This is a genomic window from Magnetofaba australis IT-1 (assembly GCF_002109495.1).
Taxonomy (GTDB): domain Bacteria; phylum Pseudomonadota; class Magnetococcia; order Magnetococcales; family Magnetococcaceae; genus Magnetofaba; species Magnetofaba australis.
This window is the reverse complement of sequence record NZ_LVJN01000014.1, coordinates 115,343-165,517: the sequence shown is the minus strand read 5'-3', so window position 1 is coordinate 165,517 and position 50,175 is coordinate 115,343. Positions and strand designations below refer to the sequence as shown.

General features: G+C 58.3%; 49 protein-coding genes and 1 pseudogene (1 of these 50 running past the window's edge). 38 read left to right on the top strand and 12 right to left on the bottom strand.

Annotation, left to right across the window (positions count from 1 at the left end; all coding sequences use genetic code 11):
- Nucleotides 1-349: 349 nt before the first annotated feature.
- The 6 genes from MAIT1_RS02305 to MAIT1_RS02280 form a co-directional block, all read right to left on the bottom strand.
- Nucleotides 350-2,638: a PAS domain S-box protein gene (locus MAIT1_RS02305; RefSeq protein WP_085440401.1), complete on the bottom strand. Its 2,289-nt coding sequence runs from the start codon at nt 2,636-2,638 to the stop codon at nt 350-352.
- A gap of 101 nt (nt 2,639-2,739) precedes the next feature.
- On the bottom strand, nt 2,740-3,186 hold the full coding sequence (locus tag MAIT1_RS02300; RefSeq protein ID WP_085440400.1) for a hypothetical protein: 447 nt from the start codon (nt 3,184-3,186) through the stop codon (nt 2,740-2,742).
- Entirely contained in the window at nt 3,183-4,526 is a 1,344-nt protein-coding gene (locus tag MAIT1_RS02295) for a recombinase family protein (RefSeq protein WP_085440399.1), read from the bottom strand. The genes MAIT1_RS02300 and MAIT1_RS02295 overlap by 4 nt, the downstream gene beginning before the upstream one ends.
- Nucleotides 4,523-4,969: a DUF2924 domain-containing protein gene (locus MAIT1_RS02290; protein ID WP_085440398.1), complete on the bottom strand. Its 447-nt coding sequence runs from the start codon at nt 4,967-4,969 to the stop codon at nt 4,523-4,525. The genes MAIT1_RS02295 and MAIT1_RS02290 overlap by 4 nt, the downstream gene beginning before the upstream one ends.
- A complete protein-coding gene (locus MAIT1_RS02285) occupies nt 4,966-5,175 on the bottom strand; it encodes a hypothetical protein (protein WP_085440397.1) in 210 nt (69 codons plus the stop codon). Before MAIT1_RS02285 ends, MAIT1_RS02290 begins: the two co-directional genes overlap by 4 nt.
- A 128-nt stretch (nt 5,176-5,303) precedes the next feature.
- Entirely contained in the window at nt 5,304-6,041 is a 738-nt protein-coding gene (locus tag MAIT1_RS02280; RefSeq protein WP_143814608.1) for an XRE family transcriptional regulator, read from the bottom strand.
- A 110-nt stretch (nt 6,042-6,151) separates the two neighbouring features.
- Here MAIT1_RS02280 and MAIT1_RS02275 point away from each other — a divergent pair, with 110 nt between their 5' ends.
- Entirely contained in the window at nt 6,152-6,847 is a 696-nt protein-coding gene (locus MAIT1_RS02275; protein ID WP_085440395.1) for a hypothetical protein, read from the top strand.
- Nucleotides 6,848-6,851: 4 nt separating this feature from the next.
- Here MAIT1_RS02275 and MAIT1_RS02270 read toward each other — a convergent pair whose 3' ends face one another.
- Nucleotides 6,852-8,924: a DNA topoisomerase III gene (locus tag MAIT1_RS02270; RefSeq protein WP_085440394.1), complete on the bottom strand. Its 2,073-nt coding sequence runs from the start codon at nt 8,922-8,924 to the stop codon at nt 6,852-6,854.
- 385 nt (nt 8,925-9,309) lie between these two features.
- Between MAIT1_RS02270 and MAIT1_RS02265 the strand changes: the two genes are divergently transcribed.
- The 17 genes and pseudogenes from MAIT1_RS02265 (at nt 9,310) to MAIT1_RS02190 (ending at nt 23,005) form a co-directional block, all read left to right on the top strand.
- On the top strand, nt 9,310-9,516 hold the full coding sequence (locus MAIT1_RS02265; RefSeq protein ID WP_085440393.1) for a helix-turn-helix domain-containing protein: 207 nt from the start codon (nt 9,310-9,312) through the stop codon (nt 9,514-9,516).
- Nucleotides 9,517-9,633: 117 nt separating this feature from the next.
- Nucleotides 9,634-10,482, top strand: a complete 849-nt coding sequence (locus tag MAIT1_RS22175) for a hypothetical protein (RefSeq protein WP_241893400.1) — start codon at nt 9,634-9,636, stop codon at nt 10,480-10,482.
- Between the two features lie 339 nt (nt 10,483-10,821).
- Nucleotides 10,822-11,415, top strand: coding sequence for a hypothetical protein (locus MAIT1_RS02255; RefSeq protein ID WP_085440392.1), 594 nt, complete (start codon nt 10,822-10,824; stop codon nt 11,413-11,415).
- Nucleotides 11,416-11,453: 38 nt separating this feature from the next.
- On the top strand, nt 11,454-12,353 hold the full coding sequence (locus MAIT1_RS02250; protein WP_085440391.1) for an ATP-binding protein: 900 nt from the start codon (nt 11,454-11,456) through the stop codon (nt 12,351-12,353).
- Nucleotides 12,354-12,358: 5 nt separating this feature from the next.
- Nucleotides 12,359-13,015, top strand: coding sequence for a hypothetical protein (locus MAIT1_RS02245; protein ID WP_085440390.1), 657 nt, complete (start codon nt 12,359-12,361; stop codon nt 13,013-13,015).
- Nucleotides 13,016-13,104: 89 nt separating this feature from the next.
- Nucleotides 13,105-13,965 (top strand): annotated as a pseudogene (locus tag MAIT1_RS22565) (Hint domain-containing homing endonuclease); the annotation flags it as partial.
- Between the two features lie 162 nt (nt 13,966-14,127).
- On the top strand, nt 14,128-15,747 hold the full coding sequence (locus MAIT1_RS22560) for a DEAD/DEAH box helicase (RefSeq protein ID WP_414673627.1): 1,620 nt from the start codon (nt 14,128-14,130) through the stop codon (nt 15,745-15,747).
- Between the two features lie 127 nt (nt 15,748-15,874).
- Nucleotides 15,875-16,180 carry a DUF6511 domain-containing protein gene (locus tag MAIT1_RS02235; protein WP_241893399.1) on the top strand — a complete coding sequence of 102 codons (306 nt, stop codon included), beginning with the start codon at nt 15,875-15,877 and terminating at the stop codon, nt 16,178-16,180.
- Between the two features lie 10 nt (nt 16,181-16,190).
- A complete protein-coding gene (locus MAIT1_RS02230) occupies nt 16,191-16,961 on the top strand; it encodes a hypothetical protein (RefSeq protein ID WP_085440387.1) in 771 nt (256 codons plus the stop codon).
- Nucleotides 16,958-19,120 (top strand): AAA family ATPase, encoded by a 2,163-nt coding sequence (locus MAIT1_RS02225; protein WP_085440386.1) that lies wholly within the window; start codon nt 16,958-16,960, stop codon nt 19,118-19,120. The genes MAIT1_RS02230 and MAIT1_RS02225 overlap by 4 nt, the downstream gene beginning before the upstream one ends.
- Nucleotides 19,121-19,540: 420 nt before the next feature.
- Nucleotides 19,541-20,044, top strand: a complete 504-nt coding sequence (locus MAIT1_RS02220; RefSeq protein ID WP_085440385.1) for a crossover junction endodeoxyribonuclease RuvC — start codon at nt 19,541-19,543, stop codon at nt 20,042-20,044.
- Complete coding sequence (locus MAIT1_RS02215) at nt 20,037-20,471, top strand: TSCPD domain-containing protein (RefSeq protein ID WP_085440384.1); 435 nt, start codon at nt 20,037-20,039, stop codon at nt 20,469-20,471. Before MAIT1_RS02220 ends, MAIT1_RS02215 begins: the two co-directional genes overlap by 8 nt.
- Nucleotide 20,472: 1 nt before the next feature.
- Entirely contained in the window at nt 20,473-20,868 is a 396-nt protein-coding gene (locus MAIT1_RS02210; protein WP_085440383.1) for a DUF6362 family protein, read from the top strand.
- A 249-nt stretch (nt 20,869-21,117) separates the two neighbouring features.
- Nucleotides 21,118-21,516 carry a D-Ala-D-Ala carboxypeptidase family metallohydrolase gene (locus MAIT1_RS02205; protein ID WP_085440382.1) on the top strand — a complete coding sequence of 133 codons (399 nt, stop codon included), beginning with the start codon at nt 21,118-21,120 and terminating at the stop codon, nt 21,514-21,516.
- A 97-nt stretch (nt 21,517-21,613) separates the two neighbouring features.
- Complete coding sequence (locus tag MAIT1_RS02200) at nt 21,614-22,009, top strand: 3TM-type holin (protein WP_085440381.1); 396 nt, start codon at nt 21,614-21,616, stop codon at nt 22,007-22,009.
- Entirely contained in the window at nt 22,006-22,251 is a 246-nt protein-coding gene (locus MAIT1_RS02195) for a hypothetical protein (RefSeq protein ID WP_085440380.1), read from the top strand. The genes MAIT1_RS02200 and MAIT1_RS02195 overlap by 4 nt, the downstream gene beginning before the upstream one ends.
- Nucleotides 22,252-22,450: 199 nt before the next feature.
- Nucleotides 22,451-23,005 carry a helix-turn-helix domain-containing protein gene (locus tag MAIT1_RS02190; protein WP_085440379.1) on the top strand — a complete coding sequence of 185 codons (555 nt, stop codon included), beginning with the start codon at nt 22,451-22,453 and terminating at the stop codon, nt 23,003-23,005.
- Here the strand turns inward: MAIT1_RS02190 and MAIT1_RS22625 are convergent.
- The gene (locus MAIT1_RS22625; RefSeq protein WP_085440378.1) at nt 22,986-23,333 is read right to left on the bottom strand and encodes a PilZ domain-containing protein; all 348 of its coding nucleotides are present in this window, start codon (nt 23,331-23,333) and stop codon (nt 22,986-22,988) included. The two genes, MAIT1_RS02190 and MAIT1_RS22625, sit on opposite strands and share 20 nt — an antisense overlap.
- 112 nt (nt 23,334-23,445) lie before the next feature.
- Here MAIT1_RS22625 and MAIT1_RS02180 point away from each other — a divergent pair, with 112 nt between their 5' ends.
- Both MAIT1_RS02180 and MAIT1_RS02175 read left to right on the top strand, forming a co-directional pair.
- Entirely contained in the window at nt 23,446-24,804 is a 1,359-nt protein-coding gene (locus tag MAIT1_RS02180; RefSeq protein WP_085440377.1) for a DNA modification methylase, read from the top strand.
- Nucleotides 24,805-24,897: 93 nt separating this feature from the next.
- Nucleotides 24,898-25,173 carry an HU family DNA-binding protein gene (locus MAIT1_RS02175; RefSeq protein ID WP_085440376.1) on the top strand — a complete coding sequence of 92 codons (276 nt, stop codon included), beginning with the start codon at nt 24,898-24,900 and terminating at the stop codon, nt 25,171-25,173.
- A 63-nt stretch (nt 25,174-25,236) separates the two neighbouring features.
- Here MAIT1_RS02175 and MAIT1_RS02170 read toward each other — a convergent pair whose 3' ends face one another.
- Nucleotides 25,237-25,926, bottom strand: a complete 690-nt coding sequence (locus MAIT1_RS02170; protein ID WP_085440375.1) for a DUF3489 domain-containing protein — start codon at nt 25,924-25,926, stop codon at nt 25,237-25,239.
- Between the two features lie 17 nt (nt 25,927-25,943).
- A complete protein-coding gene (locus MAIT1_RS02165) occupies nt 25,944-26,135 on the bottom strand; it encodes a hypothetical protein (RefSeq protein ID WP_085440374.1) in 192 nt (63 codons plus the stop codon).
- Between the two features lie 100 nt (nt 26,136-26,235).
- On the opposite strand from MAIT1_RS02165, the gene MAIT1_RS02160 reads away from it, so the two are divergent.
- The 11 genes from MAIT1_RS02160 to MAIT1_RS02110 are packed head-to-tail and all read left to right on the top strand — an operon-like array spanning nt 26,236 to nt 35,240.
- Complete coding sequence (locus MAIT1_RS02160; protein ID WP_143814607.1) at nt 26,236-28,194, top strand: phage terminase large subunit family protein; 1,959 nt, start codon at nt 26,236-26,238, stop codon at nt 28,192-28,194.
- Entirely contained in the window at nt 28,191-28,394 is a 204-nt protein-coding gene (locus tag MAIT1_RS02155; RefSeq protein WP_085440372.1) for a phage head-tail joining protein, read from the top strand. Before MAIT1_RS02160 ends, MAIT1_RS02155 begins: the two co-directional genes overlap by 4 nt.
- Nucleotides 28,395-28,403: 9 nt before the next feature.
- Nucleotides 28,404-29,891 (top strand): phage portal protein, encoded by a 1,488-nt coding sequence (locus MAIT1_RS02150; RefSeq protein ID WP_085440371.1) that lies wholly within the window; start codon nt 28,404-28,406, stop codon nt 29,889-29,891.
- Nucleotides 29,872-31,812: a prohead protease/major capsid protein fusion protein gene (locus MAIT1_RS02145; protein ID WP_085440370.1), complete on the top strand. Its 1,941-nt coding sequence runs from the start codon at nt 29,872-29,874 to the stop codon at nt 31,810-31,812. Before MAIT1_RS02150 ends, MAIT1_RS02145 begins: the two co-directional genes overlap by 20 nt.
- A 12-nt stretch (nt 31,813-31,824) precedes the next feature.
- Nucleotides 31,825-32,157, top strand: coding sequence for a DUF2190 family protein (locus MAIT1_RS02140; RefSeq protein WP_085440369.1), 333 nt, complete (start codon nt 31,825-31,827; stop codon nt 32,155-32,157).
- Nucleotides 32,157-32,465 carry a head-tail joining protein gene (locus MAIT1_RS02135; protein WP_085440368.1) on the top strand — a complete coding sequence of 103 codons (309 nt, stop codon included), beginning with the start codon at nt 32,157-32,159 and terminating at the stop codon, nt 32,463-32,465. Before MAIT1_RS02140 ends, MAIT1_RS02135 begins: the two co-directional genes overlap by 1 nt.
- Nucleotides 32,462-33,118: a DUF6441 family protein gene (locus MAIT1_RS02130; protein WP_198947776.1), complete on the top strand. Its 657-nt coding sequence runs from the start codon at nt 32,462-32,464 to the stop codon at nt 33,116-33,118. The genes MAIT1_RS02135 and MAIT1_RS02130 overlap by 4 nt, the downstream gene beginning before the upstream one ends.
- A complete protein-coding gene (locus MAIT1_RS02125) occupies nt 33,111-33,545 on the top strand; it encodes a hypothetical protein (RefSeq protein ID WP_085440367.1) in 435 nt (144 codons plus the stop codon). Before MAIT1_RS02130 ends, MAIT1_RS02125 begins: the two co-directional genes overlap by 8 nt.
- Before the next feature lie 32 nt (nt 33,546-33,577).
- A complete protein-coding gene (locus MAIT1_RS02120; RefSeq protein ID WP_085440366.1) occupies nt 33,578-34,525 on the top strand; it encodes a phage tail tube protein in 948 nt (315 codons plus the stop codon).
- Nucleotides 34,522-34,995 carry a hypothetical protein gene (locus MAIT1_RS02115; protein WP_085440365.1) on the top strand — a complete coding sequence of 158 codons (474 nt, stop codon included), beginning with the start codon at nt 34,522-34,524 and terminating at the stop codon, nt 34,993-34,995. The genes MAIT1_RS02120 and MAIT1_RS02115 overlap by 4 nt, the downstream gene beginning before the upstream one ends.
- Before the next feature lie 56 nt (nt 34,996-35,051).
- Nucleotides 35,052-35,240: a DUF7697 family protein gene (locus MAIT1_RS02110; RefSeq protein WP_085440364.1), complete on the top strand. Its 189-nt coding sequence runs from the start codon at nt 35,052-35,054 to the stop codon at nt 35,238-35,240.
- On the opposite strand, the gene MAIT1_RS02105 is transcribed toward MAIT1_RS02110, so the two are convergent.
- Nucleotides 35,221-35,502, bottom strand: coding sequence for a type II toxin-antitoxin system RelE/ParE family toxin (locus MAIT1_RS02105; protein ID WP_085440363.1), 282 nt, complete (start codon nt 35,500-35,502; stop codon nt 35,221-35,223). The genes MAIT1_RS02110 and MAIT1_RS02105 overlap by 20 nt on opposite strands.
- Nucleotides 35,502-35,717, bottom strand: a complete 216-nt coding sequence (locus MAIT1_RS02100; RefSeq protein ID WP_085440362.1) for a TA system antitoxin ParD family protein — start codon at nt 35,715-35,717, stop codon at nt 35,502-35,504. Before MAIT1_RS02100 ends, MAIT1_RS02105 begins: the two co-directional genes overlap by 1 nt.
- 65 nt (nt 35,718-35,782) lie before the next feature.
- Between MAIT1_RS02100 and MAIT1_RS02095 the strand changes: the two genes are divergently transcribed.
- From MAIT1_RS02095 to MAIT1_RS02070, 7 genes are all read left to right on the top strand, one after another.
- Entirely contained in the window at nt 35,783-40,066 is a 4,284-nt protein-coding gene (locus MAIT1_RS02095) for a hypothetical protein (protein WP_085440361.1), read from the top strand.
- Between the two features lie 2 nt (nt 40,067-40,068).
- The gene (locus MAIT1_RS02090) at nt 40,069-41,544 is read left to right on the top strand and encodes a hypothetical protein (RefSeq protein WP_085440360.1); all 1,476 of its coding nucleotides are present in this window, start codon (nt 40,069-40,071) and stop codon (nt 41,542-41,544) included.
- Nucleotides 41,541-42,377, top strand: coding sequence for a hypothetical protein (locus MAIT1_RS02085; protein ID WP_085440359.1), 837 nt, complete (start codon nt 41,541-41,543; stop codon nt 42,375-42,377). Before MAIT1_RS02090 ends, MAIT1_RS02085 begins: the two co-directional genes overlap by 4 nt.
- 3 nt (nt 42,378-42,380) lie before the next feature.
- Nucleotides 42,381-43,454, top strand: coding sequence for a hypothetical protein (locus MAIT1_RS22170; RefSeq protein ID WP_241893397.1), 1,074 nt, complete (start codon nt 42,381-42,383; stop codon nt 43,452-43,454).
- Nucleotides 43,451-44,086 carry a peptidase G2 autoproteolytic cleavage domain-containing protein gene (locus MAIT1_RS02080; protein WP_338038434.1) on the top strand — a complete coding sequence of 212 codons (636 nt, stop codon included), beginning with the start codon at nt 43,451-43,453 and terminating at the stop codon, nt 44,084-44,086. The genes MAIT1_RS22170 and MAIT1_RS02080 overlap by 4 nt, the downstream gene beginning before the upstream one ends.
- 668 nt (nt 44,087-44,754) lie before the next feature.
- Nucleotides 44,755-49,455, top strand: coding sequence for an FG-GAP repeat domain-containing protein (locus MAIT1_RS02075; protein ID WP_085440357.1), 4,701 nt, complete (start codon nt 44,755-44,757; stop codon nt 49,453-49,455).
- Between the two features lie 118 nt (nt 49,456-49,573).
- Nucleotides 49,574-50,175 carry the beginning of a hypothetical protein gene (locus MAIT1_RS02070; protein ID WP_085440356.1) on the top strand. 664 nt of this gene lie beyond the right edge of the window, so the window shows 602 of its 1,266 coding nt (coding positions 1-602); the start codon lies at nt 49,574-49,576; its stop codon lies beyond the right edge, outside the window.

The window sequence follows — 50,175 nt, the reverse complement described above, 5'->3', positions numbered from 1 at the left end:
GCCTACAGCGACAATGACAGGGGTCTCTGATGTGGGATTCATAAGCCGCTTCTGAGGAAAAGAGGTTTGATCTAATTTAGCGTGTGGAAATGAAGATTACGTGCATAGTTTATGAAGTGTCTGCATCGGAATGCTGCACAAATATATTTTATTATGGCATGGTTCAATGGATAGGGCAATGAATCACAAATTGCCGATCGCTTTGCGTGGCAACTATTCAGACCCCCAACACCTCTCGCTGCCCAGCCCACTCAACCGGCAAGGTCTTCATCAGGCTGCTAAGAGCAGGAGGCTTTTTGACTGAACCCCAACCATACGGCGGGGAATGATTTTGATTTTGTGACTCATTTTATGATGTGTGGATTTCAGCCCCACTCTCGTGACAGCGCGCTGTATTTCTCCCCGCTTCCTTGGCGGCGTAGAGCGCGGTGTCGGCGTTTTTCACTAACTCGGCCTTGTCTTGAGCGTGAACTGGGAAACAAGCAACGCCAACACTGGTGCCGATCTGGACAATGACATCGCCCAAATCAAACGGATCACAGAGGGCCTCAACATATTTATTGGCAACGATCATGGCATCTTCAGGCTGTGTGACGCCGTTTAAGATGACAGCAAACTCGTCACCCCCAAGGCGGGCGACGGTATCGACTTCGCGCACATGCTCGTTCAACCGTTTTGCTACAGCAATCAGCAATGCGTCGCCAGCAGGGTGGCCATATGTGTCGTTGACAGGCTTGAACTTGTCGAGATCGAGCATCAGAAGGCAGACGTTGTGACCGTGGCGTTTTGATTGCTTGAGAGCATCGTCAAGTTTCTGATCAAACGCTGGGCGATTCGACAAGCCAGTAAGAGCGTCTGTCATCGCCATGTGGCGAATTTGCTCTTCTGCTAGCTTTTGCTCAGTGATATCCGTTCGGATAGAGACGAAGCGTTGGGGCTGTTTTTGTTCATCGAGGAAGGGGACGATAGTCGCATTTACCCAATAGAGGTCACCATCTTTTTTGCGATTGCAGACCTCACCATGCCAAACATCGCCCTTGATAATGGTATCCCAGAGATTTTTGAAGAACTCTTTCGGATGCGTTCCAGAGTTGACGATGCGATGGTCGTGCCCCATGAGCTCCTCACGAGGGTATCCAGAAACTTCACAGAACAGATCATTGATGTAAGTAATCCGTCCTTTTGGGTCAGCAATGCTGACAATGGCATGCTGGTCCAGCGCAAATTTCTGGAAACCGACTTCCCTCTCAGCTAGCTTGCGTTGTGTGATGTCCGTTCGTATAGATATGAATTTTATGGGGTCCCCATCGGAATCCAGGAACGGAACAATCGTGGCGTGGACCCAGTAGAAACTCCCGTCTTTCCGCTTGTTGCACACTTCACTGTGCCAAGTATTCCCCTTCAATATTGTATCCCACATTTCTTTGTAGAAAGAAGTGGGATGGATACCGGATTTCACAATTCTGTGGTTTTGGCCAATCAGCTCTTCTCGAGAGTAGCCAGAAACCTCACAAAACAGATCGTTCACATATGTGATCAATCCCTCAGAATTTGATTCGGTAACAATGGCGTGTTGATCGAGTGCATATTTTTGGAAATTCAGTTCTTTGAGGAGGCGGGACTGATTCTCCTGATACTGTTTTTGCTCTGTCACGTCAGCAACAATGCCAATCATCCTCAGAGCTTTGCCCTGAGCGTCTCTTTTCGCTACGCGACCAACGCTATTGACCCAGCGCAATTCGCCGTTCTTAGTAAAGATCCTAAATTCAAGATTGTAATCCTGTGTTTCACCAGAACGGATGCGCTGGCCAGACGTGACGACGAGTTCACGGTCTTGTTCATGAACCTGCTCCAGCCACGTATCTCGGTCATGAGCTTCTGTGCTGCTGAGGCCGTATATTTCCTTTTCCCGATCGCTTGAGAAATGGCGGTTTGTTGAAAAGTCGATGTCCCAAACGCCCAGTTTCCCTGTATCTAGCGCAATATCCAGTCTGTTCTGAGAGTCGGCAAGTTGGTCAATTATATTCTGGATTTCAAACCCCTGTGATCGGACAAGGCTAATGATCATGAACAAGCCGACCAGACCGAACACCAGCGACACTATGAGAATCTCTGATTCGTTTGCGTCATGAGCTTTAACTAAGGCATGAACGATACGATCGCTATCTTTCAGAATTGTAGAAAGTTCACTGATAATTTGTTTCGAGTCAGAATGTGTATAAGATTGTTTATTAAGAAAATTGTCGATAACGGTACGAGTTTTAGGCCACGCCTCAAAAACTTTTTCTATAAAATCTTGAGCAGGTGAAGGCGAAGCTTGGATTTCCACTGTAATTTTGCGTGATGCGTCATCAATCCCACGGACAACTTGGCCTCCATTCTGAAGTGCAGATAAGCTCTTTTCAAAGAGGTCTGAAAGCTGCTCTATTTTGCGCTTGCTCTGTTCATCCGGGGACGATTTGTAGAGCAGTATCTCCTTGGAAATAAGCTGGGTGAGCATTCGCTGACGGCCTGCAATGTCGACGGAAAGATTGGTGTTTTTCCGCTCATGGCTTACCCAAAAGCTGATAGCGATACCCGTGGCGACAGTTGCAATCAGAAGCAAATAGATAATGAGAAGTCTAGATTTGACTGACATGTCGGATAACCTTGGAAGGTGGGCTCGGAGATCGCCTGGATTGAAGCAGCTGCCAAGGGAAAATCTATCACCGACTAAGAATTCGAATCAATAGTTTGACATCAGGTGATTGATTTGCAGGATTTTTGACCTGAATCAATTAAGGCTACACCAAACCCCAACACCTCCCGCTGCCCAGACCACTCAACCGGCAAGGTCTTCATCAGATCAGCGAGAGACAAACTCTTAGGCTGACGCCCATCCAGAATGGCCTCAATGATATCGGGGGCGAGCAGGGTCAGTCGGAGCACGCGGGCCAGATAGGAGCCATCTATGTTTTCAGTTTTGGCGAGGTCCTGTGCAGAGGCAACTTCACCGGAGTCGAGCTGACGCCGCCACTTGTGAGCCCGCGCCAGAGCGCGCACCATGGCCTCATCCACACGCGGGGCTGGCGGTCGCCAGTACGAGCCGTCAGGAGCGATAAGTTGCTTGCGTCCGCCTTTGCGCCGCAGTTGGACCGGGATGTGGACGATGATGGTGCTGCGGTCTTTGCTCAGTTCCAGTTTCATGCGGCTACCTCCTGGTTGGCGAGTTCGTCAGCAAGGCTGGTGAGGCCATTGACGCGCAGATGAATCTTGACGCCATCAGTGCGGACTTCGATGCGACTGATAAGCAGCTGAATCAATCGGGTCTGCTCTCCGGGGAAGAGCTCTGACCAGACCGGCTCGATGGTCTGCATGGCGGTGATGATGTCCTTCTCACTATGCTTCGAGTCGGACTGATCGTTGGCGGAGCGCCAGGTTCTGGCGATCAACTCTGGGCTGGAGACCATGCGCTGCAGTTGGGAGAGGACCAGTTCCTCGATCTCGCCAGCGGCGATGTTGCCCACCGGGCAATCCGAATGGCTTTGCTTGGCGGCGGTTCCGCAGAGGTAATAGCGGTAGAGGCGTCCACCCTTGCGGGAATGGCTGGTAGTCATCTTGCGGTGGCAGTGGCCACAGCGGATCAAACCTTTGAGTGGGGAGGGCGTTTGTGCCCGCGCACGGCTGGCGCGCTTGCGCGCATTTTGCTGGAGAATTGACTGCGCCTGATTCCACTGCCGTAGTGTTACAATAGGCTCGTGCTCGCCGGGATAGACTTCACCCTTGTAGACCACATCGCCAATGTAGGCGCGGTAGTTGAGGATGCGGTAGATGGCGCTCTTGTCGAATGGTTTACCGGGATGAAAGGTTCCCTTGGAGGAGGTCCAGGATTTGGTCCGGAGGCCATTCTCGCGGAGTTCTTTGGCAAAGTCGGTGGCGGAACCGATCTGAATGAAACGATCGAAGATCATGCGAACGGTGACCGCCTCAGCTTCATTGATGACCAGACGCCGATTGGCGACATCATAGCCCAGAGGCGGATGCCCACCCATCCACATCCCCTTTTTGCGGCTAGCGGAGAACTTGTCGCGGATGCGTTCAGAAGCGACTTCGCGCTCGAACTGCGCGAAGCTCAAAAGCACATTAAGGGTCAGTCTCCCCATGGAAGTGGTGGTGTTAAAGCTCTGGGTGATGGAGACAAACGTGACTTGGCGCTGATCAAACAGCTCCACCATCTTGGTGAAGTCCACCAGGGAGCGAGAGAGGCGGTCGATCTTATAGACCACGCAGCAATCCACCCGGCCAGCCTCAATGTCTCGTAGGAGGCGCTGTAGGGCAGGGCGTTCCATATTACCGCCAGAGAAACCACCGTCGTCGTAGCGGTCTGGAACCTGGAGCCACCCCTCGTGCTGCTGGCTGGCGATATACGCTTCACAAGCCTCGCGTTGGGCATCGAGGGAGTTGAACTCCATGTCCAATCCCTCTTCGGTGGATTTGCGGGTGTAGATGGCGCAGCGGATTTTTTTTGGGGTGTGCTTTTTGCTCATTTGGATTTCCCCGCGGGCTTCAAAGCGAAAAAGACCAAACCGTTCCAGCGCGTGCCGGTAATGGCGCGAGCGACGGCAGAGAGGCTCTTGTATTTGCGATTCTGGTATTCAAAGCCGTCCTCCAAAACCGTGCAGGTGTGCTCGACGCCTTTCCATTCACGCACCAAGCGCGTTCCGCTGACCGGAATGTCTCCAGTGGGCGGCGCCGCGCGCCGTTCGGTGATGGCGTCATCTTCCGCCATGGCTTCCAGGCGGGCGAGGGTGGTCTCTGACAGCCCGCCCCAAGCAAGCTCCTGAATTCGGTAGGCGAGGCGTTTGACGTAGAAATCGCGGTTTGGCCGTGAAGGGGGCTCCTCTTGGAACAGGTCTACCCACATCTTTTTCAAGTCGATGAGCGACTTCTCCGGCAGCGCCGCGACGCGCTTCAACACTTCGGCAGTCATGGTGTTACTCCATGGTTAGCGGTTTGTTCATGCTCACCATGAAGGCTCTGAGTGGAAACAGAGTCCAGGCTATTCTGCTGTGAATTCAGAGCAGTACGGAGACGGCGTTTCTCGGTCAAACGCAGGAATCCCGCCGCCAGAATTTCTGCAATCTCGTCGAGGCGTTCTTCGGGGCTGAGCCGGTCTGGGTGGATGGCGGTGGGCATGATCGTCGTTTCCCTTTGTTAGTGTCCTAGGGATGACCGTATCACGCAGAAAAGTGATCAAACAAACACGAATATATTCGGAATGAGAGTGCGGTATAATAAAGTTTCCAGAGGTGTTCAGAGGTAGGTTACAGCAGTTCGCGTCCAACCCAAATGACGCGACCAATGATCTCCCACTGGTCGGATTGATCTATGCCGATTTCGTAGGGTGGGTATTTGTCGTTGTCGCTAATCAGTTGGGTCAGGCCGGGGAGAATACGTAGCCGTTTGACGAACAGCCCGGTAGAAGATCGCAGCACAAAGATCCGACCATCCATCGCCTGACGCTGGTCCATGGAAACCAATAGCGTGTCGCCATCGCAAAGCGTCGGCGTCATGCTGTCGCCCATAGCCTGAATGATGCCCAGAAAGCGCGGGTCGAGATTTTTCTCTTCCAGCCACGCGGTCTGAAACGCCAGTCTGTCCAGCACTTCCTCTTGAAGGATCTCATTCCCAGGCCCTGCGCTAGCCTCTACAGAAAAGCGGGGTATCAGGGTATATCCGTGCGCAGTCGGTTCGGTTTTCTGTGGCGTTCCTTTGGGTAGGTGCGCTTCGTCAGCACCCATCAGTTTGGGCGATCCCCAGCGGCGCGGCTCCTCGCCATTGGCCAGCCATTCCGGGCGCACATTGAGCGCCTCAGCGATCTGCAAGAGACGGGTGGTGGAACCGTCGCCCTCATGCTCGAGTTTGTGGATTAAGCCCTGGCTGACCCTGGCGCGTTTGGCCAAAGCCATTTGCGAGAGTTTAAGGGCGGTGCGCGCTTCGCGCAGGCGTGTTGCGAATGTGCTCATAGTGCTCAGGATGGCAGATTGTTGCGTGGAATGCAAATATATGTGTGTTTGAAAACTGAGTGCGTTGGTGTTAGGCTGTGCATCAATAAACTATGCCCATGTCCACTCATAACGCGCAACTCGATTTGATGAAAGGATGATGCCGAATGCCTCTGCCGCCCAAACAGTTCTTCACGCTTGCCGAAGTGGCGGAGCGATGGGGATGTTCGGAGCAGGATGTCCTGGCCTACGCCATGGATGGTCAAGTGATGGTGAGCGTGTGGGTGCTGCATGCGCATGTCGAGGTGTCAGAGAGCGTGGTGCTGGGAGATGGTGGAAAGACCTTCTACCCATTTATAGAACAGTACCGCACCGGCTTGTTGCCACTGGATATCAAGGATGTTGGCCTGCTGTGGTCCTATGGTAAAGCGGAGATCCGGTCATTAGCGGACACCCCAGCAGGGGATCGCCAAAAGCTCAAGCGCTTTCACATCCCAGGACTTGAGGGGGATGACAAAACCGGGTTGCCTATGACGCCTGCGGATGTACGGTTGAGCGGTGAGGAAGTCCGCCAGTTCGAGAAACGTCACCAAATTAAAGTAGAAGACCCCAACATCTCTCCTACGCAATTTCCTTCCCACTCCTCGGACGCGGACAGACCGTATACTGGTCGTCATGGCGTTTCCAATCGTCACCGTGACCGCGCGGAGGCGGTGGCCAGGGCGCTATGGGCACAGAATCCCAAGATTCCCTGTAAAGAGATGATCAAATCCCCTGCGGTGCTGGATATTGCCTGCGAGGGCAAGGCGTATGCGGCCAAGACGCTGCGCAATTGGCTGGCGCCGTTCCAACCGGGGCAGTGAGGCGTCAAGCAATGGGCATGGTGTGGCGGCATTTGGGATATGCAGAGCATCCCCAGAATTCGCCATGTTTGCTCTTTCGGCGCACCATGGCGCTTCCACACTGCGTGCAAGCGCGTGAAGGGTCCACCATAGCAGCATTCGCCTTGCGCGACCCTCTGCGCGCGCCCGCGCTAGCGGCCCGGCGTGACGACAGACGCCGGGATCTGGTGGCGATCGCTAACTCGGGCAGATTGTGAAAGGGATTGATCCCCATCTCCTGGCGTTTTTTGACATTGCCGATCAGTTTGTTGAGCCAGAGTTCGGACTTCCCCAGAAACTCGTCTAAGGAGCTGCTGCCGTTGGCGATGTCATCGAGCGTCTGCTCCCACACCGCCGTGGTGGCCGGATCCGTCACGCTGTGGGGCAGGGCGTCTACCAATGCGCGAGCAGCTGGCGAACTGATGAGGTGTTTATTACCCTCATTGGCGAGCAACTGGCGTTTAAGCAGCGTCTCAATGATGGATGCCCGGGTCGCTTCAGTGCCGATGCCGGAGGTCTCCCGCAGGATCTTGCGTAAACGCGGATCCTCAACCAGTTTGCCCACCGATTTCATCGCCTGGATCAGCGTGCCCTCTGTGTAGCGATTGGGTGGCTTGGTCTGCTTGGCGGTCAACTCCGCCTTCTCAATTCGAACATCCTCACCAACCTGAACAGACGGCAGCGACTGCGAGTCCTCGTTGTCGGTGGATTTCGCCTCTTTTTGCGGTTGCCCCAGAGCCTGTTTCCAGCCGGGCGCTTTCTCCACCCGTCCCGTGGCGCGGAATGCTTCTTCACAAACCAAGGTGTCAATGATGGTGGCGTCGTATTCAAAGGGTGGGAAGAACTGGGCCAGATAGTGGCGCCGGATCAGATCGTAGAGCAGCGACTCCTCGCGGCTCAGGCTCTCAATCTTAACCTTGGCGGCCGTGGGGATGATGGCGTGGTGAGCGGTGATCTTTTTGTCGTTCCAAGCTTTGGAGCGCAATTTGGGGTTGGCGTTTTGGACCAAAGACGTAATTGACGGGTCGCTTGCCGCCATGGCCTGTAGCACTTTGGATGCATCCTTGAATTGCTCCGTAGGCAGAAAGCGACAATCGGTGCGCGGGTAGGTGACGGCCTTGCGCTTTTCGTACAGGGACTGCGCGACCTCCAGTGTCTTCTTGGCGCTCATGCTCCAACGGCGTGAGGCCTCCTGCTGGAGTGTGGAGAGTTCAAGGGGTTGAGGAGGGGGTTCCTTAACCCGCTTGGTCTCTGCCTTGGTGACCTTCCCGACCTGGCCCTGGACCTTCTGAATGACGGATTCGGCGACAGCACGATCCAGACAACGGCCTTCATCGTCGGCATGCTGCTTTTGTGGAATCCATTTCGCGTTGAACGCGCCGCTGGCGACTCGGTGCAGCACGGTGACGTCAAAGTAGTCCACCGGCTTGAAATTCTCGATCTGCCGGTCACGATCCACCACGAGCTTGAGAGTTGGCGTTTGCACGCGTCCGACACTGAGTACACCGCCGTATCCTCCTTGGCGGCCAATAATGGTGTAGGCGCGGGTTAGATTCATACCGACCAACCAATCGGCGCGCGCTCGCCCCAAGCCTGCCTGATACAGCGGCTCTGTCTGTTGCCCTGGCCGGAGCGCGGAGAGCGCCTTACGGATGCTGGCGTCATCCAGAGCCGAAAGCCACAGCCTGGAGACCTTTCCACGATAGCGACAGCGCTCCAGCACCTCGCGACCAATGGTTTCACCCTCCCGGTCGGCGTCAGTGGCTAGCACCACCTCCGAAGCTCCCTTCAGCAACTCCTTGATGACCTTGAACTGCTTGCCGCCGCGCTTGGTGAGCTCCAGCTTCCAGACATCCGGCGTCATGGGGAGCGTATCGAGTCGCCACTGCTTCCATTCCGGTTTGTAGCGGTCGGGCTCTGTCATTTCTAGAAGATGGCCAATGCACCACGTCACGCGCACGCCAGAGCCTTCGACGTATCCTTCACGACGCGCGGTGGCGCCGAGAACGCGCCCGATATCGCGCCCCTGTGAGGGCTTTTCGCACAGATAGAGGATCAATGAAGCTCCAAACCGTCTAGATGAGAGGGAATCTCACCTAAAAAAGTGAGATTCCCTTTTTTCCCGAGGCCAAAATCCTGTCTTGCGGAACAGGATTCAACACACTGAAAGTAAGCAATAAATAAAAGATCGCCAGCCAGATCATTGTATACACAAGGGAATCTCAGAGGGGGTGTGAGATTCCCTTTTTGCATTTTTTTGGGATTTTATGTTTACAAAGCAATCAAAAAAGCCATTTGGAAGCATACGTTTGCAGATTCGATTGTAGGTGCAATGGAATCTCACACCCTGCTTTTGGGAATCTCGCGAGATTCCGTATTTAGTTAAAATAAATGATCGTGTACGGTTAATTTCAACAGCAACACTTAAGCCGAAAGGGCAGCCGATGAAGACGTACCAGCAGACAGTGATTGAACCCGAGTTGATCACGCCGCGAGAGGCGGCGAAGATCCTGGGCGTTGAGCCCACGACTCTTGGCAACTGGCGGCACACCAAGCGTTACCCTCTGCCGTATGTGAAGGTGGGCAAGAAGGTGATGTATCGTCTGACCGATGTGGAGGAGTTTATCGAATCGCGCTATGTGACGCACTGATCAACCCCATTTAACCAGAACGCCTCACCGAGGGTTATGCGCTCGGCTGGGACTCCTGCGGCCAAATTCAGCCGTGGAGTTCTCAGAGTGACGGTGAGTGATACAAGGAGAGTTGTAGTGAATAAAGAGATCACTCTGTACCAACCGCAATATAGCCACACGGGAGAGATGGATGGCGCATTGAATCTGTGGGCGGCGGTGCTGGGACAGGCCATGAAGGACGCCCGACTGCTGCTCAAACAGGCGCAGCGCAAACCGGCGCTCTGGCAGGAGATGCCATTCCGCCAAGAAGTCAATCGGCTTCAGCGCTTTTTCCGCGAGCGTTCTATGGAGGTCGGCGGCTTTGGATTCCTCTGCGACCTGCTTCAGATCGACATCGACAAAGCTGCACAGCGAATAGAAGACGAATTTCTGACCCATCTTAAGCTGCCGCCGCTGGAGCGTCAGCCCAAAACAGAAGACGACAGGAGAGAAGATATGAACGCCACCATCACCCTCAAGCAACTGCAAACCATGCCCCTCGGTGACGTCGCCAATCTGGACGGCGCGGCGCTGGCGGACCTTCAGCAACAGGCCAACGCCGCCCTGGAGCGCGCCAAAAGCGCCAAGGAGTTTCTCGATGGCGCCATTGCTCGCAAGTACGGCGATCTGGTCAAACAACTGCGCCAGGAGAGCGGGAGGGATTTCGGCGTGGTCCGTCTCACCGATGGCGATGTACAGATCACTGCCGATCTGCCCAAGCGTCCCCAGTGGGATCAGAAAAAACTGGAGGGTGTGGTGGAGCGAATCAAGAGCTCCGGGGAAGATGCGCGGGAGTTCGTGGAGATCAGTTATCGAGTTTCTGAGCGGAAGTTCAACGCATGGCCCAGTCAGATCAGGCAAGCATTCAATGATGCGCGGACCATCAAGCCTGGAAAGCCCAGTTTCAAGTTGATGCTGAAGGGCTGTGAGGATGTGGCAGCTTAGGCCGGTTACAAGTCACGGCGGGGCGAGGCGATGCCCGCCGCGGTGAGGCTAGGCATGGCGATGCATCGCACGGCTAGGCAAGGCGTAGCCCGGCGAGGCAGCGCGTGGCTCGGCAAGGCAATGCACGGATTTCATCAATAACTTTGTTTTCAAACGGCGAGGCGAGGCGCTGCCAGGCTTTGCCTGGCAAGGCTCTGCACAGCTTGGCAAGGGTTTCATCTGAAGATGTGCGGGGCTCGGAGCAGCTCTGCAATCCAAGGAAGAGAAAGGTTCAAAAATCAGCAGATCTATTCAACTTACGCCAACAGCAAGGCGTAACCAGGAAGTAAGGAGAACATCATGAAACACCTTTCAATCACGATAACCGGAACCAGCCCGTTGCTTTGCAACCGGTTCCACGAAGCGGCGCAGATGGCGGCGAGCAACGGCACTCGGGTTAGCAGCGTGGGTGATCGCGGCACGCCCCGCGAAACGGCAGAGGCCAAACTCTACATCGGTCAGGCCGGAAAGCCGATGATCCCGGCGCCCAACCTATTCCGCAGCATCATCGATGGCGGCAGTTTTTTCAAGAATGGCAAGTCCAAGGTGACCACGCTGAAGTCCTCTCTGATTCCGGCCTGCTTCGCTATTGAGGAGTTTGAACTGCCGCTCAAGTGTAAAGACCCTTGGATGGTCGATACGCGCCCGGTGCGGATTCCTTCGACGGGCGGACGGATTTTGGCGCATCGCCCTTGTTTTAACGACTGGTCCTTGAGCTTCACCGCCAATCTGGATGACGAGATCATCAGCAGCCGGTTGTTGAGAGAGATCGTGGATGCCGCCGGGGTGCGGGTTGGCTTAGGCGACTTCCGACCAGCGTGCAAGGGGCCGTTTGGCAAGTTCGTCGTCACCAACTGGAAAGAGGAGGAGAGGGGCCGGAAATCGGCAGCATGATCTGGTTTCAACGCAATCGTTTTGAAAGGAGTTATGGAATGGGTATCCCAATTGTCAGCGCCGATGAGCGCATGGCCGAGCCGAGGAGCGACAAGGGCGTGATCTTTGGCAAATCCGGCATCGGCAAGACCTCATTGCTTCACACCGTCGATGCGGCCACCACCCTGTTCTTCGATCTGGAGGCGGGAGACCTCGCCGTCGAAGGATGGCCCGGCGACACCATCCGCCCCCGCACCTGGAAGGAGTGCCGCGACTTTGCAGTATTCATTGGCGGTCCCAATCCCGCCCTGCGGGAGGACCAGCCCTATAGCCAGGCCCACTATGACGAAGTAGTGCAGAAGTATGGCGATCCCGCCGCGCTGGCCAAATACCGCACCATCTTCGTCGACAGCATCACCGTGGCGGGTCGCCTCTGCTTTCAGTGGTGCAAGGGGCAGCCACAGGCTTTCTCGGAGAAGACCGGTAAACCCGACAACCGTGGCGCCTACGGTCTGCATGGCCAGGAGATGATCGCCTGGATCACCCATCTCCAGCACACGCGAGGCAAGAACGTCTGGTTTGTCGGGATCCTCGACGAGAAGACCGACGATTTCAATCGGCGCTTCTTCGCCCCCCAGATTGAGGGGGCCAAAACCGGTCTTGAGCTGCCGGGCATTGTCGACCAGGTGATCACCATGGCGGAGGTGCGACCCGAAGAGGGAGACGCCTATCGCGCCTTTGTCTGCCACACGCTCAATCCCTGGGGGTATCCCGCCAAGGACCGCAGTGGCCGACTGGAGATGATTGAGGAGCCCCACCTGGGCCGCCTCATGGAGAAGATTCACCAGCCGGTGAAACCGGCGGCGGAAAGGCTGCGCTTCGAACGCCCTGAGAAAGTGACCGAAGCCGCCCCCGCCGCCGGAGCCCCCGCTACCACGCAGATGGACACAGGAGCCTGAATATCATGAATGGCAATTGGAATGACTTCAACGACGCAGAGAGCCAACAGAGTTTTGACTTGATCCCCAAGGGGACCATTGCGCCGGTGCGCATGACTGTCAAACCGGGTGGATATGACGATCCCAATCGGGGTTGGACCGGCGGCTACGCCAAACAGAATCCGGAAACCGGCGCGGTGTACCTGAACTGCGAGTTCGTCATCACCGCAGGGCAGTACGCCAAGCGGAAGGTGTGGAGCCGCATCGGGCTGTTCAGCCCCAAGGGCCCTGAGTGGGGCAACATGGGGCGTTCCTTTGTGCGCGCCATCCTCAACTCAAGCCGTGGCTTGAAGGACAAGGACAACTCGCCCAACGCGCAGCAGGCGCGGCGCATCAACGGATTTGCCGATCTGGATGGGATCGAATTCCTGGCCAAGATCGATGTGGAGAAAGATCAGCGCGACGGCTCAGACAAAAACACCATCCAGTTCGCCATTACGCCGGATCGGAAGGAGTATGAGGGGTTCAACGCCAGCGTTGCCCCGGCTCCGGCGACGCCTCCCGCCAATCAGGGTTGGCAGCAGCCTGCGCCTGAGCAACAGCCCGCTATGCAACAGCAGTCCACCGCGCCCCAACAGCAACCTGCGCAACCTCCCACTCAAACGCCCAGTTGGGCGCAGTGAGGGGGTGAGAGATGTTGCTCAGACCTCGTCAACAACAGTTCGTGGAGCGGTCAGTGACCGCTCTCCACGAGCATGGCAACACCCTTGGTGTGGCGCCCACTGGGTGCCACGCTCCCGGTACGCCCATCCTCATGTACGACGGCACGATCAAATTTGTAGAGGATGTGCGGATTGGCGACCGACTCATGGGCCCGGACAGCCTTCCGCGCCAAGTTCTTGAATTGCACCGAGGGCAGGATGAAATGTTCGAAATCCGCCCCCTCAAAGGAGAGTCATTCACCGTCAACGCCGGTCATGTCTTGTCATTGGTCAGAACCAATGAGCGCAATGACAATCGGCGGCAATGGGGCCCTTCTGCAGGTAGTATCATCAACTTGAGTGTCGCGGACTACCTGGGTCGAAGCGCCCATTTCAAGCACCTGCACAAGCTCTATCGAGTAGCCATCGATTTTCCCGAACAAACCAGACTCCCACTGGATCCATATTTCCTGGGTCTGCTACTAGGAGATGGTTCCCTCAAGTATGGCTCCCCGGCGATAACCACCATGGATTTCGAGGTGGTCAACTACTGCCATGAAATGGCGGAGCGGCTGGGGATTGGCCTGCGCGAAGATCAACTCGTCGGCAATGAGGCCAATGCCTACCACTTCTCCAATCCCGGAAGCAATCGTGAGAATCCTCTCAAGATCATCCTGAATTCTCTTGGAGTTCAAGGGTGTGGGGCAGATGAGAAATTCATTCCTCAGCCTTACAAAACCGGGTCCAGGAATACCCGGGCGGCCATCCTCGCCGGTCTGATCGATACTGATGGATATTTGGTCAAGAACTGTATCGAGTACTCAACAGCGTCACGCCAACTCGCTGAGGATGTGGCGTTCATAGCGCGCAGTCTGGGCCTGATGGCGTTCCCAAAACCCAAAAAAGTCAACGGGAAGACCTATTACCGCTTTGCGATCTGTGGTGACTTCTCGGAGATTCCAATCCGTGTTGCTCGGCGCCAACCTGGGCCTCGTAAACAGAAGAAGAGTCCGCTCCGGACCGGATTTACCGTCCATCCTGTCGGGCGTGGGGAGTATTTCGGCTTCACCGTTGATGCCGATCACCTCTACCTGATGGGGGATTTTACTGTCACCCACAACAGCGGCAAAACCATCATGCTGTCCGCCGTCATCGGAAATATCCTCCAGAATGACGGTGGCAAAGCCTGCGTTTTAGCGCATCGAGATGAACTCACCCGGCAGAACGTGTTGAAGTTCGCCCGGATCAATCCGAAGCTCTCCACCTCTGTGGTGGACGCTCGGGGCAAGTCGTGGCGCGGGCGCGCCACCTTCGCCATGGTCCCGACCTTGGCGCGACAGAAGAATCTGGATTCGATGCCTGAGTTGGATCTGCTGGTGATCGACGAAGCGCACCATGCTGCCGCTAACAGCTATCGGCGCATCATCGATACGGCCATGGAGCGCAATCCTGATTGCCGGATCTACGGAGTCACAGCCACCCCCAACAGAGGAGATAAAAAGGGCCTTCGCCCAATCTTCTCCAATGTCGCAGACCAGGTCCGTCTGGGTGAGCTGATCCAGGCGGGCAATTTGGTCAAGCCCCGCACCTTCGTCATCGATGTCGGCGCGCAGGAGGCGCTCAAGAGCGTTCGCAAGACAGTGGACGACTTCGACATGTTGGAGGTGGATCGCATAATGAACAGGGCCCCGGTGACCGAGGCCGTGATCAAACACTGGAAGGAGATAGCCGGAACCAGAAAGACGGTGGTGTTCTGCTCCACCGTGGATCATGCGCGCAATGTCACCGACGCCTTCAACGCCGCTGATGTGGAGGCGGTGTTGATTCACGGAGAGCTTCCCTCGGCCGAGCGAAAGGCGACCTTGGCCCGCTTTGAAAAGGGCTCCGCTCAGGTGGTGGTCAACGTGGCGGTGCTCACGGAAGGCTACGACTTTCCACCCATCTCCTGCGTCGTGTTGCTGCGCCCCAGTTCCTACAAATCAACCATGATCCAGATGGTGGGGCGCGGGCTGCGCACCATCGATCCCAATGAGCACCCAGGGGTGCTCAAGACCGACTGCATCGTGTTGGATTTCGGCATCTCCTCCATCCTGCATGGTTCCCTGGAGCAGGACGTCAATCTCGATGACAAGGAGATCCAGGGGCAAGCGCCCACCAAGGAGTGCCCCGAGTGCCAGGCCATCGTGCCCCTGGCGGTCCGAGAGTGTCCGTTGTGCGGCTACTACTGGGAGCCACAACTGGATGCTGGAGAGGGTCCGGAGGCGATTACCGACTTCATCATGTCGGAGGTGGATCTACTCAAACGCTCCAGTTTCCGCTGGGTGGATCTGTTCGGCGATGACGCTGCGCTGATGGCCAATGGTTTTACCGCCTGGGGCGGGATCTTCTTTCTCAATGGTAATTGGCACGCCGTCGGCGGGGCCAAGGGGCAGCCGGTGCGGTTGCTCTCCATCGGCGAGCGCACGGTGTGCCTGGCAGCTGCTGATGATTGGCTCAACGAAAATGAGACCGACGAATCGGCGCACAAGACCAAATCCTGGCTGAGTCAGCCGCCCACGGACAAGCAGCTCAAATACCTGCCACCGCAAATGCAGATGGACATGGGGCTGACGCGGTATCAGGCGTCGGCGCTACTCACCTTCCGCTTTAACAAGACCGCCATTCGCTCTCTGATTCTGGAGGCGGATCGACGCTCATTGGCAGAGGCGGCGTGACATGGCAACGGCGTGGACGCGCAGGCGCAGCAACTGGCATGACCCGGTATGGGGGTGGATCTCACTGCCACCTGGGTTGCGCACGCAGCGCATCAGCCTCTCGGCACTGGGCCGGAAGGAGCGCGCCGTGTTTGGGAAAATTCTGAAACAGCATCCCGGGCATGTCCTGATCTGGCTGCTTGGCGCGGTCAGGGCGACGCCTGCGGATTTCATACTGGAGGCGACAGACATGGTGGACGCCACCGAATTGGAGAAAACGGCCATGGCCGCCACGCTGCCCATGTTGGGCGAATACGTGGGGAGCATTGGCATGCATCGACCTTTGGCGGACTACAGCAAACAGGAAGTGCTGGCATTGGTGGAGGTGGTGATCACCGCCTACCAGGATTTCATGGCCAATGCGCGGCCGCACAGTAAAGAGATTCCGTTCTGAGGAGGCGGCCATGATGGATTTCAATCACCAAGCCGGGGGCATCGCCCCCGCCATAAACCACCTGATCAATGTGGCTCTGGAGGAGGAGAATCGGCAACAGACGCCGCGTTCCTACTTGGGAGCCTCTCGCCTCGGCGTGGAGTGCGAGCGCGCGCTCCAGTTTGAATACGCCCATGCGCCCAAAGATCCAGGCAAGGACTTTGATGGTCAGCTACTGCGCATCTTCGCCGCCGGTCACCTGTTTGAGGATATGGCCATCAACTGGTTGCGCATGGCGGGCTTTGAACTGTTCACCACCAAGGGCAATCGCCCCAACGGCGAGCAATTTGGTTTCGAGGCCGCAGGCGGACGTATCCAGGGCCATGTGGACGGCATTCTTGTCTCCGGGCCGAAGAGCGTCGACATGACCTACCCGGCTTTGTGGGAGTGCAAATCCCTCAACGACAAATCGTGGAAAGACACGGTCAAGCGCGGGGTTGCGCTCTCCAAGCCGATCTATGCGGCGCAGATCGCGATCTATCAGGCCTACATGGAGCCAGAGGTCCCAGGCATCGCCGCTAACCCGGCGCTGTTCACCGCCATCAACAAGGACACCTCGGAGATTCATCACGAGTTGGTCCCGTTTGATTCTGCGCTGGCGCAGAAGATGTCGGACAAGGCGGTGCGGATTCTCAAGGCCACAGAGGCGCATGAGCTATTACCGCGCATCACGCGCGAGCAGTCACACTTCCAGTGCCGTATGTGCAGCTATGCTGATCGCTGCTGGGGGCTGGCGGGATGATTGGCTCACATCCATACCTGGACTTCAACGATGCGGAACCGCAGTCGGAGCTGCCCGGCATCACCGATCGAGCCCAGGAGAAGGAGGAGATCAAGACTCGGCTGTTGGGCCGAGTTGAAGAGGCGCTGCGCTATCTCATGCCCGCCGGAAAGGTTCGCCATGGTCAATTCCATATTGGCGATGTGGCGGGCGCCCCTGGTGAAAGCATGAAGGTAGAGCTTTCTGGCGAGAAAGCAGGCGTCTGGTATGACCACGCTGAAGGCAAAGGCGGCGACATTCTGGATCTGTGGGCGCGCTCACGCGGGATCGACCCGGTTGCCAGGTTTGGCGATGTAATGGACGAGGTGCGCGCTTGGTTGGGAGACCCCATGCGCGTCGCCACCTCTTCTACCCCGCCCAGGCAGAAGAATGATCCACCGATGGATGATCTGGGCCCGCACACCGGCAAGTGGGACTACTTCGACGCCGATGGGCAATTGCTGGTGTGCGTCTACCGCTACGATCCGCCGGGCAAGAAGAAGCAGTTCCGTCCTTGGGATGTGCAATCGGGCAAGTGGCAAGCGCCAGCGAGTCATCGCCCTCTCTACAACCTGCCCGGCATCGCCCAGGCGGATGATGTTGTGTTGGTTGAGGGAGAAAAAACGGCGCAGGCGCTCGTCGATATCGGCATTACTGCCACCACCTCCATGCATGGTTCCAACGCGCCGGTTGAGAAAACCGATTGGTCACCTCTGCGCGGCAAACGCCTCATCATCTGGCCGGATCGAGACAAGCCCGGCTGGGAGTATGCGCAATCGGCGTCGAAAGCGATGAAAGCGGCTGGCGCCAAGTCTATCTCGATTCTGATTCCGCCAGAGGATAAGCCAGAGAAATGGGATGCCGCCGACGCGGTGGCCGAGGGCATGGATATCCAGAGCTTTCTTCGGAATGCGCAGTACGCAGGCCCGGATGGACCAAAGCGCCGAATCCGCCTCAGGGATTGGACCTTTGACCGTTACCTGGGCCCAGCCCCTGAGAGGCGTTGGCTCATCGATGGCGTATTGCCCCTTGGGATCCCCGGCATGGTCGCCGCCATCGGCGGCGCAGGTAAGAGCATGCTGCTGATGGATCTGTGCGCCAAAGTGGCCCAGGTCGAGTCGGGCTCGCCCATGCCTATGGAGGCTTTGGGAGGTCCCCTGGTCTCGGTCCCTGGCACGGCGGTGATGTTCACCGCTGAGGATGACGCCGATGAGGTGCACCGTCGTCTGGCCGGGTTGGTCGGGGCACTGCCAGATCCAAGCCGCCTGATTGTCGTGCCGCTGCCCAATGCGGGCGGCGCGATACCCCTGGTCGCCATGGGCCGTGAAGGGCCGGTGCTCACCGACGCCTACGAGGAGATGCGCGCCGAACTGTTGGAGATCCCGGATCTGCGCCTGGTGGTGATTGACCCGCTACAGAGTTTTGCTGGAGGCGACGTCAATAGCGACCCCGCCGCCGGAGCCATGTTCTTTGCCGGGCTTGGCCGTCTCGCTGCCGAAACCGGCTCGACGACGCTGGTGGCCCACCACTTCCGCAAGGTCGGCATGAAGCCCATTCACACCGCCGCTGAGGCGCGCGAGGCGATACGCGGCACTACGGCTTTGGTTGATGGCGGGCGCTGGTCCTACGCGCTGTGGGAGGCGGACTCGGATGAGGCGGAGAAGGTGTGTGAAAAGCTCAATCGCCGTTACCAGCGTGATTCGGTCTACAAAGGGGCCGTGGTCAAGAGCAATTGGCCCACGGACAAAACGATCCGCACCTATGTCCGGGAGCCCTCAATCGGTCTGCTGCAAGAGCGATCCATCGACTTGGCTCTGCGGGTTGAAGGAAATGAAGACCTGTCAAAGAGCCTCGCCGCGGCGGTGGGCAGAGCAGCCGCCAATGGCCAGCCCTTTACGAAATCCGGAGTCAGCGGGTTGTTTGAACGGCGCTCGGAGCTGCCTGGGGATCTACAGGACTACTCCAAGCATAGGCTCACTGAAATCGTCGAGTCTTTGCTCAGCTCAGGCGGGCTTGTCCAGTGCATCGCCCCAGGCAGTCGCCTGAAGAAATGGCTGGATGTCCCCGGTGGAGAATTTGCCCTCGGCGTGGGGGAATTTCAGCTCGGTTCAGGCCCTACTGAGGAGAATGTAAATGGCTGAAACATTCGTTCCCGGAGCGTTTTGCTTCCCGGAGGGCCGGGAACGTTTATCTTGTTGATATATAACAAATAGTGCCGTTCCCGGCGTTTTCGTTCCCGGCGATTCCGGGAAGCTAGTTAAGCGTATGTAAATGCAAGTGAAAGTGTGGGTTTAGTCCCGTTCCCGGCGGCTCCGTTCCCGGTCATTCCGGGAAGATGGTTAAGGCATTGTAAATAGGGGGTAAAGTGGCCGTTCCCGGATTCCCGGCCTCCATATATATAAATATATAGATGGGGTGGCCTACAGGCCCACCCCCATCATGATTAGATTTTGATCGCTGCAGCCCATCGTGTCGGGCGCAGTAAGAAGCGGACGGCGGCGTAGTTCTTGGCGGAGCCCGCCGCCGTCCTGACCACATCAAGCTCTTGCGGAGGAATCGATATGGCTGTTCAAAGTGTGCCCCAACAAGGGGCGGATGGGAACAACGCAGTTCTCGCGTTGGATCTCGGATCGCAGACGGGCTGGGCGGTGCTTCAGCCTGATGGGACCATCACCAGCGGCACGGTGTCGTTCAAGCCGGGCCGGTTTGAGGGAGGCGGCATGCAGTGGCTGCGCTTCAAGGCGTGGCTGGATGAGATCCATGGCGCTGTCGGCGTCGGGCGCGTGGCGTTCGAGGAGGTTCGTCGGCACATCGGGACCACAGCCGGGCATGTCTACGGCGGCTTCCTGGCGCACCTGACCGCGTGGTCAGAGGCCAACGGCGTGCCCTACCAGGGCGTACCGGTGGGGACGATAAAAAAGCACGCCACCGGCAAGGGCAACGCCTCCAAGGCGCAGGTGATCCACGCTATGAAGCGGCTGGGGCATACCCCGGCGGATGATAACGAGGCCGATGCCCTCGCGTTGCTGCATTGGGTCATCGCCCAGGAGGTGGGCCATGGGTGAAGCGATGCGCATAGAGCCGGGCGTCGATGGCGCCATGGCGCCGTTCATACGCGGCGATGTCCTGGAGGGCGCCACGTACAAGCTCAAACCGTCGACCTCGGAGCATGCGGTCTACGTCACCATCAATCACGCGATGGTGGACGGGGCTCCCCGGCTGATGGAGATCTTCGTCAACTCTAAGAGCATGGAGCACTTCGCTTGGGTGGTGGCGTTGACCCGGGTGATCTCCGCCATCTTCCGCCACGAAGGCCGTCCGGTGTTCCTGGTCGAGGAGCTGCGGTCCGTATTCGATCCCAAGGGGGGCTATTGGGCCAAGGGGCGGTATGTGCCCAGCCTGGTTGCTGAGATTGGCGACTGTCTGCAACAGCACATGCAGCGGCTCGGGATTGCTCAGGAGGACGAGTCAGCAAAGCTGAAGGGAGGGTGAGATGAGCAACCAACAGTGGACGCCGAAGATGGTGGCCGAGCGCTTGGAGGAAGCGGCCAATACCCTCAAGCAGCTGCCGGATCACAACCCCCAGGCGGTGCGTAGCGCCTGGCCCGACGTGGTGCACGAGTTTTACGAGGCGTACGGTCACGATAGCCCACGGGTCAGGCTGGGCCCGCCTACAGGTGAGGCGATTGACCGCATGGATCAGACGCTGTTGTGGCTGCGCTGGTTGGACGGTGGAGACATGCAGTTGGTCTGGTCACGCGCCTGTCGAGTCCCCTGGAAACTGATTGGTCAGCAATTGGGGGTGGGCAGGACCACCGCATGGCAGCGTTGGATGGCTGCTCTGCTACAAGTGGCGACGCGGTTAAATGCGCAAAGAAGCACAGCGTGAAGTAAACCGTATGAAAAAAAACGTGTTCGAACATCTTTGTGACTGAACACGCTGAACAGAATTTGCTATGATTCACCCTAAGATCGGCGGTCGTAGCGTGAAGGCGCTTGGCCGCCTTTCTTTTTGGCGTTACGCACGTTACATTATTCGCGCCTAACGCTGACCTGTAGGCAAACCACGGCAAGAAGTACCCCTTTCAAAGCCCACTCCGGATCAATCTGGTGTGGGCTATTTTTTTGAGCGATTCCAATGACCGATACCCAATGGCCGCACTTCACCGTCGCTGAACTGACCTGCCACTGCGGTTGCGGCCGTATGGAGATGGATGTCGGTTTCATGGCGATGCTTGAGGACCTGCGCATCGCCTTCGGCAAACCGCTGCCGGTCACCTCCGGCTATCGCTGCCCAGAGCATAACGCCGCCATTTCCATCACCGGGCTCAACGGTCCGCATGCGTCTGGCGCGGCGGTAGATGTGTTGGTGAGCGGCCAAGACGCCTACGACCTCATCGCCTTGGCCAAGGCAGCGGGAATGACCGGCGTTGGCATCAAGCAGCACGGACCGCACCACACTCGGTTTATTCACCTTGATGCTCTGCCGCGCGCCGCCAACCAACCGCGCCCGACCATCTGGAGCTACCCGAAATGAACGATCCCAAATGGGCGGACATCATCGTCGGGTTGTTCGGCTCGCTGATGATCGTGGTAGCCGCCATCATGCCGCTGTTCATCACGGGCGTGCTCTGATGGGCATCCTGGAGAAGGTCATTGGCGGCGCGGCAGCGCAGCCCATTGAGGCGGTGGGCAAGGCTCTGGACGGCCTGTTCACCTCCGACGAAGAGCGCTTGGACAAACAGGCGCTGCTGACCCGACTGGCGCAGCAACCGGCGGCATTGCAAGTTGAACTGAACAAAATCGAGGCGGCGCACCGCTCCACCTTCGTGGCGGGCTGGCGCCCGTTTCTGGGCTGGGTGTGCGGCGTTGGACTCTCCTTCGCCTACGTGATCAACCCCATCATCCAGTGGGTGACGGGTCAGCCCGGCCCGCAACTGCCGCTGAACTTCATGCAGGAGTTGGTGGTGGCGATGCTGGGCTTGGCGGGTCTGCGGACCTGGGAGAAGCACACCGGGAGGGCAAAATGAGCAACTGCGAGAAAGAGTGCCCGTACTCGGCGGAGATGGCCACCCTGGCCAACGAGCTCAAGCACATCAACCAACGCCTTGCTATCGGTCAGCAGAAGTTTGACCGCATGGAAGCAACCCTTGATCGTTTGGACGCTGCTGAGCAACGCCTCGTGGGTGGCTACAAACTCTTCCGTCAGATCCTGGCGCTGCTGGCGCTCATCGCGGCGTTCATGGCGGTGCCGTGGATTAATAAGCCGTAGACCTTCAGTTCAACACCGAAACTCGGTAACCATATGAATCCGCAAAACATTCTCTGGTCTGGAGGTGTGGTTTGTAAGCGTTTGAAAAGTGGTTCCTTTTTGGCCGAAAACTGATGCCGCGCGCAATGGCCCGAGAGCTCGCTAGCGGCAGAGGCGTTTTATTGGTTCGCGGGTTCGCGTTCGCAGTGAATGAGGTCTGATGAAAGTCCCGAGCAATCGGCGTCTGGCCAAGCACCTGGGTGTGTCAGAGACGGCGGTGCGCAAGGCCGAAAAGGCGGGTCGCATTCACCGCGAACCGGACGGCTCCTGGGATCTGGATAAAGTCCTGGCCAACTGGTCGGCCAACACCGACGACGTCCAACAGCGTAGCGCCCAACCCAAGGGCATGAAGCCGACGCCGACGGCAGCGGTGAACAGCGTCCGTGAGACATTGCAGCAGAGCGGACAGGGTGCTGGCGCTGGCGGCATGACCTTCATGCAGGCTAAGACGGCGGACATGGTGCTGCGCGCGCAGTTGCGCAAGATCGAGTTGGAAGAGAAAAAGGGCTCCCTGATCGACCGGGAGCAGACCCTTGCCAAGGTATTTCAGTTGGCCCGTCAGAGCCGGGATGCTTGGCAGAACTGGCCTGCGCGGGTCTCCTCGCGCATGGCGGCGGAGTTGGACGTGGATGATCACACCATGCACATCTGCCTGGAGCGCTATGTGCGCGAGCATTTGGAAGAACTCTCCATTGCTAAGTTGACTTTGGATTGAGTCTTCCCACAAGACTGGATTTTGTAGATTTTAGCTGGGTAATCAGTCCTGCTTGACAGATATCGGCAAATTCGACGCCGATCCCTGTCTCAGTGACGCGCGCAACCACGCAGGGCATTTCAGCACAATCAGCGATATGTAGAATTTTCAGAACGCCAAAGTCGCCCGGGCTTAGGGCTTTCAGATGAATTTGAGTAGTAATGAATGCGCCAGATTCACTCACGTCAACCGTGCTTCCGGTGACGCCCTTCACAGCATCAAACTGAACAAGAACGCGGGTAGCAAATTGGATACGGGGAGCAGTCCTGTTCTCAGCCTTCGAGCGAATTTCCTCAGCTTTGTCTGCTGATGAGGGGGGGGGGCTATTAGAGGTTTCCGAAGCATGAGACCACTCCGATCATTCGTCGATAAAGTCTCAGTCTAACAAAATACAGAGAAGAATGGTTGTGCAAATTAAAGACCTCACGCTGGAGCAGTGGCCTCTGGAGCGGTTGATTCCCTATGCCCGCAATCCGCGCAAGAACGACGATATAGTGGATCGCATGTGCGCCGCCATTCAGGAGTTCGGCTTCCGCATTCCGGTGGTGGCCCGTAGCGATGGGCAGGTGGTCGATGGCCACCTTCGCCTAAAGGCGGCGAAGCGTCTGGGGCTCGAGTCGGTGCCGGTGGCGCTGGCCGACGATCTAACCGAGATGCAGATCAAGGCGTTCCGGCTGCTGGCCAATCAGTCCGCCAACTGGGCGGAATGGGATAATGAACTGCTCAGCCTGGAACTGGGTGAACTCCAGGACGCCGATTATGACATCGACATCATCGGCTTTTCCGAGGAGCAGCTTTCAGATCTACTGGAGAGCCTGGAGGACGACGCTGATGGCGCCGGTGGCGCCGTCGCCCAAAACGATGTCATCCCCGAGCCGCCCGCTAATCCGGTCACCCGTCCCGGCGATCTGTGGATTCTCGGCGACCACCGCCTTCTGTGTGGCAGCAGCCTCAACGCCGATGATGTGATTCGATTGATGAACGGTGAGCGCGCGATTCTATTCGCCACCGATCCGCCCTACTTGGTCGACTACGACGGCACTAACCATCCGCAGAACAGCGCGCGCAAGGCCAAGGTCGCCAAAGGCGAGACCAGCGGTACGGACGGCAACAAGGATTGGTCAGCCAGCTATGGCGTGACCTGGGACGACTCCTCCCAGGGCCCAGAACTCTACGAGGGATTCATCAAAGCCGCCATCGACTACGCCATCGAGCCCAACGCCGCGTGGTACTGCTGGCACGCCTCCAAGCGTCAGGCGATGTTGGAGACGGTGTGGGAGAAGGTGGGCGCGTTTCAGCACCAGCAGATCATCTGGAATAAGGAGAAAGGCGTCCTCACCCGCTCCAAATACCTGTGGAAACACGAGCCCTGCCTCATGGGCTGGATCAAGGGCAACATGCCGCCGAAGATTGATGGCGCGGAGTATCTTTCCACGGTTTGGGACATTCATGGTCTGGTCGGCGATGAGCGTCCGGACCACCCGACGCCGAAGCCTCTCGATTGCTTTGCCATCCCCATGCGTCAGCACGCGGAAAAGGGCGGCCTGTGCTACGAGCCGTTCAGCGGCAGCGGCTCGCAGATCATGGCTGGGGAGATGACGGGACGGCGCGTATTCGCCATGGAGATCTCGCCGGTCTATGTGGACGTGGCGGTGAAACGCTTCATTCAGGCGACCGGCAAGATCGCCTATCTGGATGGCTCCGGCGGGAAGAGTTTTGAGGAAGTGGCGGCCGAGCGTGGGGTTGTGATGGACGACTAATGCAACGAGGGTTCCCTCAAGGTGCTGATGAGACGTAGAGTGCCTCCGTTGCCTATGTCATTGTTGACCACCCTTAGCCTCAGGAAGAGAACGATGAATCTGACCGAACTGAAAAAAGCCGTTGCCGACTCCACTGGCTTGACCCAGGTCGAAGCTGACAAGGCGTTGAAGGCGACCTTTGAAGCGATGACCGCTGCGCTGAAGGGTGGCGACTCGGTGGCCGTTCCGGGATTTGGTTCGTTCTCCATCAGCGAGCGCGCCGCTCGAACGGGTCGGAATCCCAAGACCGGTGAAGAGATCAAGATCGCTGCGGCCAAAGTGGTGAAGTTCAAAGTGGGTAAAGGGCTGAAGGATGCTGTAAACTGCTGATCGTTCTATAGCAGCACAACCCGGTCTCCTGGGCCGGGTTGGCGCACTCCCTGTCGGATGTGATTACTCCTCGATGATGCGGTAGGTGGCGTAGCCGCCCTTGGCGTTGGGACCAACGTAGAAGGTCCTCTCGCTGGTGACGTTGAGTCCCAGGCGCTTGCGCAGGGCTCCGGAGATGAAGCCCCTAATTGTGTTGGCCGACCATCCCGTCGCTTCGGTGATCTGCTCAATGGTGGCACCCTCGGGGCGTTTCATCAATTCAATCGTCTTGGCTTGCTTGGAGTCAGAGCGCAGTCCGTGCTTTCCGCTGCGCTGTTTGGCGGCGGACATTCCCGCTTGATAGGCAGCCTCCAGCGCGCTCTTGATGGCCCAGACGCTGGTCTCATGAAAGTCGAGCCCATCGGAGTGGCGCGTCTCCAGCGTATCGATATCCAGGTGTTTGGAGGCGATCTCCTCGAAGAGCGCATCCGGCGCAGGCGGAGAGCTGTCCGTTTGCGGCTCTGCGGGCTCTTCAGCTTGAGTCTGAGGCAGGAGCCGCTCTGGCGGCGTTTCGCCGATGGCCGCGTAGCCAGCAGCGTTGAGACGCCATTGTCCGTCATCCTCCTGCGTGATGACACCGTGCTTGGCCAAGGCGTTCACGATCTTGATCGCTGCGCCGCCCTTCATACGGCTGGGCAGGGGGTGGACCGCGCCATCTTCGCGCAGCGCGGCGTTGACGAGTACGGTGAGTTGGGGGCTGGTCATTTTGTTCATGATGGTCTCCTTCAAATCTATTCGTTGCCAATGCGGGGCAGCAGGTCGCCGTCATTCCCAGTGAAGTATTCGAGTTCAGCAAAAGCCTCCGGCGAGTCGATGATGACCCCGCCGGTGACGCACAGGGCGACGCCGTGCTTGCGGGTCAGTTCTGCCAACTCTTTGGCGAAGGCTTCCAACTGCTGCTCTGTGGTCGGATTCTCGTTCAATTTCAATCTCCTGGATGCGTTGTTGGCGTGACACCATACAGCCATACAATCGAAACGCTCATCCAGTAAATTCAGATGAAAAACCAACGAGATAAGCGATGTGGCGGGATTTGATGGTTCGCTGGCGATCGACCGGGCATGGCGGGGTGGAATCAAGCCCGATCCGCTGCTCACGGTCTCGCAGTGGTCGGACAAGCACCGCATCCTCTCGCAACGCGCCTCCTCGGAGCCGGGAAAGTGGCGCACCAGCCGCACGCCCTACCTGAAGGAGATCATGGATTGTCTGTCACCGGCGTCGCCGGTGCGGCGCGTGGTGTTCATGAAAGGCGCACAGATCGGAGGGACGGAGGCAGGCAATTGCCTCATCGGCTATGTGATTCACCAGGCCCCAGGCCCCATGATGGCGGTCTCTCCCACGGTGGAGCTGGCCAAGAGAAACTCCAAACAGCGTATTGATCCGCTCATTGAGGAGAGCGAGGCGCTCAAGGAGCTGGTCAAACCGGCGCGCAGCCGGGACTCCGGCAACACGGTGCTCAGCAAGGAGTTCCCTGGCGGGGTGCTGATTCTCACGGGCGCCAACAGCGCGGTGGGGCTGCGCTCCATGCCTGCGCGTTATCTGTTTCTGGATGAGGTGGATGGCTATCCCGGGGATGTGGAGGGCGAAGGCGATCCCATCCTACTGGCGGAGCGCCGCTCAGCGACGTTCCAGCGTCGCAAGATCTTTCTGGTCAGCACGCCCAATCGAAAGGGACTGTCCCGGATCGAGCGGGAGTACTTGGCCAGCGACCAGCGCAAGTTCCATGTGCCCTGCCCGGAGTGCGGCGAGCGCCAACCGCTGGAGTTCGGCAATCTGACCTGGGATGCGGGCAAGCCGGATACGGCGCGCTATCGGTGTGAGCACTGCGACGCGCTCATTGGTGAGCATCACAAGACTCAGATGCTGGAGAAAGGCCAATGGGTCGCTACCGCCGAGGCGGAGAGCCGCCAAACGGTGGGGTTCCACCTCAACAGCCTCTACTCCCCGGTGGGATGGTTCTCCTGGGCTGATGCGGTGGAGATGTTCGAGCAGGCGCAGAAGAACCCGGATCTGATGAAGGGCTTCGTCAACACGGTGCTGGGCGAGCCCTATGAGGAGGAGTTTGAAGCGCCCGATTGGAGCCGCCTCTATGATCGGCGCGAGACCTACCGGATTGGCCAAGTCCCGGAGGGCGGGCTATTCCTCACCGCAGGCGTCGATGTCCAGAAAGACCGCCTGGAGTGTGAGGTGGTGGCGTGGGGCCGGGAAAAACGCTCCTGGTCGGTCGACTACTTCGTACTCGATGGCGACACCGCGCGGCCTGAAGTCTGGAGCCAACTCCAATCGGTTTTGGGTCGGGAGTGGAAACACCCCTCCGGTCAGCGCCTGCCGATCCGGGTGATGTGCGTGGACTCGGGCTATGCCACCCAGGATGTCTATGCGTGGGTTCGGAAGCATCCTCAGGCAACCTGGGGCCCCGCCGGAGCAGTGGCGAGACAGGCGCGCACCGTGGCGGCCATCAAAGGCCGGGATCGCGATACGGCGCTGCTGCTGTCGGTCTCCAAGGCGGATGCAGGGCATCGAAAACGTGGTCTGAAGGTCTGGTCCATCGGCACGCCGGTGGCCAAGGGCGAGCTCTACCGCTGGTTGAAGCTGCCCAGGCCAACCGATGAGGAACTTGCATCGGGCGAGGTATATCCGCCGGGCTACTGCCATTTTCCCCAATACAACGAGGAGTACTTCAAGCAGCTCACCGCCGAGCGGCTCATCACCCGTATGGTGAAGGGCTTCCCCAAGGCGAGCTGGGAGAAAGATCCAGGAAAGCGCAACGAAGCGCTGGACTGCCGGGTATACGCCCGGGCGGCGGCTTCAATCTACGGCATTGACCGGTTCGGCGAGCAGCATTGGCGAAGGCTGGAGGAGCCGTTGGAGATCTCTGTCACTGGGGAGCCGACCCCCGTGATCGTTGATGCGCAGCCTCAATCTCAACAGCCCAAATCCAAATGGCTGCAAGGCCGACGAAGAGGATGGTTGCACCGATGACTTGGACGCAAACAGAGCTGGACGCCCTCAAACGCGCCTACGCCTCGGGAACGCTGCGCGTTTCCTACGACGGCAAGCTGGTAGAGTACGGCTCTGAAGCAGACCTACTGCGCCGCATCCGCGTCATTGAGCGGGAGGTTCAGGCAAGCAGCGGCTCTTCCCGACCGTCCCACAGCTACGCCGCTTTCTCCAAAGGCTGATTCTACACCATGAACTGGATTGATCGCCTGGTGGGCGCTGTTTCACCGGAGGCGGCGTACCGTCGTGTCCGCACCCGGGCAGCCATGCAGATCCTTCGGAGGGGATATGAGGGCGCCAAGGGCGGCAGACGCACAGATGGGTGGATTGCAGCAGGCAATGACGCCAATGCCGAAATCGGTCCGGCATCCAACCGGCTTCGGGCAAGAGCCCGGGATCTGGCGCGCAACAACGCCTACGCCGCCAAAGCGGTCTCCGCTCTGGCTGGCAATTTGGTGGGTAGCGGCATCATTCCCCGAGCGCGCTCCAAAAAGGAGGGCTTGGCCGAACAGGCCGATGAACTCTGGAGCCGCTTTAATACGGAATGCGACGCCGATGGCCTGACCGACTTCCTGGGTCTGCAAACCCTGGCGGCCCGGGCCATGGTGGAGAGCGGCGAGTGTCTGATCCGCTTCCGCCGCCGATCTATGCGCGATGGTCTGCCGGTACCGCTACAGATCCAGGTGCTGGAGCCAGATCATCTAGACGCCAGCCGAGACCGGGATCTGCCCGGTGGCGGCTTCATCCAGCAAGGCATCGAGTTTGATGCCTCTGGCAGGAGGGCCGCCTATTGGCTCTATCACCGTCACCCCGGTTCCATTCAACAGATCACTGGGCGCTTGCCCCAGAGCGTGCGCGTTCCTGCCGATGAGGTGCTGCACCTGTTCGAGCGGCTGCGTCCGGGCCAGATTCGGGGGGTGACTTGGTTTGCCCCCGCCATCCTCAAGATGCGGGATCTGGACGAATACGACGAAGCCGAGCTGGTGCGCAAGAAGATCGAGGCTTGCTTCGTGGCCTTCGTCCTCAATGGCGATGACGGAGAAACCCTGGGGCCGACTGATAAGGACGCCGCCGGTCACCGGGTGGAGTCCTTTGAGCCAGGCATGGTGGAGTATCTGCCCGCGGGCAAGGACATCAAATTTGGCCAACCTTCGGCCACGGCAGGCTATTCGGAATACATGCGGGTGCAGCTGCACGCGGTAGCGGCCGCCGTGGGGTTGACCTATGAGCTCCTCACCGGGGATCTCTCCCAGGTCAACTACTCCTCCATACGCGCCGGTCTCATCGAATTCCGCCGACGCATCGAGGCGATCCAGCGGCAGGTTCTGATCCCCATGCTCTGCCAGCCGGTGTGGCGGGCGTTTGTTGATACCGCCCAGGCGGCGGGTCTGCTGCCTCCTGGGGAAATCCAGGCCGAATGGACGCCGCCCCGCTTTGAAGCGGTGGACCCCATGAAGGATGTGCAGGCTGAGATGTTGGCGGTTCGGGCCGGATTCATGAGTCTCAAGGAGGCCATCGCCCGTCAGGGCTATGACCCCAACCAGGTTCTGGCGGAGATTTCCGCCACCTTCGGCGAGCTGGACGATCTGGGCATCACCCTGGATACCGATCCGCGCAAAGCCACCCGAAATGGCCAAGCCAAACCCACGGAGAAAACGAATGAGCAAACAGACGGTTGATCTGCCCATGCAGGTCCGTGCGGCGGCCTTTGCCCCGGAGTCGGTGGATGCGGAGAAGCGCACCATCGAATTGGTCTGGTCCACCGGGGCCGCTGTCAGGCGTCGGGATTCTCGCAGCGGCAAGCCCTATGAGGAGCAGCTCTCTCTGGATGCGCGCCATGTAAATCTGAACCGGCTCAATGGCGGCGCGCCGCTGTTGGACTCTCACCGAGCCTGGAATCTGGGCGATGTAATCGGCGTGGTGGAGCGGGCCTGGATCAATGACGGATCCAATGGTCCCGAAGGACGCGCCCTGGTGCGCTTCTCCGAGCGTGAGGAGATTGAGCCGCTGTGGCGGGATATCCAATCCGGCGTCATCCGCAACGTCTCAGTGGGCTATGCGGTGCGCAGTTACGAGATCACCGAGGCCGAAGGCGAGATCCCCATCTGGCGGGCGGTGGATTGGGAGCCCATGGAGCTCTCCGCCGTGCCGGTGGGCGCAGATGCCGGGGCGGGCTTTCGTTCTGGCGACTCACTGAACACACCCTGTGAACTGATCCGTGAATCTGGAGGCGACATGGAAACCGAAGTAGAAGAGGCAGCGGCTGATCCGGTCGCTGAGGAAAAAACCCGTCAGGATCCGGGACTGGATCCCAAGGCCCTGGCTCAAGAGGCCGTAGCTGTTGAGCGGCAGCGCATTGGCTCCATCTACGATGCCCAGAGCAAATTGGGGCTGGAGCGCAGCTTTGCTGATAATCTGGTGCAGCGCGGAGTGGAACTGGATGAGGCGCGCAGTCAGATGATCGACGCCATGGCCAGCCGGGATGCGCAGACGCAGATTCGCAACCATCAGGTCATGGCCGGTCAGCAAGACGAACGGGAGACCCGCAAACTGGGGGTGGAAACCGCTCTGTTGCACCGCTTCGACCCGACTGCCCATGAGATGAGCGAACCGGCCCGTGAATGGCGGGGCATGACCCTGCTGGAGATGGCGCGCTCTTTCCTGGAGGCCGAGGGCGGCTCCACTCGGGGGCTCTCCAGGGATGAAGTGGCCACCCGGGCGCTGGCCACCAGCTCCGACTTCCCTCTGATCCTGGCCAATGTGGCCAACAAGACTCTGCGCAACGCCTACGACAGCGCGCCGCGCACCTTCCATCCCTTTTGCCGTCAGGTGACCGCTTCGGACTTCAAGGCGATGCACCGGGTGCAGCTGGGAGAAGCGCCTGCCCTGGAGAAGGTCAACGAATCGGGCGAGTACAAGCGCGGCCCCTTGGGCGAGGCTCAGGAGTCCTACCGGGTGGAGACCTACGGGAAAATCATCTCCATCTCCCGGCAGGTGCTCATCAACGATGATTTGGACGCCTTCACCCGTATCCCGCAGCTGTTTGGCGTGGCGGCGGCCAATCTGGAGTCCGACGTGGTGTGGAGCGTCATCACCGCTAACCCCAAAATGGCGGACAACAAGGCGCTGTTCCACGCCGATCACAAGAACCTGGCTGGAACGCCTGCCGCGCTCTCGGTGGCCGCCATTGGCAAAGGGCGCACTGACATGGCCAAGCAGGTGGGTCTGGATGGCAAGACGGTGATCAATGTCCGCCCCAACTATCTGTTGGTCCCAGCGGCGTTGGAGACCAGCGCCGAGCAGCTGCTGGCGCAGAACCTGGTTCCGGCCAAGACGGCGGATGTGGTGCCCCAATCCATGCGCACGTTGTCGGTGATCTCCGAGCCGCGTCTGGATGCGGTAAGCGAGACCGCCTGGTACTTGGTCGCCAACCCCAATCAGATCGACACCATTGAATACGCCTATCTGGAGGGCCAGAACGGGGTCTACATCGAGACCCGGGTGGGCTTCGATGTGGATGGAGTGGAGATCAAGGCCCGTCTGGACTTCGGGGCCAAGGCCATCGATTGGCGCGGCTTCCACAAGAACGCGGGCGCTTAAGGAGAGAGCACTATGAAGAACTTCATTCAGCCGGGTGACCTGGTCACCCTGACTGCCCCCACCGGGGGCGTCTCCAGTGGCGATGGCGTGCTGGTCGGAGGACTGTTCGGCATTTGCGCTTATGACGCCGCTGAAAGCGAAGCGGTGGAGGTGCGGCTCACCGGAGTGGTGGAGCTCCCCAAGGCCACAGGGGCCATCACCCAGGGGGCAAAGGTCTACTGGGACAATACCGCCAAGAACGTCACCACCACGGCGACTTCCAACTCCCTGATTGGCGCGGTGACTCAGGCGGCAGCCAGCGGGGACGCTACGGCCATTGTGCGCCTCAACGGCGTTGCTGTCTGATGAACGTGTTTGATCTGGCGGTGGACGCCGTTTTCCAGAACTTCGGCGTTCCCGCCACCTACACCCCAGTTTCAGGTGGTACTGCGACAGCCATCACGGTGCTGGCCAAGCGGCCGGATGAGGTAGTGGGCTTTGGGGAGACCCGCATTGCGGCGGAGATCTCGCTATTTGAGATTCGCGCCAGCGACATTGCTGACCCACAAGCGGGCGATGTTATCACCCTGAACGGCATCGACTATACCGTTCAAGGAACGCCGAGCCGAGACGCCGAGCGACTCGTGTGGGTGGTGGAGGCATTCATCACATGAGGCTGGCCACGACCATTCTCGGCTCCATCCGGCAGGACATGGAGCAGGATCTGCGGAAGCTGAATCGGGCGGTGGTCTCCGGTACCCGAGAAACAGGCAGAGGGCTCAAGCAGGATCTGCGACAGGATATAGTCTCATCCGGTCTTGGCTCACGGTTGGCCAGAACTTGGCGGGATCGCGCATATCCCAACCAGGGGCTCAATGCCGCTTCGCTGGTCTGGTCCAAAGCGCCGCACATCGTCCAGGCCTTTAACCGAGGCGTGGTGATCCGAGGGCGCAATAGCCGGTGGTTGTCTATACCCACGCCACAAGCGCCAAAGCGGGGCGTGGATGGCAAGCGACTACATCCCGGCAACTTCCCTGAGCATCGTTTTGGGAAATTGCGTTTTGTCCATCGCCCGGGCCGCTCATCGCTGCTGGTGGTGGATGGGGTGCGCATCAGCACTAAAACGGGTCGTGTGGGACGTCAGGCCAAGGGTGGCATCTATACCAAGTCGGGCCGGTTGAAGTCCGGTATCACCAGCGTGGTGATGTTCGTGATGGTGCCTCAGGTACGGCTGCGCAAGCGGCTAAATGTGAAACGGGCCGCTCAGCGATGGGCGGGCAAGTTGCCCAGAGTGATCGACAGCCACATGGGGCGTAGCCGTGGGTAGCAAAGCCGAGCAGATCCTTCAGGCTCTGACAGCTCTCCTGCAAGCCATCTCCGGCCCCACCGTTCTGCGCAACGCCGCATTGCCCACGCGTATTCCTCCAGATGGCGTAATCATTCTTCGAGATGGAGATCCTGGTGAACCTGAGCAGTCTCTGGGCGGCGTTGGCGGCTGCTACTACCAGCATAGTGTGGAGATCGAAATCATCATCCAGCACGGTGACGCCGATCAGCGTCAGAGCCTCTTTGATGATCTGCTGTTGGCTGTTGCTGGCGAATTGGACGCCGATTCCACGTTGGGTGGGCTGATCTACGGCATGACCTATGGCCGACCGGCCATTCAGTTGGAACACGAAGAGGGCGCAGCGCCCCTCTTGGGCGGGGTGATTGAACTGACCCTCGATTACGAGACCGCATCACCGATCTCCTGAACTTTCATTCTGACAATTGAGAGGAAACCCACATGAGCCGCGCTTACGGTTCAAACGCTACCCTATTGCTCAAACGGGAGGGCAGCTACGGCTCCATCCCTACGGGCAACTACATGCAGATGCCCTTCAATCGCTGCTCTTTGAGTAGTGAACAGGGGCTCATTGCCGACCCTGTCCTGGGACAAGGGCGTGATCCCCTGGCTCCGCTGCAGGATGTCATCAATGACGAAGGCGACATTGTCATCCCCATGGACGTGCGCTATCTGGGCCTCTGGCTGACGGCGCTGCTGGGTGATCCCACCACCACCGGAACCGGACCCTATGTCCATGAGTTCCACTCGGGCAAGGCAAGCATCCCCAGCTACAGCGCCGAGGTGGGGCTCTCCCAGGTTCCCGCCTTCTTCATGCATCAGGGTGTGAAGGCCAACTCCATGGCCTTGGAGTTCCAACGCTCCGGCCCGGCGGCCGCCACCATCGGCGTCATCGCCCAGGGGGAAACCCGCAACGGAACGACCCAGGGCGGCACGCCCACCACACTCACCTTCAACCGCATCAGCCAGTTCCAGGGCAGCATCAAGCGCAGCGGCACGCTCATCGCCAATCTGACAGCAGGTTCGCTGACTTACTCCAACAATCTGGAGAAGATCGAAACCATCCGCAATGACGGCCTCATCGATGGCGCCGACCCCACCATCGCTGCCCTCACCGGCAAGATCGATGTGCGCTTTGCTGACACCACGCTTGTTGATCTGGCATCAAACGGTACGCCGGTGGATCTGCAATTCGCCTACATCATCGACGCGGACAACAGCGTGGTGTTCGACTGCCACGAGGTCTATTTGCCCAAGCCCAAGCTCACCGTGGATGGCCCTGGTGGGGTACAGGCGAGCTTTGACTTCCAGGGAGCCAAGAACGCCACAGCGGGGCGCATGCTCACCGTGACCCTCACCAACGACGAAGATGAGAGTGTGTACCTGTGATTTCTCTGAGCCAACCCAAAGAGCCGTTTGATCTGGACCTGCCCTACGGCGTGACGGTGACGGTCAAGCCCCTCACCACAGCCGCCATGTCTTTGTGTCAGACTGCCACGCGCCGTCGCTTAGAGCGGGAGTATCCCGAAGCCGAGGAAGGAGAGCAGCGCGAGGGGCTGTTCCACGCCTATCTGATCCAGGAACTGGCGGTCAACCACATTACCGCGTGGAGCGGCGTCGGCGATGACAATGGCGGTGAAGCGCCGCTCAATCGCCAGAACGTCGTGGCGCTGATGGATCGCTATCCCATGGGTGAACGGTTCTATCAGCTTTTTACCTTCCACCAGGTGATGCTCAACGCCGCAAAAAACGGATCCGCGCCCTCTGCCAATGGCATTTCCAGCCCGGCGGAGGGCCAGAGTACTGCCGAGAGTGTGCTGATCGCGGCGAGCCCTGCGCCCGAGGGCAGTCCGGATTGAACGGTGAGCTCTGTCCCAGCCGAGAGCACGCGCCGCAAACTATCGAGGAGCAGCAGGTGTTTGATGTCGTTCTTGCGTGTCAGAGCCAACTCCGAGTCGCGCCATCGGGACAGGTGCTTGGGCTCGACATGAGCGTGGCGTTGCAGATGGCGAATGCCATGGGGATGGAAAGGGCTGCGGCGGCTGAGTTGCTGCCGTGGGCGGAGATGGGTTTGCGCGAGGCGATCAGTCGCGGCTCTGCTTGAGATCCCGGTAGAAGTTCTCATGGCTGCCAAGGGCCAGGAGAAACAGCGTTACGCTTTCATCGTCATGCTCATAAGCCAGTAGCATCAGTTGGCCAACCATCTTGAATTTGTAGACGCGCACGCCGGATAGATCACCGACCTTGGGTTCGCCAATGTCTGGATCTTTCACAATGGCGCGCACAGCCACATCAAGCGCCTTCTTTTGGTTGGCGTGGAGGCGCTTGACCGCATTCTTGAACGGGCGTGATTGAAGGATGCGCATCAGCCGAAGGTGTACTCTTCCATTTCGTGCTCACCCTCTTCCCGCGCCAACAGGATCTCTTTGATCATGCTGAACGGCAGATCAGGATTCTCTTCTGCGATCTTGCCGATGCGCGACCAGTATTCGATCTGCTTGGGCAAAGATCGTTGATAGATACGGCCATAGCGTTTGGCTTCCGCGCCAAGCTCATCTGAAATTTTCACGTTGATGGACATGTGGAGCCCTCCTCTCTAATGCTCCATTTTACGCCAAAACGGACCATAAAGAAGCAATATTTGCCATGACCCGCACCCAGCACAGCTACAGCATCCGCCTGTCCGTTGAGCAGGGCGGCAAGGTCAAAGCCGAACTGGCCGATATCGGAGTCAGCGGCGAGAGCTCTTTCAAGCGCATCCGCACCGCCAGCAATGACGCCTCCCGTGGCTTGGAGTCCCTCACCAGCCGCGCCACCTCCCTGCATACCAACATCGCCCGGCTCACCGGCATTATCGCCGGACTCACCGCCGCCGGTGGCATCACCGCCCTGGCCAATCGCGCCATTACCGCCGCAGACGCCATCGGCAAAACCGCAGACCGGATTGGCGTGGGCGTGGAGTCGCTCCAGGCTTTGCGCTATGCCGCCGACTCGGCGGGCGTCTCCCAGCAGACTCTGGAAATGGCATTGCAGCGCTTTGGCCGTCGCGCCGCTGAGGCCGCCCAGGGAACCGGGGAAGCCAAAGCCGCGCTCCGTGAGTTAGGCATCTCGGTCCGGGATGCTGGCGGCAATGTCCGTGATACGGAAGACCTTCTCCTCGACGCCGCCGATGCGCTCAAAGGTGTCGAGAACCAGTCCGACCGGGTGCGTTTGGCGTTTAAGCTGTTCGACTCCGAGGGCGTCAAGCTGTTGCAGATGTTGCAGAACGGCTCTGAGGCGATGCGCGAGACCATGCAGCGCGCGCGGGATCTGGGCATCGTGCTGGAAGAGGAACTAATCCGTAACGCCGAAGATGCACGCAATGAGCTGGACACTCTAGCCAAGGTTCTCGACGCCAATCTCTCGCGCGCCCTGCTGAATCTGGCTCCGGCAATTTCGGACGCCTCCACCTGGCTGTCAGACCTGGCCAGCGATGCCGGGGTTGCGTATGAGAAATTCAAAGCCATCGTCACCGGCGACACCAATTTCGAGAATCTCAGTATGCGCGCGGTGGCGGCTACGGTGCGGGAGTACCGAGAGGAGGTGGAGTCGCTCCAAAAGGTCATCCAGAGCAACGAGACCTATCGTGACATGTTTCCCCATGCGCCGGACCGCATGAGCGAGGGGGCGCTGGACGGCTTGCGCGCGCAGTTGGCGGAGAAGGAACGTATTCTGGCCCAATGGTCGGCCAAATTGGCGATGATGAAGGCGAAGAATGAGGAGATCGCCAACGACATCGCCAATGTGCCCATCGGTCCCGATCCTGATGTGGCCAAACAAGCGGCGCGGGAGTTGGCGCGCATTGAGAGCGCGCTACAGGATGATCTGGAGAAATTGCGCTCCGCCGGCCTCTCCAAGCGGCAGTTGCTGGAAGAGAGTCATACCCAGGCGCTGCTTAAACTGCGTGATCTGCGCGACAAGGCGCTCACCGATGCAGAAAGGGCGCGCATCGACCAGGCAATGGAGGATGAATATGAGCGTTATCGACTGGAGCGCGCAAAGCTGGTGGGTGTTGAGCGCGAGTATCTGGCTGAACTCAAGAATGAGATTGCCCTTCATCAGCAGGTCATCGACGGCAAGATCCCGTTGGAAGAGTTGACGCGCCGACTCGCCGAAGCAGAGCGCGAAGCGGCAATCCAGAAAGAGCTGAGCAACACACTCTCGGAAACCGGCATTCAACTCGGCTCAGAGCAGGCGCGCGAATTGGAGCGGCTCATCCGCGCCAAGGAGCAGGCGACGCGCACTACTGAGGAGATGACTGAGGCTGAGGAGAAAGCCGCCAAGGCCGCCAAGAAGGCGGCAGACGAACACAAGAAGGCTCTGGAAGCCTACGAGAAGAGCCTTAACGCCCCGTTTGAGCGCGCCGCAGAGGGCATTCAGAACGTTTTGACCGACGCCTTTGAGTCAGCGTTTGATGGCAGCCTGCGCAGCGCCGACGATGTGGCGGATGCGATGAAGCGCATCTTCATTCGCGCCGCGGCGGAGATTGCGGCGGCCATGGTGATTCGACCAGTCATCGGTTCAGTGATGGGGTCGGTCGGGCTGGGCGGCGTGGCGCAATCCATGGGATTGTCTGCTCCCAGCATCACGGGGATGAGTGGTAGCGGCGGTGTGGGCGGTTTGTTCAATATCGCCTCCACCGGCAGCGACCTGTTCTCCGCCTTTGGCGGCAGCTTTGGTTTGCAGACCAGCGGTATTGGCGGAGCAATTAACGCCTTTGGGGCCTCCAATCTTGGTCTGGCCAATGTGACGGCGGTATACAACGTCCCCGGCATTGGACTGGTTACCGGGGCAGATGCTGCGGCATGGTATGGGGGCGTCAGCGGATTGCCCGCAGGTTCACAGGCATTGGCTCCTGTCGTCAACCCTGGAGCTCTGGGCGGAGCCACCGCCATGGGCCTTCTCGGCGCGGCGGGGTTGGGCTATGGCGTGGGCAGTCTCGCCTTTGGCTCCCAGGAGGCGGGCATCGGCGGCGCATTGGGCTCCGCTGCGGGATACGGCATCGGCTCCTCCATGGGGACCATCCTGGGGATGGCTGGCGGTCCCGTGGGAATGGTGCTGGGGACGCTCGCCGGGAGCTTCATCGGCGACCTGTTTGGCGATGACGAACCCTCACCGCCTGCCATTACAGTATTCTTCAATGGCATGGAGCATCCTTGGGCTGGGAGCAACCATGTCAACATCGGTAACCTGACCAGCACCCGTAATGCCGATACGCCGGTAGATGCCGTCATCGCCATGAGTGAGGGGCTGCGGGGATTGATCACCCAGGGCGGGTTTACCCTGGGCGAAGATTACACGGTTCACGAACTGGGACATGTGGGATGGCACGCTGAGAAGGGTTACTCCGACAGCGCCACCGGTTTCGGTTGGACGGCGGAGAACTTTGGCCAGGCGATGTTGGGGCTGTTCGGCGGCAATCTGGCCAACGGAACAATTCAAGGCGCGGCCCCCGCGCTCAAGCACGCCCTGAACAACGCCAGCGACTACACGGAGATGGAGCGCATTCTCACCGAGTGGTCCGCCGGACGAGATCAGATGCTCGCGGTTTTAGAGGGCGTATGGGCGGAGCCCACCGATGCAATGACCCAAGCCGAAGCGGCGGTGCAGGCGCTCTCCACTCAGTTTGACCAGATGGCGGCCAACGCCGGTCTCTACAATATCGCCCTAGAGGAAGTAGACGCCGCGGAAGCGCATGCAAAGGAGCAGATGCGCAGCCAGTGGCGGGGCGAGATCGAGGACAAACTGCTACAACTGACCGATCCTTATGGCTTCGCGCTCAAACAGCTTCAGGAGCAGCAGGCCGGACAGATTAAAGCGGCTGAGGCGGTGGGAATGGGCGCGCAGGCGTTGGCGGATCTGCACACTGCGCAACTGGAGGCGCTCCGAGAGCAGTATCGCATCATCCCGGAAGTGGCCTCGGAGGATGTCACCGCAGCAGAGCGCGCGGCGTTGCAGTGGGCGGAAGGAATCCGCCGGGAGCTACTTGGGGTGATGGACCCCATGGCGCTGGCGTTTGAGGAGTTGGACGACTGGTATGTCGAGCAGTTGGCCCAGGCGGAGCAGTATCAACAACAGACCGGGGACCTGACGGCGCTCTATCGCGCCAGACAACAGGCCATTCGGGAGGAGTATGCGCAGATCGCTCCCGTGTTGGATGAAGATCTACTTGATTTCCTGGACGCTCAGCAGCGGCAGGCGTTGCAGTGGTCGGAGTCGATCCGGCGTGAGCTGTTGGGGATGACCGATCCCAGGGCCTTGGCGATGGAGGAGTTGGAGCAGTGGTATGCGGAGCAGCAATCTCTTGCTGAACAGCACCAACAACAGACCCTGGAGCTGACGGAACTCTACCTGACCAAAAAGCAGGCCATTGAGGAGCAGTACGCCGAGCAGGCTGTGGCAACCGCCAATGGCGTGAGCGTGAGAATGCAGAGCGCCCTACAGGGAATCAACAACACGCTGTTGGGGCTGGAAACGGGGAATCTCTCTACCCTGACGCAAGCCGAGCAATTGGATCTGGCCCGGACCGCATACAATGGCGTGGTGCAGCGCGCCTACAATCGCGACATTGACGCCATCAGCCAACTCCCCAGCTTGGCGCAGGGCTACCTCACCGAGGCCCGTGATCAATACGCCAGCGGTGCGGGTTACAAGAGTATCTTTGACTCGGTGCGGCAGGATCTGTCGGGGCTGCTTCCAAGCAATCAAACCAACCCTGCCGCCGAAGCCGACGCCCTCCGCAACGAAGTCTCCGAGTTGCGCGCGGATGTGGCGTTTCTCACTCAAACGGTGGAACGCCAAACCCAGCAGCTCATCGCTGCCGGTAAAGAGCAGGCGGCATCCGCCACAACCGCATCTCTCGCCCAACTGCGCGCGTCACAGCTTTCATAGCCATGACCATCTCAGATTCCGACTATCAAGCGTGGCTGGCGAATCCGGCTGCGGCGCGGGAGCTATTGCTCGAAGCCCAGGCTTATCGCAACGGGACTATCGATACCCTGCGCCTGTCGCGCATGGGCTACATCAGCCATGCCAGCGACTCGCCTGCGCACAGTACCTATGACGGGCTTATCATTGAGCCAGTCACCATCAGCCGCCAATTGAACGGCCTCTCCGGTCAGGCATCTCGCGCCTGGGGTGACATCGTGTTCGCCAACCCTGAGGGGCTGATGGACGTCTGGCTCACCGAGGCCATCTTTACTGGGCATCCGGTATCGCTACGGTTGGGCGACCCAGCGTGGCCGCTTGCCGATTTCCGCACTGTGCTCACTGGCGTGGGCGGGCGACTAAGTTACGCGGGTGCGGCGCTGCGTTTGGAGGTCCATGACCACGGGGCAACGCTGGATCGCCCCGTACAGTCCAATCTACTCACCAGTGGCCCAGAAACGGACAATCCAAAACCTCTCCTTTACGGCAGGGTTTACAACGCCAGCCCGGTGCTCATCGATGCCGCTACGCGCGTTTATCAACTCCACGATGGCGCGATGCAGTCGGTGGATGCGGTGCGCGACAACGGCGTTTTGCTGACGACGGGTACGGATTACAGCGTCGATTTGGCCAATGGGACGGTCACGCTGGTCTCTGAACTAGCCGGGCAGATCACCTGTGACGCTAGCTCCGCTACGCAGACCGCTGCCGACATCATTCAGGCGTTGGTGACGCGCGACGCGCTCACCTCTGGTGACTTGGACGCCGATGCGTTCACGGCTCTCAATACCCAATGCCCGCAGCCCCTGGGGCTCTACATCCGGCAGCGCCGCAATTTGGTGGAAGCCATCAACGAGGTCTCCGCCAGCATCGGCGCGTGGTGGGGCTTTACGCGCTTGGGCAAATTCACCGTGGGTCGGATGCCAGATTTGTCGGCGCCGGGCGATCCAGTCTTAGACCTGGGCCCGGACGACCTGCATGCGGAGATTCCCCGGCATGAGCCACTTGACGCGCCGCCATGGCGCGTTCGGCTTGGCTACCACCGGCATTGGAGCGTGCAGAATGCCGATGGCTTGGCGGGGGCGGTGTCTGCTGAGCAGCGTTCAGCTTTCTCAACCGAATACCAAACGACGTCGGCGTCAGATACCGCCATTCAGACTCAATGGCCGTTGGCCTCTGACCCTGACCAAGCGCCCACATTGTTGGCCGACGAGGCGGATGCGTCAACCGAAGCGTCTCGCCGTCTGACGCAGAACCAATCCGCGCGCAACAAGTGGACATTTCGCACCCAGGCTGGGGCATTGGTCGCCGATCTGGGCGGCATCGTGCGCATAACTCATATCCACATTCCCGGCTGGGAGAGTGGACGTAGCGGCATCGTCACCGCGCTGCGCGAAACGCCCTCTGATAACCGCATCGACATTACGCTGGTCACGTCATGAGAATTGTACCCGAAAACCTCGCCGACCAGGCCACGCTGACCTGTGCGCCAACGCCATTGGCGGAGCAACCGGTCACCCATCTCCAGGATCTGCGCCGTCAGCGCATGATGCGCACCGTGAATGCCGCAGAGCATGTGGTGTCCGCAACGTGGGGCGCGCCGCAGCGCATCTCCTGCATCGGTCTGTTTGGCCACAATATGCGCAAATCCAATGCGCGCTGGCGGGTGGAGCTGTTCTCCGATGATGCTTGGACCAACAGCGTCTACGACTCCAGCGTGATCCCCATGACGGTGGTGAAGGGGTTTCGCGCGCTCACTTGGCGCGTCGATACATGGCGCGCGACCATCTTCTCTGATCGGGGTTCCGCATTCTCGGTGCTATGGCTGGAGGAGAGCTTCGCCATCCAGTCCCTGCGCATCACGCTCTCCGATACCGCCAACCCGGAGGGCTATCTGGAGGCTTATCGACTGCTGGCAGGTTTGCACTGGCAGCCAAGCCGTGGCCCCGCCTTCAGCGCTACTCTTCAGGTCAATGACCCTACCGAGCTCACTGCCACTGCGGGCGGCACTCTGGCGGCAGTCTCCAGAGGCGCGCCTACTCGCAAACTCTCCATGGAACTCCGCTGGATGACGCGAGACGCCGATGCGCGCCGCTTGGTGGAGATGCTGACCAATCAGGGCAAGCGCAAGCAGATGCTGGTCTCTCTCTTTCCCGGGGCGAACACTGGAGAGGAGATCGACCACAACATTCTGGGCCGCATCAGCGACTCCCCACAGATCGCCATCATTCATCCTCAGCGCGCCCGCGCCAAATTGACCTTCACCGAGGGCTGAGCCATGAGCAATCAGATTCCCAGCAACATCACCGATGATGCCTACGCCGATGAGATCGAGGGCGGATTCCGCGCAATGCTGGTTGGCCATAACGCCGATGGCAGTCACAAAGCCAATATCGATGCCGTGATCGGCGCCATCTACGCCGAAACCTCTGTCGTTGCGTACGTTTCCTCCACCCAGTTCACCGTGGTGGGAGATGTCACCGCCACCTACATCGCAGGGCGGGCCATCAATGCGGTCTCCTTGGGCGCCAATGTCTGGAGTCATGTGGTCAGCGCCAGTTTTGATGGCGGTAGCGGACTGACCACCGTCACCGTCAGCGATGCGGTGATACCGTCTGACTTGCAGCAAATCCTCTATGGCATCATCACCGATGAGCGACAGTTGCCGGAGATGGGGTTTCTCAAAGCCGATGGCTCCGAGCCCTCCACCGGGCTGCAAGAGTTTCAGGCCGGGATTCAAACGCCGCTGTGGCGCATCTCCTCTGCGACCAACAAAGCCATCATCTACAAGCCCGATGGGACCAGTGAGGTTTTCAAGATTGACCTCAACACGGGGCAAACATCAATCCCTGGCTATCTCCTCATGGGCGCCATGGGCAGCGCCAACTTCGGAAATGGCGGCAGTACGGAAGATCCCTCCCACGCGCCCACCCTGTGGATTGGCGATCCACCTCCGGATCAACCCTGGAGCAACTGGTTTGGCGCAGGGCGCGGCTTCTTCGTGCGCAAGACCCGCTGGGGTTCGAACACCTGGCACAAGATCTATCTCTGCTCCCTCTATGACGGTTCGCGCATCGAGATCTTCGATCAAGGACCGGCTCCAACTGGGATTTTCACGCTGCCAATGGTGGAAGCAGCGAGGCTTTTCGATTCCACTCCGGCTCCCACGGCACCTACGGAGAGCAGAACGGACACGCCCTGGTGCAGATCGAAACCGGACGTCCCAACGGCGGGTGCCGCGCATTTGGCGTCAAAGACGACAACAACGGCAACCTGTTTCGCATTGAATCTGGCGGCAACGTCTACGCCAAGGGCTCCATCAACGCCAATACCGCTGACTTTGGTGAGTTGATGGAGTGGGAGGATGGCAATCCTGACAATGAGGACCGGGTCGGTCTGCCCGTGGTGCGCGCCAAGGACGTCGATGGTCAGCCCAATGGAAAAGTCCGCATCGCCACCCTTGATGACGACCCAAACGAGATCTTTGGCGTCATGTCCGGCACAGCCATATTGGTGGGCAATACCTTTGAGGATGAATGGGCCGAAAAGGACCTGCGTGATGCATACGGGCGCATTCTGACAGAGCCCTGCGTCCAACTGTCCTGGCAGGACGAGAATGGAGAACGTGTCTTCTACCATGAAGACCGCATCCCCGAGAGTGTATTCATCCCGGATCTGATCATTGATCAGGATGATCCCAAGCCCACGACAACCGACCCGGAGACCGGCAAAGCCGTCAATATGAGCGAGCGGCTCTACGCAGTGCGGCGCACGCGCAATAGCGATGGCCAGCCCCTTATGCGCAATGTGCAGAATCCTGCCTATGATGCAAGCCGAGCATACATCGGCCGACAATACCGCCCCGAGTGGGATGTGATCGGTTTTCTGGGGCAGATTCATCTGCGCGCAGATGTCCCGGTCAATCCTCGTTGGATGAAACTCCAAGATGCCGGGGAGGGAGTGGAGGTGTGGCTGGTGCGGTGAGTGCCAATAACCCGCGACGGGAGGCGTGCTCAATCTGGCACAGAGCGGTATGGCGGCTCAATACGCTGGAAAGTTACCCCTCTCAATTTTGGGTTTTGTGCAGTTGTAAACACCTTACTTTCAAAATGACCTCCTGTCTAAGGTGTAGGAGTTGAGATCAGGGAATATCCCAAAGCATTGAATTGATGTGTAGTTGTTTCTACAGGTATTTCAGAGACATCTTAAATTTCTAAGCTGAGGCATTGCAGCAGAAACAAAACTATCTGGAAATGCTCATTCCAAGGCCCATGAGAAAAAATACACTTAAAAGGTGAAATATTCTTGCAAGGCAAATTGCATGCGAATTATATTTAAAATTGTGTGTTTTGGATTACCGTTGTGTTGTCAATCAGTTGGCGTGCGCTGTAGGCAGATGAGCGGTGCAACGCTCCCGATATGCAGAGCCCACTGGGAGTCAGGGGTTCCGCCTGATCAGGCAGTGCGCGCCTCAATTTGATTGGCTGCGCACAGGGTGGATCTGTGGTGCGTCCGCTCTGCTGAAATTTGTAGAGGAACGCTCCGTCTACACCTGTCTGGACCATTCTATGTCCAGTTCGGCAGGCGGGCGATTTTGTATGCCGAGTTACGCTTAAGGTGAGCGTAACGACGAATTTGACGGGGAGTTGAATATGCGTCGTCAGTTTATATTCTTAAACGTTTTTCTAGCCGTGTTGGCGATGGTGAGTGATTGGAGCGCTCCTGAGCCGGTTGCCGCGGCGACCAGCTTCACCACCCGAAGCGGCGCAGCCAACACCTTCTACATTTATGACCCTGCGGGGCCGCTCACCTCCACCAGCACAGATATGAGTAGTAAGCTACAGACCCCTGAGACCGATTTGCGCGGCATCCATGGCCCCGGCAACAGTTATGACGCGAAGTTGATCATGGGGGACTTCGATGGCGATGGGCTGGATGATTTTGTGCGCCAGAGCACTTTGGCCTACAACTCCAGCGAACCGCCCGTAACGGTCTACTACCGCCACAATCCCCATTGGGATCAAAACCACAAGAAATTCTATGTCCACAAGATGAGCAGCGCGGGGTTATCCGCTCTGCAGACGAATCTGCGCGACCCCGCTACCGTGAAGATCAGTCGCGCCAATTTCAATCGTGACGGCAAAGACGATCTGTTCTTACTGCGTAAGGTCGGTACGGTCTGGAAGGCCTATGCGCTGATGAGTTCAGGAGCGCGGGACGGCAAATTCAATACATATTGGGACCTGAGCGGCAGCTTTTCGTTCAGCGATAACCAAACGCCATATCTGGGCGACTACGACGGCGACGGGTATACCGACCTGATGGTTGTGGACAAAACCACTGACGGCAAGTCGGTCAAAGTCTATTACAACGAATATGCCAAAAAGACGGGAACAGAGAGTTTTAAGTGGTCCGCCGCCTTCACTATCTATGTGGAAGGCACTGAGTGGGTCGCCGGCGAATCGGACAACGCCAAAACGGTCAACGCCCTGACCAATGATTCGTTAAATATCATTGTCGGAGATTATGACGGGGATGGGCGGGACGATTTCATTCGTCAGGGTAGCGGCGCGACCAGCCCCAACAGCAACTATCAGGTCTATCTGTCGAAAAACATTCCAGGGTCCCATTTGGTGGCGTCATTCAAGGCATATAAAATGAGCGCTTCCGGGGTTCACACCTCTCCGAAGCTGGATATCAGTGGCAATAAAATCATTCCCGGTGATTTCAATGGCGACCGTCGCATGGATTTTATCCGCCAGGAGTATGGCGCCTGGGATAATGATAATGTCGGCACCGCGCATCTCTATCTTGCCACAGGCGTGCAAGAATCGGCTAGCGGCTCCAATATAAACACGTTCAATTTTCGCGTTGTGAATCTTGAGCTGGGGCGCACCGATCAAAGCAGTTGGACTGTCAATACGACTTTTCAACATGACAATGGATGCCACCTGTTACCCGCCGATTTCAATGGCGATGGCCGTGACGACGTGTTCCGCCAGGAGACCTATGGTTGGGGGCACTTGGATAAGAATGTCGGTACAGCCCGGATTTTCTATTCCACGTGGTACGACACGTTCGCTGAAAGTGAGGTGTCGAAATGGAAACCCTATTTTCAACCGGAGCTGGTGTCGCACTTAGGCGTGGTGTTGGCGTTTTTCCAAGATCATGATGGAAAGTTCTACTATTCGGCGCGTGATCCCAAGAATGGCTCTTGGCAAGCCAAAAAGGAGTTGCCCGCGTCAGGTAACTCTGATGTTGTTACGAAGAACAAACCTGTGGTCGTATCCTGGGAAAACGCAGATACTCGACTCAGTGTGCTATCTGATGATAGTTACATCTACCTGTTCCGCATTAATACTGATGGGGACATGTACGCCGACCGTTTTACACTCAGTAACGCCACAGATGAGGCCAACAATAAATCCGAGGTTCTGTTGTTAAGGCCGCAGGAGATGCGGTACAAGCTCTCCGGTTCCAGAACGAATCCAGAGGTGGGGAGCGATACGAAGGACGAATGGTCTCTGTACGATAAGAAGGGGAACCCGTTTCTGGAGGAGAGCCGCAAGGTCGTCAAGTTCACTGGCCAGAAAGGGACCGACAAGAAATTCTCAAGCGGAGGTATAGCTGACCCATTCAAAGTGCTATTGGTTCCGAGCGGTTTCCCTGGCGTGAAACGGTGGGTTCTCATCTCCCATTACGTGGAGAATAGCACGCCTGAGATTCATATTCAGTCGCAGTTACGCAGCGAGGATGGTTGGTTCGCAACCGAGGACTTGAAAATTCCCTATTCGGAGTCGAAAACCACGGCGCAAGCAAAGGGATTCACTGATCTGGAAATTGATCCCGTGGACGCGACGAAGGTCAAAAACCTGGTGCTCAACCACTATCTTGAGCACACCATCACAGCAAGTGACCTGCCGGGTATTGACGCCAGTAATCTGACATACGGAAAAATCGATAGAGGTAAATATGATTTTATCGACGCGGTTGTGACCAACCAGAAGGTTGAGGGCGATTTAACCACAGAAGATGGCCAGAAGAAACTGAAGGCATCCAAGTCGTTGGTGATTAGCACGGGGAAGACTCCCGTTGCAATCCATCTGAATCTCCATGTGGATGGCTGGATCGATACCAGTGAGATCAAAAAATCCAGTGAAGCGACAGAGGGGCAAAACGTTGTCTATGGTCTTGATGCTACTCCAAGAGCCAGCAGAAAGCGGCTACTGAACAGCGTGGATGGCAAGCTCTATATGTACACTGCCGGTGGGTATCTCGAATCGCATAGCAAACACAGCCAACTTCGCTACGCCTATGATCCCACCAATAGCACCATATCCAGCCGCTGGAAGATGTGGTCGGCCTATGAAGGTCGTCTCTACAATACTGGGAATGATATTCAATACTTCGACAAGACCGTGCCGAGCGTGATTGAGGTGCCCAACTTCCGCACAGTGAGATATGAAGAGACGCCGGGAGACGTCAAGCAAGAGTTGTTCGGCAGCTTTGAACGGATCTTCCTTTTCACTAAAGGAGATGGAACCGGTCCCGTGCGCTCTATGGTGCTGCGTCCTAAAGGCAAGCTACGCGGCAAGTTCTTGAAAACGGTGTCAATTGACCCGACGATTATTGGCTATATCGAAGGCGCGCCGCCGGTGCCCATGATAAACATGCAGCCAGGCAATGATTACAGCGATACCAGTAGCGTCAGCTTGAGTAACACAACCAGCACCGACACGACTTGGAGCCAGGATTTGGACTGGGGCGTGATGGCGAAGATTGAGGGCCCCGTGGGCCCCAGTTCAGAAGTCGTACCGGAACGTTTTGCCTTTGCCGTTGAAGCGAGCTACGATTTCAGCTACCACCGCAGCAGATACCAGTCACAAGAGATTACCCAGGATAGCAGCCACGCCATGTTGGGCTATTCAGCAACGGCTGTGCCCACAGACAATAAGAAGATCTACGGGACCGCGGGCGGCGCCGGAAAAGAGCGCGTGGGCTGCAACTACTCCCCACCCAATGTCAGCACGGCGGACGCGATTTGGGTGGAGGGCTATTGGTGCCCGATGAACACCGGCTATGTTCTGCTACAGAGCACTCAGCTCAGCCTCTATGCGCTCACCAACGAGGATGAGCAGGGCGTCGAGCACTACTACGGCCTATCCCTGGGCCCAAAAGATGATGGGCTGATAGAAAAAACAGCCATAGCATTCAAGATCAACGGTAACTATACCCGTCAGGGCGATTTGAAAAGCTACGCCTCACCAGAACGCGCCGATATAGAAGAATTTAGCCGGATCATCAAAGATCACGAAGCGGGCGTCCGCACGCGTTATTTAAACCACGCAGGCTACAACGCTTTCGCTTCTGTTCCAGGTTTCAGTAGCATTGCCTTGACCAGTATGGTGGACAAGTACGCATGGAACGCGCGTGGCGGCTCGTATCGACAGAGCACGAGCAATATGTATGGTATGGGAGTCTCGCTGGGCGCGGCTATGAATCTTTCCGCTATGGTAGGTGTGTCCTATTGGGATTTGATGGCGATGGGCGGCGGCTATTTTAATATTTCTTCTAATGAGGAAACCAACAACACCGACGGCTTCGCGATGTCGGTGAATGTTGATCCGGAAGAGTCTGGATTGTACTCCGATGGCGTTACGCCAGCGGAGGACAGCTACGGCAAGGTGGATAGTTACGCCGTGCGCTCCTTCTTTTTCGCGCCCAGCATGAAAAACTTTCAGGTGTTCGTGAACACAGTGGTGGACCAGAACTGGTTGTCCAGCAATGACAACGATGCCATTTCGTTGCGTAACGCCATCAATGGACGACCGAATCAGGTGTGGCGACTGGCTCACCGCGTGACGGCGCTTTCCACGCTCTACAGAGGGTTGGATGAAACCAAGGCGGAGACCTCATTGACCACGCTGAACGACGCTGCTGCGACGACATCCACTGGAATCACTTCCGACGCCGCCTTCTCGGCCTGGATGGCGCGTGTGGAGTCCAAGCTGGACCAGATCATTGGCAAAGTTGATGTGGTCAATCAAAACATCAACACGCTGCGCACCCAAATGGGCCAGGCCAACTCAGAGTTCCTGAAAATCATTCAGGGGAATACTGGTTCGAGCTCGACAAGTGGTTCGAGTAGTTCAAGCAGTAGTTCAAGCAGTAGTTCAAGCAGTAGTTCAAGCAGTAGTTCAAGCAGTAGTTCAAGCAGTAGTTCAAGCAGTAGTTCAAGCAGTGGCTCGACAACGCCTGCGACTACGACCATCGCTAGCAATGAGCAAAACTGTCGTATGGTAGCAGTAGTCGGAAGAAGGGGGCGGACAACTTATAATCAGGTGTGTGAATAGTCCCTGCACATATTGGGCCGATAAAGCGGCAAGGTGATAGGCTTTAGTTGCCACCTCGGTATTCAACAGGATTGTAAGTATGAGTATGATCAGTAATCGAAAGAGTACACAGTGTGCATTGGCCGCATGTGCCCTGTGGTCGCTCACGCCGCCTTCAGCGCAGGCCAATGCGCTCGGCTGCTCGCCATGTGAAGGGTTCGGCGCTGTCGCCACACAACTGGATGACAACCCGAAGCCGGATCTGGCCTATGCCTGGGTCGCCCAGGGCAAGGGCTACTATGGCGTTTCAGCCAATCTGGCCAATGAGCGCAGCGGCGAGGCGGAGCGTTTCAACAAAGACGGCAAGATGCTGGATTATCCCCCGGTGGCGTGGAAGCCGCTGGGCGATATCCCTGGCGCAACGGCGGGCGTGGGTCTGGCTGCGGGCAAAATTGACCAGAACGCGGCGCCGGACCTGCTCTTCGCCTGGCTGGATGAGAAGGGCGGCATCCATTATCGCGTGGGTATGGACGCCGACGCCAATGGGGTCGCAGCCTGGAGTGACGCGATTTCGGCGCCGGGTCAGGTCGTCGGCAAGAGTCGCGGTCTGGGCGCGGCGATGGCGGAACTCACCGGCAACGCCCGTCCGGAGTTGGTCGTCGCCTGGGGCGTGGTGCAGCCGGACGGCAAGGCGCGCGGCTACTACCGCGTAGGCTTTGATCTGGATGAGAAGGGCGCGGC

Excerpts from the sequence above, each read along its gene's own strand:
- MAIT1_RS02305 (WP_085440401.1), bottom strand. The coding sequence starts at position 2,638 with ATGTCAGTCAAATCTAGACTTCTCATTATCTATTTGCTTCTGATTGCA.
- MAIT1_RS02300 (WP_085440400.1), bottom strand. The coding sequence starts at position 3,186 with ATGAAACTGGAACTGAGCAAAGACCGCAGCACCATCATCGTCCACATC.
- MAIT1_RS02295 (WP_085440399.1), bottom strand. The coding sequence starts at position 4,526 with ATGAGCAAAAAGCACACCCCAAAAAAAATCCGCTGCGCCATCTACACC.
- MAIT1_RS02290 (WP_085440398.1), bottom strand. The coding sequence starts at position 4,969 with ATGACTGCCGAAGTGTTGAAGCGCGTCGCGGCGCTGCCGGAGAAGTCG.
- MAIT1_RS02285 (WP_085440397.1), bottom strand. The coding sequence starts at position 5,175 with ATGCCCACCGCCATCCACCCAGACCGGCTCAGCCCCGAAGAACGCCTC.
- MAIT1_RS02275 (WP_085440395.1), top strand. The coding sequence starts at position 6,152 with ATGCCTCTGCCGCCCAAACAGTTCTTCACGCTTGCCGAAGTGGCGGAG.
- MAIT1_RS02265 (WP_085440393.1), top strand. The coding sequence starts at position 9,310 with ATGAAGACGTACCAGCAGACAGTGATTGAACCCGAGTTGATCACGCCG.
- MAIT1_RS02255 (WP_085440392.1), top strand. The coding sequence starts at position 10,822 with ATGAAACACCTTTCAATCACGATAACCGGAACCAGCCCGTTGCTTTGC.
- MAIT1_RS02250 (WP_085440391.1), top strand. The coding sequence starts at position 11,454 with ATGGGTATCCCAATTGTCAGCGCCGATGAGCGCATGGCCGAGCCGAGG.
- MAIT1_RS02245 (WP_085440390.1), top strand. The coding sequence starts at position 12,359 with ATGAATGGCAATTGGAATGACTTCAACGACGCAGAGAGCCAACAGAGT.
- MAIT1_RS22560 (WP_414673627.1), top strand. The coding sequence starts at position 14,128 with ATGGGGGATTTTACTGTCACCCACAACAGCGGCAAAACCATCATGCTG.
- MAIT1_RS02230 (WP_085440387.1), top strand. The coding sequence starts at position 16,191 with ATGATGGATTTCAATCACCAAGCCGGGGGCATCGCCCCCGCCATAAAC.
- MAIT1_RS02225 (WP_085440386.1), top strand. The coding sequence starts at position 16,958 with ATGATTGGCTCACATCCATACCTGGACTTCAACGATGCGGAACCGCAG.
- MAIT1_RS02220 (WP_085440385.1), top strand. The coding sequence starts at position 19,541 with ATGGCTGTTCAAAGTGTGCCCCAACAAGGGGCGGATGGGAACAACGCA.
- MAIT1_RS02215 (WP_085440384.1), top strand. The coding sequence starts at position 20,037 with ATGGGTGAAGCGATGCGCATAGAGCCGGGCGTCGATGGCGCCATGGCG.
- MAIT1_RS02210 (WP_085440383.1), top strand. The coding sequence starts at position 20,473 with ATGAGCAACCAACAGTGGACGCCGAAGATGGTGGCCGAGCGCTTGGAG.
- MAIT1_RS02205 (WP_085440382.1), top strand. The coding sequence starts at position 21,118 with ATGACCGATACCCAATGGCCGCACTTCACCGTCGCTGAACTGACCTGC.
- MAIT1_RS02200 (WP_085440381.1), top strand. The coding sequence starts at position 21,614 with ATGGGCATCCTGGAGAAGGTCATTGGCGGCGCGGCAGCGCAGCCCATT.
- MAIT1_RS02195 (WP_085440380.1), top strand. The coding sequence starts at position 22,006 with ATGAGCAACTGCGAGAAAGAGTGCCCGTACTCGGCGGAGATGGCCACC.
- MAIT1_RS02190 (WP_085440379.1), top strand. The coding sequence starts at position 22,451 with ATGAAAGTCCCGAGCAATCGGCGTCTGGCCAAGCACCTGGGTGTGTCA.
- MAIT1_RS02180 (WP_085440377.1), top strand. The coding sequence starts at position 23,446 with ATGGTTGTGCAAATTAAAGACCTCACGCTGGAGCAGTGGCCTCTGGAG.
- MAIT1_RS02175 (WP_085440376.1), top strand. The coding sequence starts at position 24,898 with ATGAATCTGACCGAACTGAAAAAAGCCGTTGCCGACTCCACTGGCTTG.
- MAIT1_RS02170 (WP_085440375.1), bottom strand. The coding sequence starts at position 25,926 with ATGAACAAAATGACCAGCCCCCAACTCACCGTACTCGTCAACGCCGCG.
- MAIT1_RS02155 (WP_085440372.1), top strand. The coding sequence starts at position 28,191 with ATGACTTGGACGCAAACAGAGCTGGACGCCCTCAAACGCGCCTACGCC.
- MAIT1_RS02150 (WP_085440371.1), top strand. The coding sequence starts at position 28,404 with ATGAACTGGATTGATCGCCTGGTGGGCGCTGTTTCACCGGAGGCGGCG.
- MAIT1_RS02145 (WP_085440370.1), top strand. The coding sequence starts at position 29,872 with ATGAGCAAACAGACGGTTGATCTGCCCATGCAGGTCCGTGCGGCGGCC.
- MAIT1_RS02140 (WP_085440369.1), top strand. The coding sequence starts at position 31,825 with ATGAAGAACTTCATTCAGCCGGGTGACCTGGTCACCCTGACTGCCCCC.
- MAIT1_RS02135 (WP_085440368.1), top strand. The coding sequence starts at position 32,157 with ATGAACGTGTTTGATCTGGCGGTGGACGCCGTTTTCCAGAACTTCGGC.
- MAIT1_RS02130 (WP_198947776.1), top strand. The coding sequence starts at position 32,462 with ATGAGGCTGGCCACGACCATTCTCGGCTCCATCCGGCAGGACATGGAG.
- MAIT1_RS02120 (WP_085440366.1), top strand. The coding sequence starts at position 33,578 with ATGAGCCGCGCTTACGGTTCAAACGCTACCCTATTGCTCAAACGGGAG.
- MAIT1_RS02105 (WP_085440363.1), bottom strand. The coding sequence starts at position 35,502 with ATGCGCATCCTTCAATCACGCCCGTTCAAGAATGCGGTCAAGCGCCTC.
- MAIT1_RS02100 (WP_085440362.1), bottom strand. The coding sequence starts at position 35,717 with ATGTCCATCAACGTGAAAATTTCAGATGAGCTTGGCGCGGAAGCCAAA.
- MAIT1_RS02095 (WP_085440361.1), top strand. The coding sequence starts at position 35,783 with ATGACCCGCACCCAGCACAGCTACAGCATCCGCCTGTCCGTTGAGCAG.
- MAIT1_RS02090 (WP_085440360.1), top strand. The coding sequence starts at position 40,069 with ATGACCATCTCAGATTCCGACTATCAAGCGTGGCTGGCGAATCCGGCT.
- MAIT1_RS02085 (WP_085440359.1), top strand. The coding sequence starts at position 41,541 with ATGAGAATTGTACCCGAAAACCTCGCCGACCAGGCCACGCTGACCTGT.
- MAIT1_RS22170 (WP_241893397.1), top strand. The coding sequence starts at position 42,381 with ATGAGCAATCAGATTCCCAGCAACATCACCGATGATGCCTACGCCGAT.
- MAIT1_RS02075 (WP_085440357.1), top strand. The coding sequence starts at position 44,755 with ATGCGTCGTCAGTTTATATTCTTAAACGTTTTTCTAGCCGTGTTGGCG.